Genomic DNA, 57,671 nt, shown 5'->3' with positions numbered 1-57,671 from the left:
GGCGGCGACCGCGAGGTCGGAAACCACCCGCGGGTTGGACCGTCCCCGCAGCGACTCGGCCAGCGCGACCACGTCGGCCGCGGCGGCGGCGATCGCCAGCGGCGGCAGGGCGGCGGCATGGGTCGCGGACCGCACCGCATCGCGACGGGCCGTGCGCTCCTCCTCGGTCGTACGGGGAAGGCGGTACGCCGTCATCAACGCGGTGAACGCGGCCTCGTCCTCCCTGCCCAACCGCAGTGCCTCGGCGCGCAGGGCGTCGGCCCGCTCACGGACCTGGACCGCGTGCTCCTCGTGCGCGGCGTGGACCGGCTTGCCGATCGTCAGGTTGGTCACCATCGACACCAGCGCGGCACCGATCGCCACCTGCATCGCCGCGGCCGCCCCTCCACCGGGTGCGGGGTCGGCGGACGCGAGGCTGTCCAGCCAGCCCCCGATCGTGTCGGTGTCGGTCTCGGCGTTCGTACCGCTCGTGTCGTTCGGGTCGCTCGTGCCGTCCATGCGGTCCTCCTGCTCCACGCGCGGGGGCCCCACGCGTCGAGCAGGATAGTGCCCGTTACTCAGACGACCGGGAGCCGCACGCGGAACGTCGTCTCACCGGGCCGGCTGCTCACCCGTACCGTCCCGTGGTGGGCGTCAATCACGGCTTGCACGATGGCGAGGCCGAGCCCGGTGCCTCCGCTGGCCCGGGTGCGCGAGGTGTCGGCGCGGTAGAAACGGTCGAAGACGTGGGCGATCGCGACCGGGGGCACACCGGGACCGTCGTCGTGCACCTCGACCAGCGCGTCACCGTCCTCGCTGCGGACCCGCAGGTCGACGACCGTGCCGATCGGTGTGTGGGCGTGGACGTTCGCGAGCAGGTTGGCCAGCACCTGGCGCAGGCGGCCCTCGTCACCGTTCACCACCAGCGGGTCGGCGGGCAGGTCCAGCCTGATCGGGCGGTCCTCGTCGCGGACCCGGAAGTCGCTGGCGGCGTCCACCGCCAGCCGGCACAGGTCGACCGGGCGGTGGTCGAGCGGACGCCCCTGGTCCAGCCTGGCGAGCAGCAGCAGGTCGTCGACCAGCAGGCTCATCCGGTTCGACTCCTCCGCGATCCGGCGCATCGCCGTGCCGAGCTCGGCGAGGTCGAGGTCGTGGGCGAGTGCGAGGGTGCCGTCGCGGTCCCGGGTCGAACGGTCGAAGAGTTCGGCGTACCCGCGTACGGTCGACAGCGGCGTCCGCAGCTCGTGGGAGGCGTCGGCGATGAACTGCCGCAGTTGGCGTTCGGCCTCGTTGCGGGCCTGGAACGACGCGTCGATCGCCTCCAGCATGTGGTTCATGCCCGAGCCGAGCTGGCCCACCTCCGTCTGCGGCGGCAGCACCGGCGCCCGCAACCGCACCGCGGCCTCCGGCCCGGTGAGGTCGGTCTCGGCGATCCGCCGGGTGGTGGTGGTCATCCGGCCCAGCGGAGCCAGCCCGACCCGGATCAGGGTGGACCCGAGGATCGCCGTGACCACCAGCCCGGCCAGTCCCACCGCGAGCTCGATCAGCAGCAGCCGGGTCACGGTGTCGTTCAGCGACCGCAACGGCAGACCGACCACCAGCCGGGCGCCGTTCCTGAAGCGCGTGGCCACCAGGCGGTACGGCCCGGGCAGCGCGCGGTCCTCGAACGTACGCGGCGAGTCGGGCACCTCCTTGGCGAGCCTGACCTGCTCGGCGTGCGACAGGTCCTTGACGTGCTCGGTCGCGCCGGGAGTCGCGGGCAGCATCGCCGACCGGCTGCCGTCGGCACTGACCACGAACCGGACCGCGTCCTCGGGCGGGATCTGCACGCGGTCGGCGTCGTCGTCCCCGTGCAGGAGCGCGTCGCGAGTCTGTCCCGCCACTTGACGAAGCTGGCCGTCGGTCCGGTTGAGCAGGTACCTCTGCAGCGCGTGGGTCGTCGCCACCCCACCGGCCGCGAGCACACCCGTGACCAGCAGCAGCACGAGGGCGAGGACCCGGCGCCGCAACGGCTGACGGGCGAGGAACCCCCGCGTCGCCGAGTAGAGCGGAAGAGGACGGCTCACGAAAGCGGCGGCCGGAGGACGTAGCCGACCCCGCGGACGGTGTGGATCAGCGGCTCCGCGTCGACGTCGATCTTGCGGCGGAGATAGGAAATGTAGAGCTCGACCACGTTGGCGTTGCCGCCGAAGTCGTAGTTCCACACCCGGTCCAGGATCTGCGCCTTCGACAACACCGTGCGGGCATTGCGCATCAGGAACCGCAGCAGCTCGAACTCCGTCGGGGTCAGCTCGATCAACCGGTCGCCGCGGCGCACCTCGCGGGAGTCCTCGTCCAGCATCAGGTCCGCGACCCGCAGGCCGGTGCCGCGGGGGACGGTGGCGGCCGCGCGCCGCATGACCGTACGCAGCCGGGCGATCAGTTCCTCCAGGCTGAACGGCTTGGTGACGTAGTCGTCGCCGCCGATGGTGAGCCCGCGTACCCGGTCCTCGGTGGCGTCGCGGGCGGTGAGGAAGATGACCGGCGCATCCACGCCTCTGGCGCGAAGGCTCGCGAACAACGCGAATCCGTCGGTGTCGGGCAGCATCACGTCCAGCACGATCGCGGACGGCTCGAAGTCGCGGACCTGGGTCAGTGCCTGGTCGGCGGTGCCCGCGACCATGGTCTGCCAGCCCTCGTAGCGCAGCGCGGAGGCGATCATCTCGGCGAGGTAGCGCTCGTCGTCGATCACCAGCACCCGCACCGGTGGGTCGGCCACGGGTGCCTGGCCGGCATGCTGGGCGGGTTCGGTTCGTGCCGTACTGGCCGAATCCACGTGGATCTCCTCGTCGGGCTGCCGCCGCCGGCCGGCGCCGGCGCGGATCCCCCGCGTCTTCTACTACACACCTTCGCCGCCCGGGCTGAGAGTCGGGTGTGGGTTTCCTGTGTGTTCACTGTGAACCAGGAACCGCCCAGCGGAGTTCACAGCGGGCGGACAGGATTGTCACCGGCTTCCCACAGGTCGACCCGCCACGGTGGTGTCCCATGCGAGCTCTGATCGTGCGGCACTCCCCGTGGCTGGTGTGGACGGGGGTCGTCGCGGGCGCCGCGGCCCTGACCCTGCTGTGGTGGACCAGCACCCTTCCGCCCACCTCCTTCGGCGCGCAGTTGACCGAGGCGGGCCGGCTGACCGGGCTGTACGCCGGCTACCTGGTGGTGATCCTGCTGGTGCTGATGGCCCGCCTGCCGGTGCTGGAACGCCAGGTCGGCACCGACCGGCTGGCCCGGATCCACAGCATGGTCGGACGTTACGTCGTGTGCGTGACGGTCGCACACCTGGTGCTGATCTGGCTGGGCTACGCGCTGACCGCGCGCGCCGGGCTCGGCAAGGAGGCGACCGACCTGCTGGCCGGCTACCCGTATGTCCTGTGGGCGGTGATCGGCGCGGGACTCTTCGTGCTGGTCGGGGTGGTCTCGGCCACCGCGATCCGCAGCCGGGTGAGGTACGAGACCTGGTATCTCCTGCACCTGTTGACCTACGCCGGTATCGCGCTCGCGTTCTGGCACCAGATCCTCACCGGCGCGCAGTTCGTGCCGAACGCCGTGGCGCGGTGGGGATGGATCGGGGCATACGCCGCGGCGACGGCACTGCTCGCGTGGTTCCGGCTCCTCGTCCCGGTCCGCAACGTCTGGCGGCACCGGCTGGAGGTCGCCGCGGTCCGCACCGAGGTGCCGGGTGTGGTGTCGGTCTACCTCACCGGCACCCGGCTGGACGACCTTGGCGCGGAGGCCGGGCAGTTCCTGCGGCTGCGTTTCCTCACCCGCAACGAGTGGTGGCAGTCCCATCCGTACTCGCTGTCGGCCGCGCCGAACCCGACCTGGCTGCGGGTGACCATCAAGGCGCTCGGTGACCACACCGAGCAGTTGCAGCGCATCCCGGTGGGCACCAGGGTGCTGGCCGAGGGCCCGTACGGTGCGCTCACCGCGCGGCGGCGCAGCCGGCACGGCGTGGTGCTGATCGCCGGCGGGGTCGGGGTGACCCCGCTGCGCGCGTTGTTCGAGTCGCTGCCCGCCGAGGAAGGCAGGCTCACCCTGATCTACCGCGCCAGCAAACACGAGGACGTGGTGTTCCGGCACGAGCTGGACGAGATCGCCGCCGACCGGCGGGCGGTCGTGCACTACCTGGTCGGCCCGCCGGGCCCCGGCCAGGAACCGGCACTCCACCCGAACTGGCTGCGCCGCCTGGTGCCCGACGTCGCCGAACGCGACGCCTACCTGTGCGGGCCCGGCGGGATGATGACCACCGCGATCGAGTCGCTGCGGGAGTGTGGGGTTCCCGCGCGGCGAATCCACCACGAGGACTTCAGCTTCTGATGAAACGCATCGTGCTCACCGCGCTGACCACCATCACCGGGATCGTGCTGCTGGTGGGGGTGAAGTCGCAGACCGGCGCGCCGGGCCTGGCCACGCTGGCGGCGCCGGGAACGGGTTCGGGTTCCACGGCCACCAAACGGACACCCACGCCGGACGTGACCCCCACCCCGAAGGCCTCCGGTACGCCCACCCCCACGGGCGAGCCGACCCCGCGCAAGAAGAAGTTGACGGCGAGGAAGTCGTCGGGAACGAGGGCGAAGTCGACGCCCAAGGCGACGGCGGCGCCGAAGATGAAGGCCGCACCGAAGAAGGCCGCACCGAGGCCCAAGCCCGTCGCGAAGGTGAAGGTGGTGGGCCAGACCGCGGACACGCCGTACGGACCGGTGCAGGTGAAGGTGACCATGCTCGGCCACCGGATCACCGACGTGACCGCGCTGCAGCTGCCGAGCGGCAACCAGCGCAGCTCCGAGATCGCGGGGTTCGCGGCACCAGCACTGCGCAGGGAGGCGCTGTCCACGCAGAGCGCCCACATCGACAGCGTGTCCGGCGCGACGTACACCAGTGAGGGCTACAGAACCTCGTTGCAGTCCGCGCTCGACAGGGCCGGCGCGTGAGCGCGGCGACGGCCGGCTCGGTCCGCGGGCCGATCCGTCACGTGGAGTACGTGATGGGTACGGCGGTGACCATCGACGTCCGCGACCCACGCGTGGGCGCCGGCGCGGTGGACGCGGTCGTCAGCTGGCTGCACACCGTCGACGCGACGTTCAGCACCTATCGTCCCGACAGCGCGATCAGCCGGCTCGACCGCGGCGAGGTCGGGCTGGCGGACTGCCCGGACACGGTCCGGTCGGTGCTGGAGCGGTGTGAGGAACTGCGGGTGGAGACGGTCGGTTACTTCGACCCGAGGTACGCCGGGCGGCTCGACCCGTCCGGGCTGGTGAAGGGCTGGTCGATCGAGCAGGCCGACCAGATCCTGCAGGCAGCCGGGTCGCGGGCACACTGCCTGAACGCCGGCGGCGACGTTCTCGCCCGCGGCCGGCCCGCCCCCGGCCGGTGGTGGCGCGTCGGCATCGCCGACCCGCACGACCGCAGCCGGCTGGCGACGGTCGTGGAGGGCGCGGACATCGCGGTCGCCACGTCGGGCACGGCCGAACGCGGCGCGCACGTCGTCGACCCGCGCACCGGCGAACCGGCCACCGGGTGGGCGAGCGTCACCGTCGTCGGCCCGGACCTGCCCACCGCCGACGCCTACGCCACCGCCGCGCTGGCGATGGGTGACCAGGCACGCGAATGGCTTGCCGGGCGGACCGGATTCGAGGCGTACGCCATCGCGCCGGACGGCACCACCTGGGCCACCCCCGGCTTCCCCCGATGACTCCAGGGTGTGCCCCCCGATCCGCTGGCGGCCGGCGAGCGTCGGGACTACCTTCTTCGTACGACGCCGAGCACGGCATGGCGAGCCCGCCGGGGGTGGAGCCCGACCGTGCGAAGGGGGACGCTCGTGTCGGACGAACGTACGCGGGCCGAGGTGCGGCTGGGTGGGCACTGGCGGCAGGTACGGGCAGCGATGCTCCTGACCGCCTTGCTGTTGCTGGTGCAGTGGCCGATGCGGCACGTGGTGCGGTCCGGCGACCCGACGTGCGCAACGCCGGCGCGGCTGTCCCTGCTGGTCGACACTGGGCTGATCTGCGCCTACCTCCTCGCCACGTGGCGTGCGCACGGCTTCGTCGCCCTCGTACGACCGGCGGGGAGCATGGTCCGCCGGCGCGCGTTCGCCGGTGCGGTGCTGGTGAGTGCGGCCGCCTGCCTGGACGCGGTCGAGAACGTCGTGCTGTGGCAGCGGTTCGGCGGCGTCCCGGCGGCGTACGGCACCTGTCCCTCGCTGTCGGTCGGCTGGCTCACCGTGGTGTGGTGGGTGTTGTGGATCGGCGGGCTGGTGCTGGCCGGCACGGCGTTGGTGACGACGCGGTACGGATCACATCGCCGAACGCCGCCGCTGTCGCCGCCGTCAACGCCGTCAACGCCGTCGACGACGGATGGGAAGCCGGCTGACCCACGAACCCCCGCGGACCTCACCCGGCACGACCGAGGCCGGCAGATCATCTGCTGCTCCGGCGGCGGCATCCGGTCGGCGGCCTTCTCGCTGGGAGCCCTGCAGGCGTTGACCGACCAGGGTGAGTACCAACGTTCCTCGACGGTGATCGGCGTCAGCGGCGGCGGCTACATCGCGGCTGCGTTCCACTTCCTGCGGCGTTCTCTGGCCGACGAGGGACGCACGTCGGCGTCGGAGCAGCCGCCGTACGCCATGGGCAGTCCCGAGCTCTCCCGGCTGCGCCGGCACACCCACTACCTCATGCCCTCGCTGGCCGTGGGCGTCCGCGCCATCATGTCGCTGCTGTACGGCGCGGTTGTCAACCTGGTGTTGATAGGGATCCTGATCCGGGCGGTCGCCTGGGTGCTCGGCTGGGCGATCGCGGAGACCTCGGTCGTCCGCGGCCTCGGCAGCCCGGACGCGTGGACCGACTTCGACGGCCTGCCGCGGTGGTACTGGCTGGGTGCCCTCGCCCCGCTGGCGATCGTGGTGGTGCTGTTCCTGGCGGAGGTGCTGGTCGACCGGTTCCGCGTCCCGCCGACCTGGCTGCGCAGAGAGGGGCGGGCGCTGGCCCGGCTGCTGCTGGTGCCCGGGATCGTCAGCCCGCTGCTGCTGTTGGGTGTTCCGCTGGTTCTGGTGTGGGCCAACAACCTCGGTCCCGGTCCGGCCGGCGGCCACTCCGGGATCCTCGGCGGGCTCACCGACGGAGTGGTCGGCACCGCCAACGGCGTCGCCGGACCCCAGGCGGCGAACGCCAACGCGGCGGTCGACTCGCAGTTCGGGTTCGTGACGCTGGCCGCTCTCGGCGCGGCGTTCATCGCGCTGGCACGGTCGGCCTGGAAGGGGATCCAGACCATCTCAGCAGGTGTCGGTCCCACGCTGCGCAGGCGGATCCTCGCCTGGCTCCGGACCAGACTGGTGCCCTGGCTCGGCTCGGCGCTGCTGGTGGTGGGCGTGCTCGTGGTGCTGCTGCGGTGGACCGCGGGGTACGCCGCCAGCGAGGAATGGCGTTCGCGCTGGTGGGTGGCCGGTGTGTGCGCGGCGATACTGGTCGCGACGCGCATCTTCACCGACGCCACCCGCACGTCCCTGCACCCGTACTATCGCGAGCGGCTGTCGGTGGCGTACCTCGTCGGCCGGGGGCACTCGGAGCGGGAGGCCGAACGCGCCTACCCGACACCGTTGCCGTACTCGAAGTACGCCGTGTCACCCGACGGCGGTCCGCAACTGGTGATCGTGGGCTCGGCGAACGCCGCCGACGCCGACTTCATCCCGCCGGACCGGGGGTGTGTGCCGTTCGTCTTCGACCCGGAGCTGACCGGTGTGGCCGGTGACGTCACGCTGCCCGCGGAGGGGCTGGAACCCACCGCGGAGTACGAGGTCCGTGCCGACTACCACCATCGCGACGTGACCCTGCCCGGAGCGGTCGCGATCAGCGGTGCGGCGTTCGCCCCGCTCACCGGACGCAACAATGCCGGCACCCGGCCGATGCGGCTGCTGTTCGCCGTGGTCAACGCCCGGCTCGGCGTGTGGCTGCCCAACCCCTACTGGGGTACGACCTCACCGGCGGCCGCGCTGGCCCGCCGCTGCGGCGAGCTGGCCGAACGCCGGCGAGGCGAGGGCCGCACCGGGCCGCTCACCCGCCTCGCGTCGGCCACCGCCTACGCCGCGTCGATCGCGGACAAGCCCGGTGCGCACCAGCTGTTCCGGGAGGCGTTCGGCCGGGCGTCGATGTACGACCGCAGGCTCTACGTCACCGACGGCGGCCACTACGACAACCTCGGCCTGGTGGAGGCACTGCGCCGCCGCCCGGCGCGGGTCATCGTGATCGACGCCTCGAACGACCTGGAGGACTCCTTCGCGGCGGTGGGTTCGGCCATCGCGTCGGCCCGGATGGATCTCGGCGTCGACGTCAGTCTCGACCTGCGCACCCTCCAGCGCCACGGCGGCGAGCGGATCGGCCGCGGCTGGGCACGCGGCCGGGCCACCTATCCCGAGGGCGGCTCGGCCGACATCCTGCTCGTCAAGGCCGTGTTGGCAGGGGACCTGTGCTGGGACCTGGAGACGTACGCGCTGGAACACCCGGACTTCCCGCGGCACACCACCGGCGACCAGCTGTACGGCGAGTTCGACTTCGAGGCCTACCGCGCGCTCGGGCAGACACTGACCCGCGATCTGCTGCACCAGGTGGAACGCGAACATGTCGTACGGACCGGCAACGGCCCGGCGGCGGGCAACGGCCCGGCGGGCGGCGTACCCACTCCGAACGGGCCCACCGACGACGTGTCGCCGCTCAGATCGGGGTGATCTGCGCCGGCACCGCCTCGAACACCCGGATGTCGGCGGGGCCCTCTGCGGAGTCGGCGAGCACCGAGTCCAGTGCGGCCATGTGCGGGCTGGCCAGGTGCTCGTGCAGGGCGTCCAGATCCGTCCACTCCTCCACGCAGGTGAACAGGCAGTCGTCCTCGAGGTCGGCGACGAACGCGTAGTGCAGGCAGCCGTCGTCGTTGGTGCGGACCGCGTGCTGCATGGCGATCAGCGCGGCCACGGTGTCCACCCGGCGGTCGGGTCGGGAGCGCAATGTCGCGTGTACCACGATCATGGGCCAACCCTACGGGTCCGGTCAGCGCGGCGACCGGGCTTCGGTGAACGCGTCGAACACCAGCCGCCGGGTCGTACCGTCCCAGCCGAGCATCCCCATGGTGGACAGGCCGTTGTAGTTCTGGTTGTAGCCGGCGCGCTCCTTGTAGTCCTTGAGCACCCAGAACGTGTAGCCGGCCATCCACGGCCGGCTGGTCGCGGTCACCTGGTCCCAGTGGGAGACGAAGTTGGCGGCCTGCCACTCCTCGGTCCCCGCCTCGGTCGGCGAACCGTGCTTGCCGAGGAAGGACCAGGTGCCGTTCTCGGTGATCAGGATCGGCTTGTCCGGGTGGTTGCGGTGCACGGCGTCCAGCGTGGTCCCGAGGTCTTCGTTCTTGCCGTAGAAGTAGCCGAAGTACTCGTTGAAGCCCACCACGTCGGCAAGGTCGAACGCCGGGTCCCAGGAGGTGTTCGACGCCCACGTGACCGGCCGCTTGGACAGGTCGACGGACTTCACCGCCGCCTTCATGTCGGCCAGCCAGGCGCGGTAGACCGGCGCGCCGTTGGCGTCGACCGTGGACTCGTTCTGCAGCCCCCACAGGATCACCGACGGGTGGTTGTGGTTGTTCCACGCGGTGGCCAAGGCGAGCGCCCGGGACAGGCCGTAGCTCTCGGTCTGCAGCCTCTGCTGGTCGGTGCCCACCCACATGGTGTCCCACTCGTCCATCAGCATCAGGCCGTGCCGGTCGGCCCAGTCGTAGACGTACGGGTGACGGTTGTAGACGCAGTTGCGCAGGAAGTTCGCGTCGGCCGCCTTGACCTGGCCGAGCTCGTGGTCGTACTCCGCACGCGTCATCGACCGGCCGGACCGGTCGGTCTCCTCGTGCCAGTTGACGCCCTTGAGGAACAGCGGCTTGCCGTCAAGCTTCAGTTGCGTGCCGTCGACCCTGATCTCGCGTACGCCGTAGGTGGCGGCGAGGGTGTCCACCGGCCGGCCGTTCGCGGTGGCGCTGACCGACGCGCGGGCGGTGAGGACGTTCGGGTGCTCGACGCTCCAGTGCGGTGCGCCGGTGACCGCGATCCGTGCCGTCGGCACCGCGACCCTGCCCGCCGGCACGTCGACGCGCACCCGGGTGGGCCGTCCGGTCGAGCCGCGCCCGGGGTCGATGCGGACGTACCCGTGGAAGTCGGTGTCGCCTGAGTTCTGCACCACCACCCGCGCGTCGAGGGTGCCCGCCTTCGCGTCCAGCAGCACCTTGGCGACGTTCACCGCGGGCACCGACTCCAGCCACACCGAGCGGGTGAGGCCGGCGTAGGGCCAGTAGTCGACGACGCCGGGCGGCAGCGCCTTGTCGTCCCTGACCTGCTCGCCGGTGCCGTCGTAGCTGGTGTAGCTCGCGCGGCGGTAGACGCGTACGGCGACAGTGGCCGGCTGCCCGGGTCGCAGCGCGTCGCCGACCGGGAGCGCGAACGCGGTGTGGCCGCCCTCGTGCTTGCCGACGAACGTGCCGTTCACCCAGACGTCGGCGCTGTAGGAGGCGGCGAGGAACGCCAGCCGGACGTGCGTTCCGCGCCACGACGCCGGCACCGCGACCTCCGTGCGGTACCACGCGTACCCGTCCTTCAGCGCCCCGCCCTTGCCGAAGTCGGCGCCGTCGTAGCCGGCCCAGCCGTCGTTGTCCTTGAGGTCCCACGACGCCGGCACCGCGATCGAGTCCCAGGCCGAGTCGTCGGCACCGGGCTTCTGCCATCCGGCCGACAGGCCCTGATCGTCGGGGTCGTAGCGGAACCGCCAGGTCCGGTCCAGGGAGAGGTAACGCCGGGTGGGTTCGTGGTGCGCGTAGCCGTCGAAGGACGGCATCACCTCGCCGTAGGAGAAGACCACGTTGGTGCCGTCGACCGTCCGGACCTCGGTCCGCGAGGGTTCGCGGTCCCCGTGCGGGTCGCGGACCACGCCGGCCGGCGCGGCGCCGGTGGTCGTGGTGGTGGTGGCGCTCGGCGCGGCCAGTGCCGAACCGCCGAACGCCGAGCCCGCGAACGCCGCCACCGCCAGCGCGAACCCGGCGGCGACCGCGGTGAGCCGTGTCCTTCGACCGACCTCCGGACCTCGCATCGGCCGTCCCCTTCCCTGGGACCCGCGGGTGCACCGCGCGGATGATCTTGGTTGATCGCGGTCACGCTAGGTGCGGGTCCGGTCGCTGGTCCAGCATCCGGCCGGACCCGGCCGACCAGCCGAGGCCGCGCAGGGCGACCGGCTGACCTAGGGTCTGGTCGCATGCGCCCTCCGCTGGTGCTCACCGGTCCGCCGGCCGTGGGCAAGACGACTGCCGGGCGGCGGCTCGCGGAGGCGCGGCCGCGAGGTGCGTACGTCGACGTGGACGACGTACGCCAGTTGGTCGTGGCCGGCGGCGCCGCTCCGTGGGACGGCGACGAGGGGGTCCGCCAGCAGGAGCTCGGCGTACGCAACGCCTGTCAGCTGGCCCGGCGGTTCACCGCCGAGGGGTTCGCCACCGTGCTGACGGACGTGGTGACGCCACGCACGCTCACGATCTACCGGGCCGAGCTTCCCCGCTGCCTGGTGGTCCGGCTGGGGGTGGACGTCGCGGAGGCGCGGCGACGGGCCGCGACCCGGCCGGTGTATCTCACCGCGCAGGAGTTCGCCGCGCTGCACGCCGAGGACGCCGCGGCCGAGCCGGCCGTGGACGCGGAGCTGGACGTGACCGGCCTGTCCCTGGACGACCTGGTGGCCGAGCTGTCACGACGGTGGGCGGCGGGGTAACAGAGAGGCCGGAGTCGGCCCGGGATGCCGTACGCCGAGAACGCGGCTCGTTCGCCGATCTCCCTGAGCTAAGGTGTCTGCGGCTAAAGTCTTGACATCGAGAGGAATCGCAGGTGTCACATCCCGCCGGCCGAGGCGAGCCCGGCACCAGCAGCACCAGCAGTTCCGGCAGCAACCTCCACCCCGACGCAGCAGACTCAGCGGACTCCTCCGGCGAACCGCTCGACTCCCGGCAGCCGTCACCGCCTGCCCAGGAGACGCTCGGGGCCGAGGACCTCCGAGACGACAGCGCCACCCACGACGGCCGGGTCACCGGCCCGGGCCGGCGCCGTTCCCGGTGGGACCTTCGGCGGATCGTCGTGGACACCCGGCCGCTGTCCATCCCGGCGTACCGCAGGCTGTGGACGTCGACCGCTGTCACCTCGGTCGGCAGTCAGCTCACCGCGGTCGCGGTGCCCAAGCAGATCTACGACATCACCGGCTCCTCGGCCTACGTCGGGCTGGCCGGTCTGGTGGCGCTGGTCCCGCTGGTCGTGTTCGCCCTGTGGGGCGGCGCGATCGCGGACGCCGTGGACCGGCGCAAGCTGCTGCTGGTCACCAACACCGGCATCGCCGTCACCTCGCTGCTGTTCTGGGCGCAGGCGTTCGCGGGTGCGCACTCGGTGTGGGTCCTGTTCGGGCTGCTCGGCCTGCAGCAGGCGTGTGCCGGAGTCAACCAGCCGGCCCGCAGTGCCTCCATCCCACGCCTGGTCCCCGCCCACCTGCTGCCCGCGGCGAACGCGCTCGGCTCCACCGTCTTCCAGATCGGCTCGATCATCGGGCCGCTGCTGGCGGGCGTACTGATCCCGGTCCTCGGCCTGTCCACGCTGTACCTCATCGACTCGGTCGCGCTCACGGTGACGATCTGGGCGGTGTGGCGGCTGCCGGCGCTGCCGCCGCTGGCCGGTGCTCCGCGGCGGGCCGGGCTGCGGCACGTGATCGAGGGTTTCGGCTACCTCGCCACCCGCAAGGTGCTGCTGGTCTCCTTCCTGGCCGACGTGATCGCGATGGTGTTCGGCATGCCCCGGGCGCTGTTCCCTCAGATGGCGCAGCAGACGTTCGGAGACCCGCCCGGCGGCGGCTTCGCCCTCGGCATCCTGTTCGCCGCGATCCCGGTCGGTGCGGTGCTCGGCGGCCTGTTCTCCGGCGCGTTCTCCCGGATCCGCCGGCACGGCGTCGCGGTGATCGGGGCGGTGTGCGCGTGGGGGCTGGCGATCGTCGGCTTCGGCCTGTCGCCGTGGCTGTGGCTGGCGGCGTTCTTCCTCGCCGTGGCCGGCATGGCCGACCTGGTGAGCATGGTGTTCCGGGGAACGATCATGCAGTCGGCGGCCACCGACGAGATGCGCGGACGGATGCAGGGCGTCTTCACCGTCGTGGTCGCAGGAGGGCCGCGGCTGGCCGACCTGCTGCACGGCACGGCCGGCGCGGCGGTCGGCACCACCGTGGCGGTGAGCGGCGGCGGCGTCCTGGTGGTGGTCGCGATGCTCGCCGCGGTGGTGGCGTTCCCGATCTTCTGGCGCTACCGCGCCCAGGACAGCTGAACCCCGAATGAGCCCGAACGCAGGGACCCGCGAGCGAATGGAGCCCCGATGACCAGGCGCTTGCTGCTCACCGGCGCGGCGGGCGGCGTGGCCGCGATGCTGGCACCCGGGTTCGGCACCCACCCCGACCTCGACGGCTGGGACCTGGTGCGTACCGACCGGGTGGAGGGCCGAGGGACCGATCCGGTGGACGTCGTGGGTGACCTGGCCGACCCGGCGTTCCTCGCCCGGGTGACCGACGGCGTGGACGCGGTGGTCCACCTGGCCGCGAACGCCGACCCCGCCGCGTCCTGGGACGACCTGCGGGTCCCCAACGTGGACGTGGTGGCGGCACTCCTCGCCACCGGCGTACCCCGGATCGTGCTGGCGAGCTCGGCCCACGCGATGGGGCAGTACGCCCGGCCGGGCGCCCCGCTGATCGACCCGTCCTGGCCGGCCGCGCCCTGCTGCGCGTACGGCGCGACGAAGGCGTTCGGCGAGGCGCTGGGCCGTGCACACGCCTACCGCACCGGTGCGTCCGTCGTCGCGCTGCGGCTCGGGGCGACCACCGAGCGCCCGCTCGCCTCCAGTGCCCTGGACGGGTGGCTGGGCCCGGACGACCTGCGCCAACTCGTCGCCCGCGCGCTGGCGGCGGACGTGTCGTACGCCGTCTGTCCCGGCATCTCGGCCAACACCCGGACCCGCTGGCTCACCCACAACGCGATCGGCTACCTCCCGGTGCAGGACTCCGAGACCTACGCCGGGGAGGTGCCCGCCGACGACAGCTGGGGCCTGTGCGCGGGGAGGTACGGCCCGGACGACACGACTCTGCCCGGTGCCCTGGCGACCGGCAGGGGATAGTCTTCATCCCCTGATTCGTCCCTGCGAACCGACAGATCCCCAGGTCAGCGCCCTGTATCGGCGTCCGGCCGGGCAACTTCCCCGGGATTCCCCGAGAACGGAGACCGTCGTGGCCGCCACCCACCAGGTGATCCTCGACACCGACATCGGCTCGGACGTCGACGACGCGCTCGCCCTGGCGATGATCTTCGGTGCGTCCGAGATCGAGCTGCTCGGCGTCACCACGGTCTACGGCGACGTCCGGCTCCGCGCCCTGGTCACCCGGCGGCTGGCCCGCCTCGCCGGCCACGACGGTCTGGCCGTGGTCGCCGGCGCCGAGCGTCCGCTCACCGGCGCCGACGCCTGGTGGGCGGGTTTCGAGGGCCGGCTCTACGACGACCTCGGCGCGGAGGCCTACCTCGAGGACGTCAGCGCGGTGGAGTTCCTGACCCGGACCGTGGCCGAGCGGCCCGGCGAGATCGACGTGGTGGCGATCGGCCCGCTGACCAACATCGCCGAGGCGATCCGGGCGGACCAGAGCTTCGCCCGCAACGTACGCCGGCTCCACGTCATGGGTGGGAGGTTCGACCGGCCCGAGCCCGAGCACAACTTCCGCAGCGACGCCGTGGCCGCCGCCGAGGTGTTCGCCTCCGGCATCCCGGTCACCGTGGTCGGGCTGGAGATCACCACCCAGGCCCGGATCGGCCCGGACCACCTCGGCGAGATCGCCACCGCCGGCGCGCTCGGCCGCCAGTTGGAGGCGGAGGTCCGGCAGTGGTGGAACTTCACCGGCGAGGAGTCCAACGTCCCGCACGACCCGCTTGCCGTGCTGGCCATGCTGCGGACCGACCTGCTCGGCTCCCGCCCGGTCACGATCTCGGTGGAGCCCGAGGGTGAGCGGGCCGGAGTGAGCACCGCGACCGACGACCCGCAGAGCCGCACCCGCGTGGTCACCTCGGTCGTACTCCCCGACGCCGTCGACCACCTGGTCAAGCTGATCGCCACGGCCGGGCACTGCGGCCCGTCCTGATCTTCCCCGCTCGAGCTCAGTGCGCGCGGGTGAAGGTCGCGGACGCGCCGGCCGGCAGGCTGTAGCGGTAGATCGTGTCCGCCCAGGTGACGTCGAACGTCGCCGCCTGGTCGCCGGCGTTGTAGTAGACCTCGAGCGCGGTACCGTCGGGTGTGGTCGCCGTACGCCGCAGCAGGTCCGCGTTCGCCGCCGGTGGCTGCTCGCCGCCTGATCCCGGCCCCGATCCGGAGCCGGTTGGGGCAAGCACGTCCACCTCGTGGATCGACCACCAGCTGCCGGAGCTTCCGGTGTTGACGATGCGGACGTACCTCCCGGTCACCGGCGGGAACAGCACCCGCAGTTGGGTGGCACCGCCGCCGCGTGCCACCGGCCGGCCCCAGGACTTCCCGTCCTCGGACACGTAGACCTCGTAGCCGCGGGCGAAGTCGCCGGGGCTGGCGGAGGTGTCCAGGCGGAGTTGGTCGAACGTCGTGGACGCGCCGAGGTCGACCTGGAACCAGTCGCCCGGCGTCATCCCGTGCCCGGTGCTCCACCTGGTGGCCGGGTCACCGTCGATCGCCTGCGACGGCGGGTCGTCCGGGCTGCTCGCGCTCGCGGTCGCCGTCCAGTTCGTCCGTGGCAGGGGAGTGGACGTTGCCGGCGCCCGCAGCGACGCGCCGGTGGGCAGGGAGTAACCGACCCAGGAGCCGTCCTCCCTCACCTGGTTGAGCCGGCTCAGCAGGTCGGCGTCCCACGAGACTGTCAACGCAGCCTTGCCCGGCCGCTCGAAGTGCACGTCGGTGGTGCCCAGCGCGGCGTCGCCGGCGGTGGCGTCCTGGGTTCCGCGCCAGGTGTAGGTGGCCGCAGAACCCGCGGGCAGCGTGGCGTCGAACCAGCGGTGTCCCCAGCGCACGTGGAACGTCGCCGCGGACGTGCCCGGGTTGAACGCGATCAGCGCCTTGGAGCCGTCCGGGTTGACGAACGCGACGTTCTGCACGGCGCCGTCGGTCCCCGCGGCCGGCCCGCTGGACGCGATTCGACGCGCGCCGGGCCGGACGAACTTGCCGGCGTGCCCGAGTGCGTAGTAGTCGACCGTCCTCGACCAGTTCCACCGCCCGTTCGTGTCCTTGGCGACCTTGAGAACCCCGCGGCAGGTGATGCACCCACCGTTGGTCGGGCCGTTGTCGGCGTCCAGCGCCATGTTCCACCGCACGACCGACTTCGCCCACTCGCGCGGGGCGTTGACCACCAGGTTCATCGCACCGGCGAAGCCCGCGGCGTCGTCGCCCTCCCACGTTCCGCCGGAGCACTCGGTGTGGAAGGCGGGCTTGCCCGGATAGTTGTTGTGGGACAGCGACTGTGCGCGGACGTCGCCCGCGTAGCAGTGCCAGGCCGTTCCCGCGACATAGCGGGAGGTGGCCGGGTCGGCGTACAGGCTCTCGGGGTAACTCACCACGTCCCAGTTGTGGTCGTAGCCGAGAATCCTCGTCGGCAAGCCGGCCTTGCGCAGGGTGGGACCAAGGTGTTCACGGATGAACGCGGACTCCTTGTCCGGGCCGAGGTCGAGACCGGGATACCCCTCGGGTACGTAGAGCGGTTCGTTGTTCGGCGTGACGTAGGTGATCGGCACCCCCGCGTCCGCGTACGCCCGAACGAACTTCGCGAAGTAGTCGGCGAACGGCTGGTAGGCCTCCGGCCGCAGTGTGCCGCCGACCATCGAGTCGCTGGTCTTCATCCAGCCGGGCGGGCTCCACGGCGAGGCCATCACCGTGAGCTCGGGGTTGAGCCGCAACGCGTCGCGCAGGACCGGGATGACGTACGCCCGGTCGTGGTCGATCGAGAAGTGGGCGAGCGTGGGATCGGTCTGCCCGGCTGGCATGTCGTCGTAGGAGTAGTTGCCGTTCACGGCGAAGTCGCTGGCCCCCATGGGCTGGCGGACGAAACTCAGCCCGATGCCGGCACGCGGGTCGAACAACGCGCGCATCGCCGCCGCGCGGCGGCCACGGTCGAGCCTGGTGCCCACCAGCCAGGCGGAGGAGTCGGTGAACGACGCACCGAAGCCCTCCATCGACTGGTACTTCCGGGACTCGTCCACGGTGACGGCCGTGCCCGCGGGAGGCGTGCCGCGCTTCCAGTGCAGGTCGGACTGTCGTGTCAAGTACACCTTGCGCCCAGGGTCGGTGAGCCAGCTGCCCACCGCGGACGGCGCCGCGACGCCCGGGCCGACGGCGGCGTCCGCCGCCGGAGCAGTGCCGCTGCCGCCGCTCACCGCGGCGCGGGCGGGGCTCAGCGACGCGGTCAGCAGCAACGCGCCGAGGACGACGGCACCCAGGCGCCGCGCAACCAGTGCAGACATCGGCTCACCTTCCTTTCCGGCGGAAGCTAGGTGGTCACACCGTGCGCGGTCAATGCCCCGTCGTACGCCTCGGCCAGATCGGCCAGCTGCGAAGGAGATTCGGTCGGTGCTCGGCACGCCTGGCTGAACGTTCAGGACGGCCCGCCCGGATCGGACTCGCGCGCGAGGATCGCCGCCTGCACGCGCGACCGCAGGTCCAGTTTGGCCAGTACGCGCGAGACGTGCGTCTTCACGGTGGTTTCGCCGATGTACAGCCGGCGGTTCAGCCGTCGGGTCACCCCGGGCGCGAGCACCCCGTCGCCCGCGGGGGTGGGCCTACCGCGCACCGTTCAGCCGGCAGTTCGACCGGCCGGGCGAGGCTCGACGGTGACGGTAGCCTCTGCCGTGGTGTCGCCGACGGTGAGGCGCAAGGTGACCTTGCCCGGCCGGTACGCGGTGAGTGTGCCGGTCCGCGGGTCGAGCACCGCGACGTGGCCGGGCTGCCGGTCGGCGGGGTCACCGATCCAGAGGTTGCCCGAGCCGGTCCAGCGCGAACTCATCGGGTACGCCACGGGCATCGCCTTCCCGTGCTGTGTCAAGTCAGCCTTGACGGCAGCCGACGAGCCCACGGTCAGCCGGTCCGGGGCGGTCACGGTGAGCGTGTCGACGTGCGGGCGTACCTGCGTGCTCACCCAGTCCGGAGCGTCGCGTACCGGGTCGCGACGTGCGGCGGCCGCCTCGCCCGGCGTCACCGGGTCCACGCCCCACAGCGACCAGCCGGTGAAGCCGCCGTCCTCGGGTCTGGTGGATGGGGTCTTGGCGGAGTTGCCGTTGAGGAAGTACGGCACACCGTCCACCCGGTCGGCGTGGAAGGTGCCCACGTGTCCGCCGATGAACGCCGTACCCTTGCCGGTGGTGCGCTGGAAGTCCGACAGCCAACCCTCGATGGTGGCGGCCTCCTTGCGGTCGGCGAGCTCGCTGGCCTTGCTCGGCGTCGGGTCGCGCGGCGGGACGTGCTGCACCAGCACCACCGATCCGACGCCCGGATCATCGGCGGCCGCGTCGAGCTGGCGGCGCAGCGTGCGCAGTTGCGTCCAGTCGCTGCCGCGGATCGACAGCCGGGAGGTGTCGAAGGTGAGGAAGCGGGTGCCGTGGTGGTCGAACACCCGGCTGGTCGCGCCGAACTCCGCCTCGAAGTTGGCGATGTCGCCGCCCATCACCTCGTGGTTGCCGGGCACGTAGTAGAAGGGCACCGTGCTGCCGAGCTCCTCGTCCAGAACCTTCGTGGCGAACGCCAGATCCTCCGGCGATCCCTCATCCACCAGATCGCCGTCGATGATCAGGAAGTCCGGCCGGGCGGCCCGGATCTCCCGCAGCGTGCGCCGGGCGTTCTTCACCAGGTCGCTGCCGGGATCGCGGGCGACGAACTGCGCGTCCGACATCACCGCGAACCGCCAGGGCTGCCCGCTGACGTCGGCGTTCTGCGCGATCAACGGGTCCTTGCGGACCGGTTGCGCGGGTACGTCGATCGACGGCGGCACCAGCGCGGTGAGCTGGTCGATCACGATGCTGCCCTGGTACTGCGCGTCCGGCCGGGTTTCGGCGGAGTAGTAACGGCGAAGCCGCAGCGGATACTGCGTACCCGCCGGCACCGGGAACTCCAGCTGCTGCCAGCCGGACCCGGTGAGGTAGCCGGCGCGCATCGCGGGCAGCAGCGTCCCGGCGCCGTCGTACACCTGCAGGCTCGCCCACTCGCCCTTGCCGGTCGAGTTGACCCACAGCCGCAACGCCCGCGGCTGTCCGGGAATTTCCACCGTGCCGGTGGGCACCGCGCCGCCGGTGCGGGTCGCGGTCGAGGTAGCGAAGTCGTAGTCCAGCCGAAGTCCCCTGCCCACCTTGCCCTCGGCGGAGGACACCGACCCGGTGGCGCGTTCTCCGAAGAAGGTCCACGCCGACGCGTCCTCGAAGTCGGCGACGACCTTCTCCTCCAGGCCGACGGTGACCGGGAGAAGCGTGGTGACCTTCTTACCGGCGACGGTCGCCGCCACCGTGACCAGTGCCGAACCCGTTGCCTGCCTGGCGGTCACGACGTACTGGCCGGTGTCGTCGGCGGTGATGTCGAGCAGGTCGTGGTCGTAGTCGAGGGTGAGGTCGGCGGGTTCGACCGGCGCGGAGTAACCCTCCCGGTCGTAGCCGAGGACGCCGAGCCTGGCGTGGTCGCCGGCGCCGGGCAAGGCCAGCTGGTCGACGGTGGGTCCGAGCCGGGTGAGCGGCCGGAGCACCTGCAGGGTGGTGGACCCGGTGACGTCCCTGTCGTACGCGCTGACCGTCGCGGTGCCGGTGTCGCGGGCGTGGAAGACGCCTTCGCGGTCGACGGTGCCGGCGGCGGAGCCTTCGCTGGTACGCCAGCGCGGGGTGCTCGCCGCCGGGCCGTAGGTCTCGTCGTACCCCGTGGCGGTGAGCCGCCGGGTCAGTCCCGGAAACACCCGGTCCGGGCGCGCGGGTGCGACCGCGGACGAGCCGGGCGCCCGCTCCGGTTCCAGGGCAGGCTCGACCCACAGTCCGCGCAGGTGGCCCGACCCCTTGGGAGCGAACAGGCCGAGGCCGTTGGGGTCGTGGCGTTCGCTGCCGTCGGAGGGGTGGTTCTCCACCCGCACAGTCTGCTCTCCGGGTTTGCGGGCCACCATCGTGGTCGACCCGCCGCCGTCGAGGTTGACCGCGTTGTAGGCACCGAGCTCGACCATCATGTCGGCGAGCTCGTCCAGGCCGAGCCCGTCGGAGAACGCCGGCTGGCGGCCGTCCGCGGTGAGCAGGAACATCTTCGTGCCGTCGCGGGTGAAGCCGACCGCGGTCCGCGGCGCGGGCGGAACGTTGTTCCCCGCGCCGGCCTTCTGCGCGACGCCGTTGACAACCAGGAGTTGACGGCCGTTCAGCGCGGTCCGGATCGCCTTGTCGTCGGCGGTTCTGGCGCGGTAGTCGATGCTCACCGGGGCGCCGACGGTGAGGGCCGCCAGTGTGTCCGCTCCGGCGTCGCGGCCGACCAGCACGAAGCCGTCGGCGGGGACCTCGCCCGAGCCCGCACTGGCGCGGACCGCGGTGACCTTGCCGGCCACCACCTCCACCTCGGCCACCTTCGTCGCACCCGTGGTGGCCCGGCAGCGGCAGTAGCTGCCCCACAGCGGGGTGAACGCCTCGATACCGTCGGCGGGCAGCGTCGGCTTGTTCACCCCCGACAGTGGTGCCGTCTTCTCACCCGGCAGCGTGATGGTGCCGGTGAAGAACACCGAACCGATGCTGCCCAGCCCGTCCGGCGTGACGATGGCCGCGGACTTCTGCCACGTGGGGCTGGTGTCCGGCGACTGCAGCAGGGTGCCGTCCTTGATGCCGACGCCCAGCGGCGCGTTGGAGTTGTTGATGTCGAAGAAGTCGCCGTTCACCGCGGCGACCGCCCTGGCGTCGCGGGCCTGTTCCGAGATCGGTGCGCCCGCGGCGACCCGGCCGGGAAAGAGGTAGCCGACCGAGGTTCCCTTGGTGAGGTCGACGGTGAGTGAGTCCGACTGCAGCCAGTTCGGTGTGCCGGTGTAGGAGTCTGGCCCGTACCGGTCGAACGACCGCAACGTCACGCCCGGCGCGACCGGCCGGGAGGTGCTGGCCGTCTCCAACCGGGGAGCGACCTCGGCCGCCCGCGGTGCCTGTGCGGCCCGCCGGTCGGCGGCGCTGCCCGGATGGGCGGCGGCATCGGAGGTGGCCGCGTGCAGGTCGTACCGCGGATCCGGTCGTACGCCCTGCGCCGGTCCGTTGGATGCCAAGGCGGGCGGGGATCCGGTGGCGGTCCCTCCGGCCGCCAGCCCGACCAGGACCGTGCAGCCGGCCAGGAGCGAGGCGAAGGTACGCAGGCGCGCACGGGTCTTGGCCGACGTCGAAGAAGCCACACGATCGGGTGCCACGGGTTCCTCCCCAGGGATGCCGGACGGCACCTCGCAGTGAACTCGGCCTGGAGGCGACTTTCCATACTTCGGCCTGAAGCGGAAGAAAACTCCGGGTGTCGAGCGGGGGAGGGAAGGCCAGAACGCCGGTCGGCAGGGGTCGGCGTCAGCAGCAGCGGCGTCAGGAGGCCGGCGTCAGAACCTGAACGGGATGGCCGTCGAGGTACGCCGCGATCGCGCCCACCGCCGCGGCGTACCACTCCTCGTACGTCCGCCGGGTCACGAACCCGATGTGCGGAGTCAGGATCGTGCGCGGCGCCGTCAGCAGCGGGTGGCCGGCCGGCAGCGGCTCCTGGTCGTAGACGTCGAGGCCGGCGCCGGCGATCCGGCCCTCCTCCAGCGCCGCGACCAGCGCCTGCTCGTCGACGATGGGACCGCGGGAGGTGTTGACCAGCCAGGCGGTCGGCTTCATCGACGCGAGCTCGGCCGCCCCCACCAGGCCGCGGGTGCGGTCGCTGAGCTTCAGGTGCACGCTGACTACGTCGGACCGGGCGAACAACTCGTCCTTGTCCACGCGTTCGGCACCGGCGTCGCTCGCGGCTTCGGCGGTGAGGTTGGCACTCCACGCCAGCACCTGCATGCCGAACGCATGCGCCACCGGCACCATCGCCTTACCCAGCCTGCCGAGGCCGAGCAGGCCGAGCGTCGAGCCGGCCAGGTCGGTGCCGACGGTGCGCTGCCAGCCGCCCGCGCGCACGGATGCGTCCTCCTCCGGCACGTGACGTACCAGACCGAGGATCAGTGCCCAGGCGAGCTCGGTGGTGGCGCCGCCGCTGCCGGGCGTGCCGCACACCAGGACGCCGTTCTCGTGCGCCGCCTCCAGGTCGATCGCCGCGTTGCGCATGCCGGTGGTGACCAGAAGACGCAGGCGGGGCAGGCGTTCCAGCACCGAACGCGTGAACGCCGTGCGCTCGCGCATGGCCACGATGACCTCGTAGTGGGCCAGGCGCTCGACGACCGTGTCCTCGTCGGGCAGGTGGTCGTGGAAGAACGCCACGCTGGTGCGGTCGGGCAGGTTGCGCCAGTCCGCCATCCGCTCCGCGACCGCCTGGTAGTCGTCCAGAACCGCCACCAGTGTCATCGGCGTACGCTCCTTCGTCGGCTGTGGCGGGTCGTCGGTGTGACCACCGCGTCGCTGGGCGTACGTACCTTAGACGGCCCAACCCGGCCCGACCCAACCGGCGTGGGTGGTCCTATCCGGCGTAGGGGAGTGCGGGCAGTCCGCGTACCCCGGGGCGTACGGAGAACACCGCGCCGGCGTCGGGCTGCTCGCCGTCGGTCAGGCCCTGCCGGGAGGTGGTGACGAACAGCTCGTCGAGGTCGGCACCGCCGAACGTGCACGCGGTGACCTGCTCGGCCCCGGGCACCTCGACCACGCCGTCCAGCGTCCCGTCCGGCGCGAACCGGCGCACCGCCGAGCCGCCCCACATGGCGACCCAGAGGTAGCCCTCCGCGTCCACCGTCATCCCGTCCGGACCGCCCCACTCCCCGGGGATCTCCACCACCGGCCGGCGGCTGTCCACGACCAGCCCGGTCTCCGGGTAATGGTCGAACGCGTCCACCCGGCCGGTCGGGGTGTCGATGTAGTAGGCCAGCGTGTGGTCGGGGGACCAGGCCAGGCCGTTGGAGATGGTGACGTCGGCGAGGACGACGGAGACCGTCCGGTCTTGGTCGAGGCGGTAGACCGTGCCCGCGCCCTTGGTGGAGGAGTAGGCCATCGAGCCGCAGTAGAACCGCCCCTGCGGGTCGCAGCCGCCCTCGTTCATGCGTACGCCGTGGTCGGTCCACAGCTCCGGCAGCCGGTCGACCGAACCGTCGGCGCCCACCAGCGCGAAGCCGCGTTCGATCGCCACCACCATTCCGCCGGACGTGCGCGGCCGGAACGCCGCCGCCACCTCACCCACGTGCAGTCGCTCGACGCCGCCGGTGGACAGGTCCGCGGTGAGGATGTCGCCGGCGAGCATGTCCACGAACCGCAACCCGCCCCAACCGGCGTCCCAGACCGGACCTTCTCCGTGGTGGGCGTGTGGCCCGGTGACCTGGTCGGCCCGCATGTGTCCTCCCTGGGGTGACGGCTCCTCCCGACCATAGGGCATGTGTCCCGGCCCGGCGATGTCAGGAACAGACAGGTGAACGTGCGTCCCGGGCATGGCGTCGATGCGCCCGCCGAGGCGATGCTGGGGTTGGCCTGGTGCGATCCAGGTCGTCGAAGATGCCTGTCGCGGCGGAGGGAACCACCATGTCCACGGTCACTGAGCAGGTGCCGGCACGTCCCGGTCCGGTGCTGCACGAGTCGGTCTCGGACGCGCTGATCGCGCAGATCCGCGAGGACGGGTTCGGGGTGCTGAAGAACGCGCTGTCGCCCGCGGAGGTCGCCGAGATCAACGCCGAGGCGGCCCGGCTGTGCCGGGGCGAGCTCGGTGACATCGAGCGGGTCACCCGCGCCACCGCGGAGGAGTCCGACGAGGAGGTGATGCGGCGCTACCTGTGCATCCACTTCCCGAACAAGCTGTCGGAGGTGATCGCCCGCACCTACCACCACCCGAAGATCGTGGACGTCCTCACCCGGGTGATCGGCCCGAACGTCAAGGCCATGCAGTCGATGCTGTTCATGAAGTCGGAGGGCAAGCCCGGGCAGGCCTGGCACCAGGACGAGTTCTTCATCCCCACCCGGGACCGCTCCCTCACCGCGGCCTGGATCGCGCTCGACGACGCCACCATCGAGAACGGCTGCCTGTGGGTGCTGCCCGGTTCGCACAAGCGGGGGGTCATCTACCCCGATCGCGAGCAGGACGACGAGCGCTTCGACTGCACCGTCGAGCTGTACGACTTCCCGTACACGGACGAGGACGCGGTTCCGGTGGAGATTCCCGCGGGCGCGGCGATCATCTTCAACGGCTACCTCCTGCACCGGTCGCTGCCCAACACCGGCAAACACGGCTTCCGCCGGGCGCTGACCAACCACTTCATGAGCGCGGAGTCGCTGCTCCCGTGGGGCCGCATCCCCGACGACACCCACGTGGCGAAGTACGACTACCGCGACGTCGAGCTCGTCGCCGGTGAGGACCCCTACGCCTACAAGGGAACCGCCGAACTCGCCCGGCCGAGCGTACGCCCGGACAAGGAGGGCGGCTGCGGCCGCTGACCACCGAGGGCCTGCCCACCTGCCTGCGCGGGAGGGGGTCCACCCACCCGACTTCCGAAGGTGGAGGATGGGAGGGCGGCGCACCTCACACCCGGCCCGCGCCGGCCAGGAGGAGACCCAGGTGGCGGCAGCCGAAGGCGGCCGGAACCTCACGCTCGCAGATGTGACGGTCACCGACGAGCGGGTGGCGCGGCGGGCGGTGATGGCCGCGGCGATCGGCAACCTGACCGAGTGGTACGACTTCGGTGTCTACTCGTACCTCACCGCAATCATCTCGAAGGTCTTCTTCGCCAACCTGTCGCCCGGCCTGGCCACTGTCGCCACGTTGGCCACATTCGCCGCGTCTTTCCTCATCCGTCCCTTCGGCGGCCTGTTCTTCGGCCCGCTGGGCGACCGGATCGGCCGGACGAAGGTACTGGCGACCACCGTGATCCTCATGGCGTGTGGCACCACGCTGCTCGGGGTGATTCCGAGCTACGCGGCGATCGGTGCGGCCGCCCCGGTGCTGGTGCTGTTCGGCCGGCTGGTGCAGGGGTTCTCCACCGGCGGGGAGTACGCCGGTGCGATGACGTTCATCGCCGAGTACGCCCCGGACAATCGGCGTGGCTTCCTCGGCAGCTGGCTGGAGTTCGGCACGCTGACCGGCTACACGTTCGGCGCCTCGCTGGTCACGCTGCTCACCGCCGTTCTGGGTGACCAGCGGATGCTGTCGTGGGGTTGGCGGATCCCGTTCCTGATCGCCCTGCCGATCGGGCTGACCGGCCTGTATCTGCGGCTGCGGCTGGAGGAGACACCTGCGTTCGAGCAGCTGGTTGCCAAGTCGCCGCAGCACGGAGGAACCGCGATCAGGGACGAGTTCCGGCTGATCTTCACCAGGCACTGGCGGGCTCTGTTGCTGGTCGGCGGGCTGGTGATCGCGTGGAACGTCACCAACTACATGCTGACCAGCTACATGCCGACCTACCTCACCACGACGCTGCCGAGGCACGGCGAACGTGGGACCAGCAGCACCGTGGCGAACGTGCTGCAGATCGTGGTGTTGCTCGTCCTCATGGTCCTCGTGACCTTCCTCGGCAGGCTGAGTGACCGCGTCGGGCGCCGTCCGGTGCTGATGACCGGATCCCTCGCTCTCGTCGTGCTCGGCGTTCCCATGGTGCTGCTGCTCCAGGTCGGCGGAATCGGCCCGACGTTCCTCGGGCTGATGATGATGGGCCTTTCGCTGGTGTGCTTCTCCTCGACCGCGCCCTCGACGCTGCCGGCGATGTTCCCTACGGAGATCCGGTACGGCGGCCTGTCCATCGCGTTCAACATCTTCGTGTCCGCGTTCGGTGGTACCACCGCCGCGGTGATGAGTGCGCTGATCCTTGCCACCGGCGACCTGTTGTGGCCCGGCTACTACCTGGTCGCCGCGGGTGTCGTCGGTGCGGTCTGCGTGTACTTCGTACCCGAGTCCGCACGCCGTCCGCTGGCCGGCGCGAACCCCGCGGTGGCCAGCGAGGAGGAGGCGCGGGAACTCGTCGCGCAGGCGCAGGCCGACCGCTGAGGTTCACGGCGCTGTGGCTTTCGCGTTGCCTGTGCCGGTTGCGCCCGGGATGTCAAGACAGCCTTGCCTGCGACCGTGAACGCTCCCAGTCGGTCATAGCATGGCGGTAGACCCGTCCCCCTGCTCGATGGAGGAGACGGCCGTGAAGCTCAAGATGATCGCCGTCTACAGTGCGCCAAGCTACAGTCGGCCGCAGCTCGTGCAGTGTTGTGACGAGATGCTGCGGGCGCTGCGGACGGCTGAGACCAAGGATCCGTCCGTGGGTCACGCCACCGTCCTCCCCGACCTGCAGTCCGGCAGCCTCGAGGTGGTCGTCCAAGCAGAAGGTGACACCTACGACGCGGCCGCCGCCCGGGCGGCTCGACGGCTTGACCAAGCCGTCACGGCGGTGACGAAGGACTCCCCGTCCGCTCTCGAGGAACTGCACTCGGAGTTGTGGTGCCGAAGGACCACGGACAAGTGCAGAACCCGGGCCGACCAGGAAGCGTCGCTAGCCAGGCTGCCCACAGGAGTGGAGGCACGGAGAGGCACCCACCCGTATGCCCAGGAAAACCTGGCTCTCCGGCTGGTCGGGATGTGCGGTTTCGCAGCGTCCGCCATCCTTGCCGTCTCCGCCGTCCAGCACGGTGGGCTCGACATGCTCCTGATCATCGGGGCGGCCCTCTCCGCGATGCTCGCGGCCGCGGCATGGACGTACTTGGTGGTAGCGGACGTCAAAGCCTGCGTCAGAGAGCCAAGACGGCCCGAAGACGCCGATCGGTGAGCAGCAGCGGCAACCGACCGAGAACCCCGCACGGCGGGTCAGGGAGGGTGGCAGGCTGACGAGGAACGAGCCGGCGAGAATTATGCCGTACTCCGTGTTGTAGAAGCCGACCAGGTTGGCGAGCCCGACAGGATACGTCTGGCGCTCGGGACTGCGCAGCGCGATGGACGGCCACAGGAAGTCGTTCCACGAACCGAGGAACGTCAGCACCGCAAGAATCGACAGCGCGCCGCGGGCAAGGGGCACGCCCATGGTGAGGAAGATCCGGAACTCCGAAGCGCCGTCGATGCGGGCGGCCTGAACCATCTCGTCGGGCACGGCCAGCATCGCCTGGCGGACGAAGAAGGCGCCGAACGCGCTTGCTCCGCTGGGGAGAATCACGCCCTGGAAGGTGTCCAGCCAGTTCAGCGAGACCATCATCGGCCGCGAACTCGTCGCAGGTGGACAGGGTCGCCGGGTCTACCCCTGTCTTCGCCCAGGCGTCACGCAGGTAGAAGAGTGTGACGGGCGTCGGCGCGTGCTCGACTCCGTACACACCACCCTTCCAGCTGTAGAGTGCCTGCCGGCCCGCGACGAGTTGCTTGTCGTATCCCTTCGCGCGCAGCCGGGGGCCCAGGTCGACGAAGGGAACCGACCGGCCGATCAGGAAGCGCCCGAACGATCCCTGCTCGATGTCGCAGAGATCCGGCGTCCGCAGGCCGCCGGCCTTGAGATTGATCAGCAACTGCTGAAAGATCGAGTCGCCAGGAATGAGACTCACCGAAACCCGGACGCCCGTTCGCTGTTCGAACTCGGTGGCCATCTGTTTGAACCACGCCGCATGGGTGTCGGCGAACGTCCACAGGTCGAGGTCTCCTGCGGACGTGGCGCCGGCGGGCGGAGTGCAGGACGTCACCGTGCACGCAGTGGCCGCCACGGCCGCTCCACCGAGCAAGGTGAGCGCTCTGCGCCGGCTGAGGTTGGGGCGGGCGACAGAACGGACTCCCGCTGATGACATGAAGGCTTGGTCAGGGCCAGAACTACCTCGAGGACAGCTGAGTGCCGGGCCCGGCGTAACGGCGGATCCGTGTGGCACCCGCAAGGCCGCTCAGGATGGCCGCCGTGCGGCATGAGTCCGGATGAGTCCCTCGACGCCGCGGAGGAAGGTTTCGCAGGTCTGTCCCCGGTCGGAGAGGCAGCCTGCCGCCATGGCGCCATCGCGAAGCATGACGAAGTGCTGCGCGGCGGGCCCGGCCTCGGTTTCCTGAATGCTCGCCATCAAGGTGTTGACCGTGTCGAGGAACCACTGCCGATGGGCGAGGACGGCTTGGTGCACGGGGTGGTCGGGATCGGGGTACTCGGCCACGGCGTTGAGGAACGCACAGCCGCGGAAGCCGTCGGACTGGATGCCCTGGGCGATCGACTCGGCAACGGCCCGGAGTGCGTCGGGCGCCGGTCGGCCGGCGGCGAGGGCGACTTCCACCTGCTTGCGGATGGCGTGGTCGGTCGCCTTGAGGTAGCCGAGGACGAGATCCTCCTTGCCGGGGAAGTGCCGGTAGAACGTTGCTCGGGTCACTTTCGCCTCGGCGATGATCCGATCGACGCCGACGGAGTGGATCCCCTCCGCGTAGAAGATTCTGCTCGCCGTGGCAAGGAGCCGGTCTCGTGCCTCGGACGTTCGGATCTTGCTCGTGCCGTGTGCCATGAGCCCACGCTAGACAGAACGGTCGGTCTTGACAAGTCCGGAGAGAGCCGCCAGAGTTACAGAGGACAGAACGTTCGTTCTACCGTTGAGTGTCTCCGGCTCGGCGCACGTCGGCGCGTTCTCCTCCGCGCCACTGAAAGGACCACCATGACCAACATGACCTCCGTTGCCGCCCCCGGCATCCCGACGATGGCGTCCGCCCTGCGGCGGCTGTACTTCGTCCGCTTCGGGTTCGCGATCGTCTGGGCACTCGTGATGTTCACGACCGCCAAGCACCTTGGCCCGCTCGCCATGACGCTGCTCGTGCTCTACCCGCTGTTCGACGTGGCCGCCGCCGTCATCGACGCCCGCGCGTCGCGCGCCACCGGATCGTCCACCCTGCTGTACGTGAACGTCGCGGTGAGCCTGCTCGCCGCGGTCGGCCTTTGCTTCGCCGACGCATCCGGCATCCCGGCGGTCCTGCGCATCTGGGGGGCATGGGCGATCGCGGCCGGGCTGGTTCAGCTGGCCGTGGGGGTCACCCGCCGCGACATGGGCGGCCAGTGGCCGATGATCATCAGCGGTGGCATCTCCGTACTCGCCGGCGGGTCGTTCGTCGCCACCGCCTCCGCCGACGATCCGGCGCTGACCAACGCGATCGGCTACGCCATCCCCGGCGCAATCTTCTTCCTCATCTCGGCCATCCGCCTCGGGCGCGCGGCGAAGGGAGACTGACATGGAGAACACGACGTACGCCGTCGTCGTCGAGCGGGAACTCGTCGGGGGTGAGTCGTGAGGCGATGACCGGCGACCTGGGACGCGGCAGCCGTACTCCGAACGTGCAATGCCTTCGCTTCGGGCAGGAGGCGCGGCGAGGGGGCGGATCCCGTTCGGGACCCGCCCCCTCCTCGTCAGGTGTGACCGAGCCCTCAGTGGGACTCGCGCGGGACCTCGTGGCCGCGGGAGCCGGCCAGGAAGTCGAAGTCCACACCCTCGTGCGCCTGGGTGACGTGGGTCGTGTAGAGCCAGGCGTACCCGCTCTTGTACTTCTGCTCCGGCGCCCGCCACGCGGCTCGCCGGCGTTCCAGTTCCTCGTCGGAAACGTCGAGGGTGATGCTGCGCGCGGGCACGTCGAGGATGATCCGGTCACCGGTCTGGACGAGGGCCAGCGGCCCGCCGACCGCGGCCTCCGGCGAGACGTGCAGGACGACCGTGCCGTACGCCGTACCGCTCATCCGTCCGTCGCAGACCCGCACCATGTCGGTGACGCCGGCCTTGAGCAGCTTGGTGGGCAGCGGCACGTTGGACACCTCGGGCATGCCGGGGTAGCCCTTCGGTCCGGCGTACCGGATCACCAGCACGTCGCTCTCGGTCACGTCCATGTCGGGGTCCTCCGACACGGCGTGGTAGTCCTCGGGGGAGTCGAAGACCAGCGCGCGCCCCTCGTGCTTGAGCAGGTGCGGCGAGACCGCCGACTGCTTGATCACCGCGCCGTTCGGAGCGAGGTTGCCCGACAGGACGGCGGTGCCGGTGCCGGCCGCCTGGAACGGCTCCTCGATGGTGGTGATGACCTCGCGGTTGAAGCACTCGGCCTGGGCGTTGTTGTCGGCGATGCCCTTGCCGGTGACGGTGATCTGCTCCGAGTGCAGAAGTCCGGCTTCGGCCAGCTGGCGCAGCACGACCGGCAGCCCGCCGGCGTAGCAGAAGTCCTCCATGAGGTACTTCCCGGAGGGCATCAGGTTGACCAGGGTCGGCACCGGCCGGGCGAGCCCGTCGAAGTCGGCCAGGTCGAGCTGGACGCCGAGCCTGCGGGCCAGGGCGAGCAGGTGCACGATCGCGTTGGTCGAGCCGCCGATCGCGGCGTTGGCGCGGATGGCGTTCTCGAACGCCTCGCGGGTGAGGATCTGGCTGGGGCGCAGGTCCTCCTCGACCATGCCGACGATCCGCCGTCCGGCCTCCTGGGCGACCTCGTAGCGCCGCGCGTCCACGGCCGGCCAGGTGGCCGAGCCGGGCAGCTGCATGCCGAGTGCCTCGGCGACGCAAGCCATGGTTGACGCGGTGCCCATCGTCATGCAGTGGCCGTTGGAGCGGGCCATGCACCCCTCGGCGAAGTAGCACTCCTCCTGGGTCATCTTGCCGGTCTTGAGGTCTTCCTCGAACTTCCACACGTGGGTGCCCGAGCCGACGTCCTGGCCGCGGTACTTGCCGTTCAGCATCGGGCCGCCGGTGACCATGACCGAGGGCAGGTCGACCGAGGCGGCCGCCATCAGCAGGCCCGGGGTGGTCTTGTCGCAGCCGGACAGCAAGACGGTGCCGTCGAGCGGGTTGGCCCGCATCATCTCCTCGGCCTCCATGGCGAGGAGGTTGCGGTAGAACATCGCCGTCGGACGCAGCAGCGACTCACCGAGCGCGAGCGCCGGGAACTCCAGCGGGAAGCCACCTGCCTGCCACACGCCCCGCTTGACCGCCTCGGCCACCCGGTGCAGGTGGGCGTTGCAGGGGGCGAGCTCGGACCAGGTGGTGGCGATGCCGATGACCGGCCGCCCGTCGAAGACCTCCTGGCCGAAGCCCTGGTTGCGCATCCAGGACCGGTGGGCCATGCCCGTGCGGCCGGTCGCACCGAACCAGGCCCGGCTGCGTAGGCCGTTCGTCTCCCCTGTCATCACACTGCTCCTTCGGTCGGTTCACCGCGTACGACAACGCCGGCGACAGTCTAGGGATCCGTCCCGTGAGCAAAGCCTAGACATCAGACGTATCGCGGTCGCTGGTTTGCCGTTGACGGTCGCCGGCCGGCCACCCGGCATGGGCGGGCATGGGCGGTGCGTGCCTGCGGCGATGCGGAGCGTGGCACGTCGTCTCGGATACCGGTCGCACGGCCAGTCGTGGGCGCGAAGACGTCGCGCCCCGGCCACGGGCATGCAACATTGGCACGCACGCCAAACTGGCACGCATCCGTACGCCGGGTAGCCAGGTGCACAGGTGCCGGGTCGGGACGAGAGGACGAGGGAGAGACGGTGCGAACGCCGCGGGCTGCAGTCGGCCGGCCACGCTTCCTCGGCTACCTCCTCGCCCGCGGCCTCAGCTTCGTCGGCGACAACGTCTGGTGGATCGCCGTCGGCTGGTCCGCGGCCCAGCTCGGCGACCCGCGTCTCACCGGCATCGTGCTGGCCGCCGCCGGGGTTCCCCGGGTGCTGCTCATGCTGCTCGGCGGGGTGCTGGCCGACCTGCGCGGTGCCCGTCGCATCATGCTCGCCGCCGACCTCGCCGCCGGCGGAGTAGCCCTCACCGGTGCGTTCCTCACCACCGGCGGCGCCCGGCCGACGGCCGCGCTGCTGATCGCCCTCGGCGTGGTGTTCGGCACCATCGACGCGTTCTATCTCCCGGCGGCCAACAGCTACCTCGCGGTCCTGCTGCCGCACCACCAGCTCCCCAGGGGCGCGGCGATCCGCCAGCTCGTCCGCAGCATCGCCGAGGCCGGCGGCCGGGGCCTCGGCGGGGTGCTGGTCGCCCTCGGCGGGTTCGCCCTCGCGGCGTACGTCAACTCCGCGACGTTCCTGCTCTGCTTCGCGATCCTGGTGTTCGTACGCCCGAAGTACCCCATCCAGCGGGCGGAGGAGCGACCCCGGATGCGCCGGGCACTCGGCGACGGGCTGCATTACGTCGCCGGTCATCCGCTGCTGCGCGGGCTGGCGGTGGTGACCCTGGTCCTCAACGCCGTCTCGGTGCCGATGGAGACGGTCGGCCTGGCGCTGAAGGCGGAGAACCTCCAGTGGGGTGCCGCGGGGTACGGCGTGGCGGCGGGTTTCCTCGGCGGCGGCCTGATCGCCGGCGGCCTGGTGGGCACGCTGCTGCGGCCGCCGTCCAGGTCGGGACTGGCGCTGGCGCTGTGGCTGGTCGCGGCGCTGCCCGGGTTCGCCGGGCTGGTGTTCGCCACCGACCTGTGGCTGGTGTGCGCGTCGGTGGCCTGGTGGTCGCTGTGTCTCGGCCCGTCCAACGCCATCCTCAGCGGGCTGCTGCTCACCGCCACCCGGCCGGACGTTCTCGGGCGCGTTCAGAGCGTGGTGACCGTGCTGTCCACCGCGATGACGCCGCTCGGGACGGCCGCCTTCGGTCTGCTGGTGGGGTTCACCAACCTCGTCGCCGTCGGCGCCGGGTGCCTGGTGTGCCTCGCGGTGACCGCGGTGTGGATGCTGTTCACCCCGGCGATCAGCCGGGCCGAACTCCTGCCGGACCGCGACCACGCCCCGGCCGGGGGCAAGCCCGCCCTGTCGCCCTGACGGTCACCGCCTGACGGCGCCCGGGCGGTCAGCCCTTCAGGCCGGTGCCGGCGATGCCCTCGACGATCCGCCGCTGGAAGAGCAGGAAGACCACCAGCAGGGGGAGTGCGCCAAGGATGGCCGAGGCCATGATCGAGGCGTACTGGATGCCGTACGCGCTGGAAACCGTCGCCAGCCCCACCGGCAGTGTCATCAGCGGCGTGCTCGTCAGCACCAGCAGCGGCCACAGGAAGTTGTTCCACGACCACACGAACGTGAAGATCGACACCGCCGAGATCGCCGGCCGCGACAGCGGCAGGAAGATCCGCGCGAAGATGTGGAACCTGCTCGCCCCGTCGACCAGCGCGGCCTCCTCCAGCTCCCGGGGGATGCCGTCGAAGAACTGCTTGAAGACGAAGACGGCGACCGGCGCGGCGATCTGCGGCAGGATCACCGCCCAGTAGGTGTCGATCATGCCGACCGCGGCGAACTCCCGGAACAGCGGCACGATCAGCGCCTGCCCGGGAATCATGATGCCGGCCAGGATGACCCAGAACACCGCGTTGCTGCCGCGGAAACGGATCCGGGACAGGGCGAACGCCGCCATGCTCGCGGTCACCACCGACAAGGCGGCGACCAGGATCGAGATGATGAAGCTGTTGGCGTACCACTGCAGGACGTTCCCGGCCTTGAGCACCTTGGCGTAGGCCGCCAGCGTGGGGCTGTCGATCAGCCAGGTGACCGGCACCTTGGTGGTCTCGCCCTCCGGCTTCAGCGAGGTGTCCAGCGCCCACAGCAGCGGCACCAGCCACAGCAGCGAGAACGCGATGAGGACGCCGACGCAGACCCGGTTGAAGACGCGCTCCCGGCCGCTGGTGGTGCGGAGTTCGTCGCCCGGCCGGGCGCCGCGGTCCTGGTTTCGTTCGGCGACGGTGGTGGTGGTGGTCATCTCAGGCGTCCCTCTCCTGACGGCGGACGAGTGCGAACCACACCAGCGAGACCACCAGGATCAGCACGAACAGCAGCATGGACACCGCCGATCCGTAGCCGACCCGGTAGTCGGTGAAGCCGACGTCGTAGATGTACTGGATGGTGGGCCGGGTCGCGAAGTCCGGTCCGCCGCTGGTCATCAGGTAGATCTGGTCGAAGATCTTCAGCGAGGCGATCACCTGCAGCACCGCCACCAGCGTGGTCGTCCGGCCGAGCAACGGAACGGTGATCCGGGTGATCTGCTGCCACGGCGTGGCACCGTCGATGGAGGCCGCTTCGTACAGCTCGCGCGGGATGTCCTGCAGGCCGGCGAGGTAGAGAACGAAGTTGAAGCCGAGCGTCCACCACACGGTGGTGAGGGCCACCGAGATCATCGCCCAGTTCGGGTCGCCGAGCCAGACGGGCGGAGTCATACCGAGCCGGGTCACCACGTCGGAGAGCAGTCCGAGGTCGGGGGTGTAGACCCAGTTCCAGATCAGCGCCACGACCGCCGACGGCAACACGTACGGTGCGAAGAACGCCAGCCGGAAGAACCAGCGTCCCTTCCTCGCCCGGTCGGCCAGCAGCGCGAACACCAGGGCGAGAACCACCAGCGGTGGCGTGGTGAGGATGGTGAACCACACCGTGTGCCACAGCGACGCCCAGAACTGCGGGTCGCCGAAGGCCGCGGCGTAGTTGGACAGCCCGGCGAAACTGCCCAGCCCGCCCTTCACCAGACTGGTGTTGAAGAAGCTCATCACCAGTCCGTACGCGCTCGGCCCGATCAGGAAGAGGGCGTAGAGGACGAGGAACGGCGCGAGGAACGCCAGGCCGGCAAGGACCGGTCGCCCCTGGCGCCGCTGGCCGGCACCGGAGTCTGCCGCGGTCTCGGGCGCGACTGTCGAGGTGCCCACAAGACCTCCCGAGATGCTCGAAGGAACTGGCGTACGTACGACCTTGGTCGGCCGCGGGTCGGGGTCTGGAACGTGAGGCGCTAGACGGGTGCCGGGGTGCGGGCCATCTTGGAGATGCCCACCTGGATCTGGTGGATCGCGGCCTCGGGTTGCGTACGGCCGCTCAGCACCCCGCCGAGTGCGGAGCCGGCGACCATCTCGAAGTTGGAGCCGGAGCCGGAGTACCACGCCGGCGGGTCGTAGACCGCGCTCTCGGCCGCACCCACGTAGTTCGACTGCGGTTTGAGCTCGCGGTACTTCTCACTCTGCTGAACCGGAAGCCAGCTGGGAACGTGACCACCCTCGGCCCAGGTCATGCCCTGGTCGAGCATCGAACGTACGAAGTCCAGCACGAGGTCCAGCCGCGGGCGTTCGTACGCCTCCTTGCTGGGCAGCACGAACGTGTGCGAGTCGGCCTGCACGGCGTAGGTGCCACCCATCAGGTTGGGGAACCTCGTCATGCTGAAGGGCATCTTCGCGTCCTTGAAGGTGGAGATCTCCCACTCGCCCTGGAAGAAGAATCCCGAACGGCCGTTGGCGAACTGCGCGATCGCGCCACCGTAGTCGATGTTGGGGGGCATCACCTTCTCGTCGACGGTGAGCCGGCGCATCAGCTTGGCGGCGCGAACGGCCTTGTCGGGTTCGAGAATCTCATCGGGCGAGGTGCCCATCAGGAGCTTGCCGCCGAGCTGTCCGTACAGGCTGAAGAAGAACCGCCACGGGGTGGCCACGTCGGCCACCGACGCTACCGCGCCGCCCCAGCTCTTGGTGACTTCCTTCGCCTTGTGGAGCGCCTCGACCAGCGCGTCCTCACTGTCGATCGGCTTCAGCGACCCGTCGTCGGCGAGCAGGCCGGCCTGCTTGCAGATCTTGGTGTTGTAGAACATCACGAACGGGTGGGTGTCGAGCGGGATGGCGTAGATCTTGCCGTCGATGGTGGCCCGCTCGATGGCTCGCTGGACGAACTTGTCCTTCGACATCCCGTGCCGGGCCAGGTCCTCGGGCTCGAACGGCTGGAGCAGTCCGGCGGCGACCAGCGTCGGCACCCGGGTCAGGTGCGAGATGGCCACATCCGGCGGCTGCGCGCCGAGGGTGGCCAGGGAAAGCTTCGTGTAGTAGGGGTTGCCCCACGTGAGAGTCACCGCGCGCAGGTCCACGTCGGGCCGCTGCTTGCGGTAGACCCCTTCCATCTCCTGCATGCGAACGCCGTCGCCGCCGCCCAGGAGATTCCAGTACGTGAGTACGTCGGCGCTCGGCGCCGTCCCGGTGAAGCCCGACTGGAGCTGCTCGGCGCAGCCGGACAGGCTGCCGCCAACGGCGCCCGCGGCGGCCAGCAGGCCGGCGCCTCGCAGGACGTCCCGTCGACTCGGTAGTGCCGCCATTGCCCGGGCACCTCCGTCCGGATGTGGTCGGTGCGGATTCGGTGTCGAGGGCGGGGCCCTGGCTGTCACCTGGGCCTCGACCGGTTTGCTTGTCACGAAAACGGCTTGCGGTGTTGCCGAGAGCTGCTGAAAGCGGATTTCCAAGGCCGATTCGAGCATGCTCCGTGTTCGAAATATCGAACAATGTGCGTGATATCGAAGCAAAGGCTACGATCACGCTTCGACGACGTCAACGGATTGGTCTATCCGGTTTCTCGGCAGTTTCGCCGCCCGCCGCCGAATCCGTTCGTCGTGAGCCAGGTAGCCCTCGGGACCTCAGCGGAAGGAAGCCGACGCCCGTGAACAAGGCCAGCCTCACTCTTGACCCCGCGTTCCGGATCGGAGCCGTAGACCCGCGTGTGCGCGGCTCGTTCGTCGAGCATCTGGGCCGATGCGTCTACGGCGGCATCTACGAACCCGACCACCCCGGCGCCGACGAAGACGGTTTCCGCACCGACGTGCTCGACCTGACCCGCGAGCTCGGCGTCAGCACCGTCCGCTACCCCGGTGGCAACTTCGTGTCCGGCTACCAGTGGGAGGACGGCATCGGCCCGCGCGCCGAACGCCCGCACCGGCTGGACCTGGCGTGGAAGACGCTGGAGACCAACGAGGTCGGCGTCGACGAGTTCGCCGCCTGGTGCCGCAAGGCCGGCGTCGAGCCGATGATGGCGGTCAACCTCGGCACGCGCGGCGTGCAGGAGGCGGCAGCGCTGGTTGAGTACTGCAACCACCCCGCCGGGACGTACTGGTCGGATCTGCGGGCGAAGTACGGCGCGAAGGACCCGCACGACATCAAGATCTGGTGCCTCGGCAACGAGATGGACGGCCCCTGGCAGATCGCCCACAAGACCGCCCGCGACTACGGCATCCTCGCCAACCAGACCGCGAAGGCGATGCGGCTGGTCGACCCCGACCTCGAGCTCGTCGCCTGCGGCAGTTCCGGCCGGAAGATGCCGACGTTCGGCTCGTGGGAGGCCGAGGTTCTCGAGCACACCTACGAGGTCGTCGACTACGTCTCGCTGCACTCCTACTACCGCCCGAGCAACGGCGACTTCGCCAGCTTCCTGGCCTCCGGCGTCGACATGGACGCGATGATCGAGTCCGTGATCGCCACGTGCGACTACGTGAAGGCGAAGACCCGCAGCAAGAAGTCGATCAACCTGTCCTACGACGAGTGGAACGTCTGGTACCACGTGCCCGGCGACGAGCGGGAGTGGGTGACCGGCCCGTCGCTCTTCGAGGACCAGTACTCCCTGGCCGACGCGGTGGTGGTGGGCTCGCTGCTCAACAGCCTGCTGCGGCGCGCCGACCGGGTGACGATGGCCTGCTTCGCCCAGCTGGTCAACGTGATCGCGCCGATCACGACGGTCGCGGGCGGACCGGCGTACCGCCAGTCGACGTTCCACCCGATGCGGCTCGCGTTCCAGTACGGCACGGGTTCGACCCTGCGGGTGGAGCCGACCGGACCCCAGGTCGACACCCCCGACTTCGGGCCGGTGCCCCAGCTGGACTGCACCGCCACCCTGGACGAGGAGAACGGCGCCGCCGCGGTGTTCGCCGTCAACCGGTCCCTGACAGAGCCGCTGCTGGTCGAGGTCGACGTCCGTGCGCTGAAGGACGCCCGCGCCGTCGAGCACATCGCGCTGTCCGGTGAGGACCGGGACGCGGCCAACACCGCCGAGCAACCGGACCGGGTCGCGCCGCGGGTCCAGGACGCCCCGGTCGTCGAGGACGGGAAGCTGCGCTTCGAGCTGGCGCCGATGTCGTACAACGTCGTCCGCCTGGCAACCGCTCGTTGACAGCGAGGACGGCCATGACAGCAACACCATCCACGACATCCGGACAGTCGATTCCGGAGACCAATCCGTCGGTGGTCGTACGCGGGCCCGACGACTTCGGTGTCGAGGAGCGGCCGCTGGCGCCGCCCGGGCCGGGCGAGGTGTTGGTCCGGGTCGGCGCGGCCGGCATCTGCGGCAGCGACGTCGAGCTGTTCGCCGGCACCCGCCCGGCGGCGTACGTCAGCTATCCCGTGGTGCCCGGGCACGAGTGGGCCGGCACCGTCGCCGCCCTGGGCGACGGCGTGGACTGGCTGGCGGTCGACGATCCGGTGGTGGCGCAGGGCTTCCGCAACTGCGGACGCTGCCCGCGCTGCCGGGAAGGCGCCACCAACCTGTGCGAGGCGGGGTACGCCGAGACCGGCTTCACCCACGCGGGCGCGTTCAGCTCCTACGTCCTCGTGCCCGCGCGACTGGTGCACCAGCTGAAGGCCGGTGCCGACCTCGAGGCCGCGGCGCTGCTGGAGCCGTCGGCGTGCGTACTGGAGGGGATCCTCGCGGCCGCCCCCGCCGTCGGGGCACGGGTCGCGGTCGTCGGCACCGGAACGCTCAGTCTGGTCGCCTGCCAGGTGCTCGCCGCGTACAGCCCGAGCGAACTGGTGCTGATCGGCGACAGTCCCAGTGGTCGTGAGCTCGGCGCCGCCTGGGGCGCGACCCGGTGCGTCAGCAACGCCGAGGCGGTCGAGCCGGGCTGGACCTGCGACGCCGACGTGGTGATCGAGGCGGGCAGTAGGCAGACGTCGGCCAAGGCCGCGCTGAACGCGGCCCGTCGCGGTGCGACCGTCGTCCTGGAAGGGATTCCGGGCGGACCGGCCGAGGGCGACCTGACCGACATCGTGCTCAAACACCTGCGGGTGCAGGGCGTCTTCGGTGCGTCCGCCGCGGCCTGGGAGCACGTGGTCAGGATATTCAACGCCGGGCTGCTCGACCTGCGCCCGCTGATCAGTCACCGGTACGCGGTGGCCGACGTGGGCTCGGCGCTGTCGACCCTGCGGGAACGCCCCGCCGACCTGCGCAAGGTGCTGTTGCATCCCTGATCCGGGGGCCCGGTCCGGATCCGGCCTGCCATGCTTGGCGACCGTGACCAACGCACGGCTTGCTTATCGGATCGCTGACAGGTGCCGGTTGACAGGGCGGTTCGTCCTGCGATCCGGACGGGAGACCACGGAGTACTTCGACAAGTACCAGTTCGAGGCCGACCCGGTGTTGCTGGACGAGGTGGGCGCCGCGCTGGCCCCACTCGTTCCCGCGGGGACCGAGGTGCTGGCCGGATTGGAGATGGGCGGGATCGCCGTCGTCACGGCACTCGGGCGGCACACCGGCCTGCCGTGCGCCTTCGTACGCAAGAAGGCTAAGGAGTACGGCACGGCCCGGCTGGCCGAGGGCGCGGACGTCGAGGGACGCAGGGTGCTCGTGGTCGAGGACGTGGTGACCAGCGGCGGGCAGGTCGTGCTCTCGACGCAGGACCTGCGCGCGCTCGGCGCGCACGTCGAGCACGCCCTGTGCGTGATCGACCGGGAGGAGGGCGGCGCGCAGGCACTTGCCGACGTCGACCTCACCCTGCATGCGTTGTTCCGCCGCCGGGACCTGGAAGCCGGCCGAGGCTAGGCCCTAGCCGTCGCGGCGGGGACCGGTGGACTCGCGGACGACGAGCCGGCAGGGAATCGTCTGCACCCCGCCGGTCACCGGTCGCCCGCCGATGGCGGCCAGCAGGTGCTCGGCGGCGATCCGGCCGACCTCGCCGAGGCTCATGTCCACCGTGGTCAACGGGGGCCGTGATCCCAGGGCCATCGCCTCCCAGTTGTCGAACCCGATCAACGCGATGTCGTCGGGCACCCGCCTGCCCCGCTCGCGAAGGGTCTCGGCGACGCCGCGGGCGATCTGGTCGTTGCCGCAGAAGATCGCGTCGACCTCGGGTTCGGCCCGCAGCAGGATGTCCGCGCCCTGGCGGCCCCACTCCTCGGTCCACTCGCCGTGCAGCGGCTCGCCGCCGACCAGCGCCAGGCCTGCCTCGGCCAGCGCGCGGTGCACGCCGGCGGCACGCTGGCGGGCGGCGAGGAACCGGCCCGGCCCGGCGATGTGCGCGATCCGGGTGCGGCCGGTGGCGAGCAGGTGGCCGACCGCGAGCGCGCCGCCGCCCTCGTCGTCCGGGATCACCGACAGGTCGGCCGGGTCGGTCGACTGGGTCATCGCGTACACCACCGGCACCGGCAGGTCGGCACCGATGGACGGACGGGGCTCGGTCCGCCGCCCGGTGACCAGCAGCCCGTCCACCCGCCGGGCCAGCAGGGTCTGCACGTGGTGGCGTTCACGGATCGGGTCGTCGCGGGTGTCGCACATGAACACCGAGATCTGACCGGCGCCGAGCGCGTCCTCCGCACCCAGCATCACCGGGATGCTGAACCTGCCGAAGCTGTCGGAGGTGACCAGGCCCACGGTGAACGTACGTCCGCTGAGCAGACCGCGGGCCAGCGCGTTGGGCCGGAAGCCCAGTTGGCGGGCCGCCTCGACCACCCGGTCTCGCGTCTCCTGCCGCAGCTTTCCGCGGCCGTTCAGAGCCTTCGACGCGGTGCCGACCGAGACGGCGGCCAGGCTCGCCACGTCGCGGATGGTGATGGCGCGAACCTCCGGGGAGGGGGGTGTCGGCAACGTGGTTTCCTTCGGTCCGGCCGGTGTCGGGACGTGCGCAGTGTACGGGCTGCCTGGGAAACAGTACGTGCGAAACAAGACTGAACCCGGCACAGGGTATTGACCGTGCTCGTTGATCAGCCCTACCTTGTGGGCGCGATTAGGAAAACCTATTCCTTGAGCCTTCTCCCGGTTGTGTCCGGGAGGTTCACCACCTCGTTCGCACCTCGTACCGCGCTCCACGTTCGTGCCCTGCTGCCGCTCCGGCCCCGAGCCGCGACGCCGGCCGGGCGTACCCACGAAGGAGGCCCATGACCACCACGGCGAACCAACCAGCCGCCGCTCCGGCAGGCGCCGGTCCGGTCGAGCCGACACCGGCCGCCCGGGCACCGCACCGCCCACTGCGGCTGCGGGACGTCCGCATCGACGGCGGCCCGCTCGGCCGGTGGCAGGAGACCAACCGCGCGGCCAGCATTCCGCTGGGCATCAAGCAGCTGGAGGAGGCCGGAAACCTGCACAACCTCCGGCTGGCCGCCGGCGAGGTGACCGGTGACTTCCGCGGCCCGAGGTTCATGGACTCCGACCTCTACAAGCAGCTGGAGGCGGTCGCCTGGGAGGCGGGCCGCGAGGACGCCGGTGAGCTGCACGACTTCCTGCGCCGGGCCGCGGAGCTGCTCGCCAGAGCGCAGCGCGGCGACGGCTACCTCAACTCCTACTACCAGGTGGTCAAGCCCGAGCGGCAGTACGCCGAACTCGAGCACAGCCACGAGATGTACTGCGCCGGCCACCTGGTGCAGGCCGCGGTGGCCGCTGCCCGCGTCGGTGGTGAGCCCGAGCTGCTCGCCGTGGCGCGCCGATTCGCCGACCATCTGGTCGAGGTGTTCCTGCGCGGCGGCAACCCCGGTATCGACGGCCACCCGGAGATCGAGACCGCGCTGGTCGAGCTGTACCGGCTCACCGGCGAGCGTTCCTACCTCGACCTCTCGCTGCACCTCGTCGACGAGCGCGGCAAGGGCCACATCGCCGGCAGCGGCATGGGCCAGCGCTACTTCCAGGACCACCTGCCGGTACGCGAGGCCGACACCGAGGTGGGCCACGCCGTCCGCGCGCTCTACCTCGAGGCCGGCATCGTCGACCTGTATCTCGAGACCGGCGACGAGTCGCTGCTCGCCTCCTCCGTACGCCGGTGGGAGGACATGGTGGCGACCAAGACCCAGCTCACCGGCGGGGTCGGCTCGCGGCACTCCCACGAGGCCTTCGGTGACCGCTACGAGCTGCCGCCGGACCGGTCGTACAACGAGACCTGTGCGGCGATCGCGAGCGTGCACTGGAACTGGCGACTTCTGCTGGCGACGGGCGAGGGCCGGTACGCCGACCTGCTCGAACGCACGCTGTACAACGCGTTCGCGGCGTCGACGTCGACCGACGGCACGCGGTTCTTCTACGTCAACCCGTTGCAGCGCAGGCACGACCACGCCGAGGGCGACGACCCGGGCCGCCGGCACGAGTGGTTCAGCTGCGCGTGCTGCCCGCCGAACATCATGCGGCTGGTGTCCTCGCTCAGCCACTACGTCGCCACCACGAACGACGACGGGCTGAGCGTCCACCAGTACGTCCCGGGCACGATCCGGGCGGACCTGCCCGCGGGCGAGGTGGCTCTGTCGGTGCGGACCGAGTACCCCTGGGAGGGAGAGGTCGCGTTCACCGTCGACGCCGCGCCGGAGGGCGAGTGGTCGCTGGCGCTGCGGGTGCCGGCGTGGAGCCCGTCCGTGGGGATCAGTGTGAACTGCGAGCCTGCCGACGCGACCCCGGACGAGCGCGGCTACGTCGTCGTCCGCCGGGCCTGGGTGCCGGGTGACACCGTCACGATCACGCTGGACCTCACGCCCCGGCTGGTCTTCCCGCACCAGCGGATCGACGCGGTACGCGGGTGTGTCGCGGTCGAACGCGGCCCGCTCGTCTACTGCTTCGAGCAGACCGACCAGGCCGACGGTGTCGACGTGGAGGACCTCACGCTCGCACCTGACGCGGGTATCCGGGTCGTACCGCAAGCCGACCTTGCCGGAGTCGGCCGCACGGTCCTGCTCACCATGGACGCCGCCGCGGTGTCCCAGCCACGCAACGGTTTTCCGTACTCGTCCCAGCCCACCGCCCAGTCGGTGACCAGCCAGGCGGTGACCGCGACCGCGGTGCCCTACTTCCAGTGGGACAACCGGGACGGCCGCGCGATGCGGGTCTGGCTGCCCGTCACCCAGTCAGTCACCCCGTCAGCCACCTCAGGAGAAGCCTCATGAACACCCGACCCATCGTGCCCGGCCGCCCGCGCTGGAGCCGGCGGGACCTGCTGCGGGCGGGCGGCCTGGCGGCCGGTGCCGCGGCGCTCCCGGCGCTGGCCGGCTGCGGAGGCGACAGCGGCGGAGGCGGCGGCAGCAAGGCGCAACTGCAGTTCATGTACTGGGGTTCGTCGTTCGAGCAGAAGGCGATCAACGCCATGCTCAAGCAGTTCGAGGACAAGTACGACGGGGTGTCGGTCAAGCCCGTCTACACCCCGAACGAGTACGACACCAAGGTCAACACGCTGGTGGCCAGCAAGCGCGCGCCGGACGTGGCGTACATGGGCGGATCGATGGGCTACCGCCTGGCTGGGCAGGGCAAGCTGGTCAACCTCGCGAAGTACTTCAAGAAGTACCCCGCGCTCGCCGACCGGCTGCCCGGCACCTACTTCTGGTACGGCAAGGACAAGACGTTCGGCACTCAGACTGCCAACGAGGTCATGCTGCTCTGGTACAACCGGGCAGTCATGAAGGACGCGGGTGTCGAGCCGCCGCCCGCCGAGGCCGGCAAGGCCTGGACGTGGGACGAGTTCGTGCAGGCCGCGTACAAGCTCACCCGCGACCAGAACGGCAAGCGCCCCGACGAGTCCGGCTTCGACCCCAAGCGGATCAGGCAGTTCGGCGCCTCGGTGAGCGTGCAGTCCAGCACCACGTGGGAGTCCTTCCTCCGCAGCAACGGCGCGGCGTTCGTGGACGAGTCCGGCCGCAAGTGCCTGCTGGACCAGCCGAAGGCGGTGGAGGTGTTCCAGAACCTCCAGGACCTGATGTACAAGCACCACGTCGCGCCGACTCCGGTGCAGCTCGGCAACAACGCACCGGCCACCAACGTGCAGTTGCAGACCAAACGGATCGCGATGGCGGTGGACGGCCAGTGGGTGCTGCTGGACATGGCCCAGAGCAAGGTCGACTACGGCATCGGTGTGCTGCCGAGGTACGGCGAGCCGGCCACCACCCAGCTCGGCGGCGCGTCGGTGGTGTTCTCGGGCTCGAAGTATCCCGAGGAGGCCGTGGAGCTGTTCATGTTCCACAACGACCCGAGGTACGTCGACCTGTTCAAGAACGGCCTGTGGATGCCGTTGGAGAAGAAGTACTACACCGACCCGCGGGCGATCGACTCCTGGATCAAGAACGACTCGCACCCACCGGAGTACCGCACCGCGGTGGTCGACTACACGCTGAACCACGCGCAGACGGCGTTCGGCCAGCGGCTGAAGAACATGGACAACATCAGCGAGGTCCTGACGCCTGCGCTGCAGCGGATCGAGACCGGGAAGCAGCCCGCCAAGGAAGTGTTGACGGCGCTCGTACCCAAGATCGACAAGTTGCTGCAGGGCTGGTACCCGAGCCAGACGCCGTGACCGGCGGCAGGAGGGCGTTCGCATGACCGTAGCTCCCACCGAGCCGGCGACCCGGCCCGGCCAGGTGCGCTCACGTGGGCCGGCCCGCCTTTCGGGGCAGGGCCGGCTGGAGCGCCGTTGGGGTGTCCTGATGGCGCTGCCGGCGATCCTCGGCTTCGTGATCTTCACGATCGGGCCGATGATCGCGTCGTTCGTCTTCAGTCTGACCGACTGGACGATCGGCGGCAGCCCGTCGTTCGTCGGGCTCGGCAACTACCGCACCCTCGGCGGCGACGAGTTGTTCTGGAAGTCCCTGAGCGTCACCACGTACTACACCCTGGGAACGGTCCCACTCGTCCTCGTGATCGGGTTCGTGGTGGCCCTGCTGCTCAACCAGAAGGTGCGCGGGCTCGCCCTGTGGCGCACGATCTACTACCTTCCCACGCTGGTGCCGGCAGTGGCCAGCGCCGTGCTGTGGATCTGGATCTTCAACCCCGACTTCGGTCTGCTCAACTCCCTGCTACGCGAGGGCGGCCTGCCCACGTCGCAGTGGATCTACAGCGAACGGGGTGCGGTGCCGTCGCTGGTCATCATGAGCACCTGGGGATTCGGCAACGCGATGGTCATCTTCCTCGCCGGCCTGCAGGGTGTGCCGCGGCATCTGTACGAGGCGGTGTCGATCGACGGCGGCGGTGTGTGGCAGCGGTTCCGGCACGTGACCCTGCCGATGATGACGCCGACCATCTTCTACAACCTGGTCACCGGTGTGATCGGCACGTTCCAGGTGTTCAACCAGGCGTACGTCATGACGCAGGGCGGGCCGAACAACGCGACCCTGTTCTACATCTACTACCTGTGGCGGACCGCGTTCACCGAGAGCGAGATGGGGTACGCGAGCGCGCTCGCCTGGATCCTCTTCATGGTGATCATGGTCATCACGTTCTTCCTGTTCCGGAACGCCCGCCGGTGGGTCTACTACGAGATGGCAGGTGCCCGATGAGTTCGGTGGCCGGTGTGAGCGGCGCACGGGCGAGGCGGTTGCGGCCGGGCCGGTTGGCGCTCTACGTCGTCCTGGTGCTCGGTGCGGCCCCGACGATGCTGCCGTTCGTGTGGCTGATCCGCAGCGCGCTGATGGGTGACGACCAGATCTTCATCGCACCACCTGAGTGGATCCCGAGCCCGTTCGAGTGGGCCAACTTCACCGGGGCGCTGACCGCGCAGCCTTTCCTGAGGTACTTCCTCAACACGATGCTGATCGAGCTGTTCGCCGTGACGGGCACGGTGCTCACCTGCTCCGTCGCGGCGTTCAGCTTCGCCCGGCTGCGCTGGCGTGGTCGCAACGTCGTGTTCGCGTTGCTGCTCAGCAGCGTGATGTTGCCGTACGCGGTGACTCTCATCCCGACGTTCGTGATGTGGCGTTCGCTGGGTGCGCTGGACACGTTCCTCCCGCTGACGGTGCCCGCGTGGTTCGCCGGTGCCGGCGGCGGGGTGTTCAACGTCTTCCTGCTGCGGCAGTTCTTCCTGACCATCCCGTTCGAACTGGACGAGGCGGCCTACATCGACGGCGCGTCACCGTGGAAGGTGTTCGCGATGATCATCATGCCGCTGTCCAAGCCCGCGCTGGTGGTGGTGACGATCTTCACCTTCATCGGCGTGTGGAACGACTTCCTGGGGCCGCTGCTCTATCTCAGCGACGAGAGCAAGTACACCTTGGCACTCGGGCTGGCGTCCTTCCAGAGCGTCTACACCGCGCAGTGGGGCTACCTGATGGCCGCGTCGGCAGCGGTGATCGCACCGATCATCGCGTTGTTCTTCGTACTCCAGCGCTACTTCATCGAGGGTGTGACGCTGACCGGCATCAAGAGCTGACCGGTGGCTCACTCGGCTGCCAGTGGGACCTCGCCGCCGGTCTTGCGACCTTCTCCGGCTCGAGCTGTGTGCTGTGATCCTCGGCCAGCGCCCGCCCGCGCACAAGATCACCGCCGAGTACCGCGAACGCGTCCACGAGCTTTGCAGGGGGAACTCGTCAGGCTCGGCCACCGGCATCCGTCGGCGGCCGCCGACCAGCTCATGCTGCTCATCGACGGCACACTCGCGGCCGGGGTGACGAAACCCCATACCGACCCGGCACGGCTGGCGCATCAGCTTGCCGAACAGGTCATCGGTACGAGCTGAGGTCGCCCATGAAGCCCGTTGCGTGCCGGCTTTTCATCCACAGGTAGCGGATCGGCGTGTTTTCGAGCGTCCTTGTGGACAACGGGTTGGCAGTCGATCGCAGCCTGTAGTGTTTCGAACATGCATTCGACAATGCAGGATTCTTCAGGCTGGCACGGCATTGACGCCGAACAGCGCCTGGAGGCTGCGTTGGTCCAGATCGGCACCATCCTCGACGACACGCTGGCCGGGTCGATGCTGTCCCTGCGGCCCGAGAAGCTGGGCCGACTGTTCGACCTGCACCGGGCCGACGAGGCCAAGTTCGCCGCCCTGAAGCTGGCGATGGTCGCCAAGGGCGAGTCCTGCGACATCGCCAAGACCACCGGAGCGGCGACCACGAACGCGTGGCTGCGCACCGCGCAGCGGATGTCGAAGACCGAAGCGGCCGCGACGGTCGGCTTGGCGCGTGATCTGGACCGTACGGTGACGGTGACGGCCGCTGCTCTTGCGCGTGGGGAGTTGTCGTTCAAGCATGCGCAGGTGATCGCGTCCGCGATCAAGGACCTGCCCGCCTACATCGGCGCCGAGCAGCGGGTGAAGGCCGAGGAGTATCTGATCACCTGGTCCAGGCGGCGCAACCCCGACGACATCCGCCAGCTGGGCCGGGCGTTGCTGCAGTACCTCGCGCCGGAGGAGTGGGAACGCCGGCTGGGCAAGGAACTCGGCGACGCCGAACGCGCCGCCGAACGCAAACGGTCCCTGCGCTACATCGCCAACGGCATCCCCGGGTCGGAAACGGTGGTGGTCAAGCTGCCGGCGGTGGAGATGGAAGCCCTCCGCAAGCTCATCGAGGCGCTGGTCGCCTCCGACACCCGCCCCGACCCCGACGAACGGCCCTTGGACCAAAAACGCGGAGACGCGTTCGCCGAACTCGTGGGCCTTGCGACCGAAGCCCACGCATCTCCCAACCGCGGCCGCGGGCGAGACTGCGTCACCGTCACCATCGGAATTGACCAGCTGCTGACCGGGCTCGGGTTCGGCACCATCGACGACCTCAACCCCGTCCGCCCCATGCCCTGCAACTGTCAGACTCCCGACTCCACGCGCCAAGCCCAGCGTCAAGCCCAGCGCAGGAACGCCAGGTCCAACAAGAGCGCCGGGGCCGAACCACGAGAACCCGGCCAACCTCCACAACCGAACACCGCCACCGGACCCGAGCCCGAAGCTGACACGCTCGGATCCGATCCGGAAACAGATATCGGGCCCGAGGACTGGGGCCTCGGGGCAGAAGGCGACGCCGACACCGAACTGCCCGAGGGTGCGGCGAGGCCGGAGGCTGCCCACGATCCCAGCGATGCCTTCGACTCCGATGACACCGATGACCGCAGCGATCCCACTGGCCGCATCGACCCGCACGACGGCTGTAGCAAGTGTGGCGGTGGCGGGTCAGCGAGGATCCTCGGCCTGCGCGGCGAGCCGATCTCGGTCGCCACGATCCGGCGGATGGTGTGTGACGCGAACATCATCCCGGTGGTGCTCGCCGGCAACGGCGAAGTCCTCGACGTCGGCATGGCCGACCGCTTCTTCACCGAAGCACAACGCCGCGCACTCGCCGTCCGGGACGGGTCCCACTGCCACTTTCCCGGCTGCCAAGTCCCCGAACGCCGCTGCATCGCGCATCACATGACCGCCTGGGACGACTTCGGGCCGACGGACCTGTCGAACGGAGTACTGCTCTGCAAGGCCCATCACACCTTCGTCCACCACAAGGGCTGGCAGGTCCGGATGGGCAGCCACGGCCACCCCGAGTACATCCCGCCGGAGTGGGTGGACCCGCAGCAGACAGTGCAACGACCATGAGGACCGACCATGCGCCGACCTGATGACGCGGGCGGACCGAGGTCCAGGAGGTCAGAGAGGGAAGAAGGCTGCTCAGGCGGTGGTGGCCTTGACCGGGACCGCGAGCCCCTCGGCGTTGCGTTCCGACGTCGCCTCGGCCGCACCGTGGCGGGCCAGCAGGTCCATCCCGAGCCGGGCCCGCCGCACGCGTTCGCGGGTGAGCGCGACGGTGGTGGCTTCCAGGTGGGTGCCGGCGGGGTAGACGTCCGGCGCGTTGCGCAAGCCGAACTTGACATACACCGGTGCGGCCACCTCGATCAGCCGGGGAAGCTCGTGGTGCCGGACGTAGCCGCCGAGGTTGTCCGGTGCCTCCACGTACACATCAAGCGGTACGTCCACCACGGCGCGGATGGCGGCGATCTGCGCCAGGCTCAGGTCCGTTGCCAGGTTGAGCGTGTCGGCACCGAGGTCCTCCAGCACCCGTGCGGTCGCGGCGTTGGTGACGGGCAGCATCACCGAGACCTTGGCCTGCATGTCGGCGGGCAGGTGACCCGCGGCCCGCAGCTTCCCGAACGCCGCCAGCACGCCGAGGTCGGCGATCAGCACGCTGCGGATGCCGTGTTCGGCGGCCCGGACGACGTCCTCGAGTACGGCGGACACCTGGTCCTGCCCGTGGGCGGCGGCCGCGAACCCACCGCCGGCCTGCGAACGCGCGGTGGCCGAAGTGCCCCAGCCGGCGCACGGGCGGGCGAACAGGCTCACCTCGACGCCGGCGGACCGGGCCTGCTCGGCCATCTCGTCCAGCTCGGCGTCGGTGAGCAGGAACACCCCGCTGCCCTGGGAGATCCGGCGTACCGGCACCTCCAGGCGTTCGGACTCCTCCAGCGCAGCCTCCAGGCAGCGCGGGCCCTCGGTGCTCGGGATCTCCACCCGGTAGCGGACGCCGTCGGGGAACCGCTTGGCCGAGGCGGGCAGGTCGTTCAGGTCGCCCCGGGGAAGCTCGAGGATGTCCAACAGGTGCGACGCTGGTGTCCCGGCCACGAGGTCCCCCTAGCAGAATGGATTGTCCGGTATCTCGAACGACATCCGTATACTCGGACATCGTTGCGATTCGATCACACTGTCGTCAAGCTGCGTTCGGGTGGGCGAACAACGGCGCGCGCTGGCAGGAAACCCGTGTGGAGGTGCGGAAGCGATGGGTCGAGCGGTCCCCGCGGTGCTCCGCGCGCTGGACATTCTCGAACTGTTCGGGACGACCGAGGAGCTGTCGATCCCGGAGATCCACGCCAAGCTCGCTCTTCCCCGTACGACCGTGCACGAGCTCGTCGGCACTCTGGTGGAACGTTCCTACCTCGCACCAGTGCCCGGCCAGCCGCACCGGTTCCGGCTCGGCGTAGGGGTGTTCCACCTCGGTTCAGCGTACGCCGAACGTCTCGACCTGGCCCGCGAGGGCCAGGCAGCCGCGGAGGAGGTCGCGGCCGCCTGCGACGAGACCGTGCACGTGGCGGTCCTGGAGGGCCGGGAGGTCGTGTACGTCGCGAAGGTGGACAGCACCCACCCGGTCCGGATGGTGTCCGCGGTCGGCCGCCGGCTGCCCGCGCACTGCACGGCGGTCGGGCTGATGTTGCTGGCCCGGCTGGAGCAACGCACCCTGGACACGTTGTTCCCGCCCGGGCGGCGGCTGCCGGGGCTGACCGGCCGCAGCCTCACCACCTCGCGGCAACTGCGCGAACGCCTCGGCGCGGTCCGCACCGACGGGCTGGCGCAGGAGTACTGCGAGTCCAACGAGGCGGTCGCCTGCGTGGCCGCGCCGGTCGCCGACCACACCGGAACCACCGTCGCGGCGATGAGCATCTCCGTCCCGACCGTCCGCTGGTCGCCCGAACGCGCCACGGAGCTGGCCGGTCTGGTCCGGGAGGGTGCGAGCGCGTTGTCCAGCCGCCTGGGACATGTCCCGACCCCGCGCCCGGACAGCCGTGGTGGACCGGGGTGAGACGTTCCGGCGATTCTTTGCAAGACTTGCGCAGACCGCGATACATCAGATGACTGTCAGTTGACTGGCTGAGGAGGTCCCGTGGAGATCGTCCGATACGCCGATCGCAGCGACCGTGCTGTCCGGGTAGGAGTCCGACGTGCCGGCCGGGTGAGTCCGCTGGCCGGAGTCGGAAGCGTCAGCGAACTCCTCCGGCTGCCCCTCGCGGAGTTGCGCGGGCTGCTGGAAGGCGCCGGAGCCGGCGGGGAGACCCTCGACGTGTCGCAGGTGCTGCTGCTTCCGCCGGTCGACGGGCTGACCGAGGTGTGGGCCTCCGGCGTGACGTACGAGCGCTCGATGGCCGCCCGGGTGGAGGAGAGCAGCCAGAAGGACGCCTACCAGAAGGTGTACGAGGCGGAGCGCCCCGAACTCTTCTTCAAGGCTCCCGCCTGGCGCGTCGTCACCGACGGGGAGCCGGTCGCGATCCGCGCCGACTCGGGTCTGGACGTCCCCGAGCCCGAGCTGGGCGTGGTCGCCAACGCGCGCGGCGAGATCGTGGGGTACGTCGCCTGCAACGACATGAGCTCGCGCTCCATCGAGGGCGAGAACCCGCTCTATCTCCCGCAGGCCAAGGTCTACGCCGGCAGCTGCGCCGTCTCGACCGGCATCCGGCCCGCGTGGGAGATCCCCGACGCCACCGCGCTCGACATCACCCTCGCCGTCGTCCGCGACGGCCAGACCGCCTGGAAGGGCGAGACGTCGACCGCGCGGATGCACCGCGACCTGGAGACGCTGGTCGACTATCTGTTCCGCGGTGACGCCCACCCGGCCGGTGCGTTCCTCGCCACCGGCACCGGGATCATCCCCGAGATGTCGTTCACCCTCGCCGGCGGTGACCGCGTCGAGATCGAGGTCGCCGAGGTCGGCGTACTGTCCAATCCGGTGGTCGTCGGCAAGGAGCCGCTGTCGTGGCTCGTCGACGCCCTGTCCGATCCGTTCGCCCGGGAGGTAGCCCGATGACCGCACCCACGACCGCTCCGAGCCCCACCACGCCTGCGGAACTGGAGTCGATCCTCGCCGCCGCCACCGCCGCCGCGGGTCCGCTAGGCGCGCTGCGACCGGCCGAACGCGCCCGGCTGCTGCGGGCCGTGGCCGACGCGCTCGACGCCGCCGCGGACGAGCTCGTCCCCCTGGCGATCGAGGAGTCCCACCTGGCCGAGGCCCGCCTGAGGGGCGAGCTGACCCGGACGACGTTCCAGCTGCGGCTGTTCGGTGAGGTGCTGGAGGAGGGCTCCTACCTCGAGGCGATCGTCGACCAGTCCGACCCCGACTGGGGCATGGGCCCGCGTCCGGACCTGCGCCGCATGCTGGTGCCGCTCGGACCGGTGCTGGTCTACGCCGCCAGCAACTTCCCGTTCGCGTTCAGCGTGGCCGGCGGCGACACCGCCTCCGGACTCGCGGCCGGCAACCCGATCATCGTCAAGGCCCACTCCGGCCACCCGCGGCTGTCCCAGCGCACCGGCGAGATCGTCCGCGGCGCACTGGCCGAGGCGGGCGCGCCGGACGGCACGTTCGACGTGATCTTCAGCTTCGAACGCGGCGTCGAGGCGCTGAAGGACCCGCGGATCAAGGCGGGCTCGTTCACCGGCTCCATTCCCGGCGGCCGGGCGCTGTTCGACATCGCCTCCCAGCGTCCGGACCCGATCCCGTTCTACGGCGAGCTGGGCAGCCTCAACCCCGTCTTCGTGACCCCGGCCGCGGTCAAGGCACGCGGGGACGAGATCGCCTCCGGCTTCGTCGGCTCGGCGACGCTCGGCGCCGGTCAGTTCTGCACCAAGCCGGGCCTGCTGTTCGTTCCCGCCGGGCACGGGCTGGACGACGCGATCGTCGCGGCGGCCGGTGACGTCCCTCCGGCCTCGCTGCTCAACAAGCGCATCGCCGAGGGCTACGGCGAGGGTCTGCCGAAGATTGTCGGCACGCCCGGGGTGACCCCGCTCGTCGAGGCGTCCGGAGTCGACGGCCTGGTGGCCGGGCCGACGCTGGTGAAGACCACCGTCCCGGTGCTGCTGGACAACGCCGACACGCTGCTGGAGGAGTGCTTCGGGCCCTTCTCGCTGGTGGTGGAGTACGACGGCCAGGACGAGCTGCGGCGGGCCGCGGAGGCCTTCGGCGGCAACCTCACCGCGACCATCCACGGCGAGGAGACCGACGCCGCTGACCTCGGCTGGCTGATGGACCTGCTGCGCGACCGGGCGGGCCGGATCCTGTGGGGCGGCTGGCCGACCGGTGTCTCGGTGACGTACGCCATGCAGCACGGCGGACCCTGGCCCGCCACCACGGCCTCGTTGCACACCTCGGTGGGCACCACCGCGATCCGCAGGTTCCTGCGGCCGGTGAGCTACCAGACGATGCCGGAGGAGCTCCTGCCGGAGGCGCTGCGCGACCGCAACGTGCTGGGCATCCCGCGCCGCGTCAACGGCACCTTGACGAAGGACGACGTGTCGGCGTGACCGTCGACGGGATGACCAACGGCATCGTGGACGGGGCGTCTCGTGAGTGGTGACCGGGTGAACGACGGTGGCCTGTTCGGCAGGCGGGTGCTGGTGGCCGGCGCGAGCAGCGGCATGGGCCGGGCCACCGCGCTCGCCGCTGCCGGCGCGGGCGCTCGCCTGGTGCTGTTCGCCCGACGGGCCGACGCTCTCACCAAGCTGGCCGAGGAGATCGGCGCCGCCGGGGGCCAGGCACTGGTCGTCGCCGGTGACGCCACCGACGCCGACGCTGTCGGCCGTGCCGTCGACGTGGCGGTACGCGAGTACGGCGGTCTCGACGCACTCGTCAACAGCGTGGGCACCAACGTCCGCGAGCGATCCCTGACCGACCTCAGCCCCGCCGGGTGGCGGGAGCTGCTGTCGACCAACCTGGACGCGGCGTACGTCCTCACCCAGGCGGTGCTGCCGACGTTCCGCGCACAGGGCGACGGCCTGCTCGTGCACATCTCCTCCTCCGCGGCGAAGCGCCCGGACGCGTCCGGTGTCGGCTACCAGGCCAGCAAGGCCGGCGTGGCAGCGCTCGCGCACGCCACGATGGAGGAGGAGCGGGCGAACGGCATCCGGGTCAGCGTGTTGTTCCCGGGTTTCACCGACACCCCGTTGGTCGAACGCCGGCCGGTGGCGCCGACCCCCGAACAGCTGGCCGCCGCACTGCGACCGGACGACGTCGCCCGGATGTGTCTCGCGGTGATGGCGTTGCCCAGCAGGGCCTACGTACCGGAGTTGTTGCTCTACCCCAGCCAGCCCTGAGTAGCGCCTGGGACGCCCGGGCGCGCGGTGAGGGAGGTAGTGCGAATGTCGACCGACGCACGTGCGGTGGTGGCGGTCCTGCTGACCGAGCAGACCCGCGCGATGGTGCTGACGCCCGCGGCCGAACGCCGGCTCACCGGCGCGGCGCGGGTGCGGTGGGCCGAAGGACCGCCGGGGGAGTGGGACCTGGCCGGGCTGCTGGACGGCGCGGTCGCCTGCCTCACCGGGTGGGGTACGCCACCGCTCACCGAGCAGGTGCTGGCGAAGTCGCCCGACCTTCGGCTGGTGGCGCACACCGCGGGCAGCATCCGGTCGCTGGTCCCGCAGGACGCGGTGGGCGCCCGGCTGACGGTGTGCCAGTCGGCCGGGCTGATCGCCGACTCGGTGGCCGAGCTGGTCATCCTGCAGATCCTGTCGGCGTTGCGTGACCTGCCGGCGCTCGACGCGGGCCTGCGTACCGGTCAGGAGTGGGGCGCGCTGCGCGAGCGGTACCCCGGCCGGCTGCTCGGTGCACGGACCGTCGGTGTGGTGGGTGCCAGCCGGACCGGCCGGGCGGTGATCGCCCTGCTGCGGGCGTTCGGCGCACGGGTGCTCGTCGCCGACCCGTTGCTCACCGCGGCGGAGGCGGAAGAACTCGGCGTGACACCGGTGGAGCTGCCCGACCTGTTGCGCGACAGCGACGTGGTGACCCTGCACGCGCCGCTGCTGCCGCAGACGCAGGGGCTGCTCGGCGCCCGGGAGCTGTCGCTGCTCGCCGACGGCGCGCTGCTCGTCAACGCCGCGCGGGGTGGCCTGGTCGACGAGGCCGCCCTGGCCGCGGAGCTCCGGTCCGGCCGGATCCGGGCCGCGCTCGACGTGTTCCCCACCGAACCACTGGCGCCCGACAGCCCCTGGCGGCAGATTCCGAACGCCATCCTGTCCCCGCACACCGCGGGCCACACCGTCGACTCCCACGCCCGGCAGGGGCAGGCGATGGTGGAGGACGTCGTGGCGTTCCTGCGCGGTGAACCGCTGCGGTACGCCGTCGCGGCCGACTCCGTGGGCGTGCTCGCCTAGGAGACGTCCCAGCCGGGCAGTCGTTTCTGCCAACCCAGCCGAACCCCGAAGAGGAGAACTCACATGAAGCTCGACCTGTCCGGCCGATCGGCACTCGTCACAGGTGGCGCCACTGGCATCGGGCGCGGCGTCGCTCTCGCCCTGGCCGAGGCCGGCGCCGACGTCGCGGTGACCTACCGCAGCCACGACGGCGCGGCCGTGGCGAAGGAGATCGCCGCACTGGGCCGCCGGTCCGCGGCGTACGAACTCGACGCGTCCGACAGCGGGCAGGTCGACGCGGTGGTGGACGCCACGGCGGGGGAGTTCGGCGGGAAGCTGGACATCCTGGTGAACAACGCCGGCGGGATGATCGGCCGGCAACCGGTCGCGGACATGTCCGACGAGCACTGGCACACGGTGATCGACGTCAACCTGTTCAGCGCGTTCGCCTGCAGCCGGGCGGCGTTGCGGCACCTGCCCGACGGCGGCCGGATCGTCAACATCTCCTCCCTCGCCGGCCGCAACGGCGGCGGCCCGGGTGCCGCCGCCTACGGTGCCGCCAAGGCCGGCATGCACGGCCTCACCCGCGGGCTTGCCAAGGAGGTCGGGCCGCGCGGCATCACCGTCAACGCGGTGGCGCCGGGCCTGATCCTGGACACGCCGTTCCACGAGGCGTTCACCCCGCGGGAGCAGCAGCAGGCGACGATCGACTCCACGCCGCTACGCCGTGCGGGCTTCCCCGACGACGTGGCCGGCGCGGTGCTCTACCTCGTCTCCGACCTCGGCGCGTTCTGCACCGGAGCCGTCATCGACCTCAACGGCGGAACGTACTTCAGCTAGGACAGACCCTGATCCGCCGGGACGTCCGCGGCAGGCAGTGCAGCCCTCGGCTCGTCCGGCGTCACTCCGGACGAGTCGACGGTGCTGATGGTGCTGGTGGTGTCAATGGTGCTCGGATGAACGCCGCCTGCCGCCGCGCGACCTCCTCCAGCAACCCTTCCAGCGAGGCGGCCGGGCCGAGCATCCGCTGCAGTTCCCGCTGGGCCACCTGGTCGACACCGCGGTCGAGGTCGGTGCCGGACAACTCCTGCGCCGCCTCCAGGTGCACCCGCATCGCCTCGGCGGCCGCGGCCGCGTCGTGGTCGCGGATCGCCGACCAGATCGGCTCGTGGTCGGGCGTCCCGGCCTGGCGTACCTGCCGGTCGGACAGGCTACGCAGCATCAGCTCGAACGTCAGCGTGGTGATCGACGCGTACATCGACTCCAGCACGGTGTTGTGGCTCGCATGCATCACCAGCGCGTGGAAGGCGAGGTCGAGCCGAGCCTGTTCCAGGACGTACGTCGTGATCTTCAGGTCGTCCAGGCACCGGCGCATCGCCGCCACCTCGACCTCGGTCGCGTGGGCCGCGGCAAGCGCGGCGGCCCGGGTCTCCAGCATCGAGCGGGCCTCGGTGAGCTCGCGCACGGTGGTGTTGCGCCGGCGGAAGGACGTGTCCAGCGACCGTGCGCCGTCGCTGGCCTGCGCCTCACGGACGTAGGTGCCCCGGGACGGCAGGATGTCCACGAACCCGCGTTCGGCGAGTCCGCGCAGCACCTCCCGCACGATCGGGCGGGACAGGCCGAATCTCCGGGCGAGTTCGCGTTCGGGTGGCAACTTGGTGCCGGATGCGATCCGCCCGGCGAGTATCTCGTCGAGCAGATGTGCGGACAGGCTGTCGCGAGTATGCGGGCTCACCGGGTCCCCCTTTGACCAACGAGCCGGACCGTCTGACGGGTCTGTCGTTCCTTCAGCTGTCGCGTGGCTTGGTGCATGCGCACCGGACGACGCGGGATTCGGGCGTCGTTCGGGCTCCGGTCGTACGTCAGTAGCGCGTGAGTGGTGCGTCAGTGCATCAGTCGAACAACTTCTGCGCCTGCTGGACGATCGTGATCAGGCCGAGCGTGCCGTAGAACGCGACAGCCAGAGCAATGATGATCGTACGAAACCTTCGGATCGAGATGGCAACCGGTAGTGATCTTTTGTTCATCACGATGAGCAGTACGCCGTAGATGGCCATCATCACGCCGCTCACGCAGGAGGAGATGACCAGCAGAACCAGCGGTTGGTTCAGGCCTGCCAGCAAGACGACGCAGCCGAACGCGACCAGACCCCACACCAGCCAGAAGTAGACCCGGCTCTCCGAGACGCCTCGGCGGCGGAGGTAGACCGTGGCCAGCAGGTCGGCGGCCAGTCGGCTGGTGTAGTCGATGATGCCCATCGCCGCCGCGAACAACGAGTAGGCGCCGATGACCCAGAAGAAGTAACCGAACCACGGGCCGATCCGGTCCTGCAGCGCGGCGCCCTCGACCTGCAGGAAACCGATGTCCTGGCTGAGTCCCGAACGGCCGAACACCGTCGAGAACGCCAGCATCGACATGAAGCCGATGGTGAAGCAGGTGATGAGGACGAACGTCGCCGCCTGCTCGATGTTGGCGAACCGCCACCAGCCGCGCCAGCGGGTGAGGTTGGACTCGTTCGGCTCGAACGTGTACGCGGACGGGGCGCCTGCGTCCTTGCCGGTGACCGTGCTCACCAACTGGGGCGCGTAGGCACCCATGCCGAACCGCTTGTCGCGGATCCAGTTGCTCTGGCAGAGGTTCTGCCCGCCGCCGGCTCCGGCGTAGGCGATCGCGCCGAGCATCAGCGCGAAGTCCAGGTCGGGGAACCGCCCGAAGTGGGTCACCGCCGAGCCGAGCCCGCGCCAGGTGTCCGCGGTGAACGCGAAGATGATGGCGCCCACGATCAGGATCGTGATCGCCGCCAGCTTCACCACGATGACGCGTTCGAGCGCGGTGTAGACCACCGGTGCGAGGGTGAGCACCAGGCCGCACACCACGAGGATGCCGATGGCGATCGCGGTGACGTTGCCACCCACGATGTACGTCACCATGGTGGCCGAACTCGTCGCCCAACCCGGCCAGAGGTTGGCGAAGTAGGTCATCACCGCGAAGACCAGGCCCCAGTGTTTCCACAT

Annotated in this window: 46 protein-coding genes and 1 pseudogene (2 of these 47 cut by a window edge); 26 read left to right on the top strand and 21 right to left on the bottom strand. The window is 70.6% G+C overall.

The genetic code is table 11. The features are described 5' to 3' along the window. The 3 genes in view from ABZV93_RS11780 to ABZV93_RS11770 are tightly spaced (at most 59 nt apart) and all read right to left on the bottom strand, a layout consistent with a single transcriptional unit that may run on beyond the window. Nucleotides 1-498 carry the 5' portion of a cyclodeaminase/cyclohydrolase family protein gene (locus tag ABZV93_RS11780; RefSeq protein WP_354933713.1) on the bottom strand. It extends 174 nt beyond the left edge of the window, so the window shows 498 of its 672 coding nt (coding positions 1-498); its start codon is at nt 496-498; its stop codon lies beyond the left edge, outside the window. Between the two features lie 59 nt (nt 499-557). Continuing rightward, nucleotides 558-2,045: an ATP-binding protein gene (locus ABZV93_RS11775; protein WP_354933711.1), complete on the bottom strand. Its 1,488-nt coding sequence runs from the start codon at nt 2,043-2,045 to the stop codon at nt 558-560. Further along, nucleotides 2,042-2,737: a response regulator transcription factor gene (locus ABZV93_RS11770; RefSeq protein WP_354933985.1), complete on the bottom strand. Its 696-nt coding sequence runs from the start codon at nt 2,735-2,737 to the stop codon at nt 2,042-2,044. The genes ABZV93_RS11775 and ABZV93_RS11770 overlap by 4 nt, the downstream gene beginning before the upstream one ends. A 266-nt stretch (nt 2,738-3,003) precedes the next feature. On the opposite strand from ABZV93_RS11770, the gene ABZV93_RS11765 reads away from it, so the two are divergent. The 4 genes from ABZV93_RS11765 (at nt 3,004) to ABZV93_RS11750 (ending at nt 8,731) form a co-directional block, all read left to right on the top strand. After that, nucleotides 3,004-4,332, top strand: coding sequence for a ferric reductase-like transmembrane domain-containing protein (locus tag ABZV93_RS11765; RefSeq protein ID WP_354933709.1), 1,329 nt, complete (start codon nt 3,004-3,006; stop codon nt 4,330-4,332). Then, nucleotides 4,332-4,946 carry an FMN-binding protein gene (locus ABZV93_RS11760; protein ID WP_354933707.1) on the top strand — a complete coding sequence of 205 codons (615 nt, stop codon included), beginning with the start codon at nt 4,332-4,334 and terminating at the stop codon, nt 4,944-4,946. The genes ABZV93_RS11765 and ABZV93_RS11760 overlap by 1 nt, the downstream gene beginning before the upstream one ends. Next, entirely contained in the window at nt 4,943-5,707 is a 765-nt protein-coding gene (locus ABZV93_RS11755) for an FAD:protein FMN transferase (protein WP_354933705.1), read from the top strand. Before ABZV93_RS11760 ends, ABZV93_RS11755 begins: the two co-directional genes overlap by 4 nt. Nucleotides 5,708-5,833: 126 nt before the next feature. Then, a complete protein-coding gene (locus tag ABZV93_RS11750) occupies nt 5,834-8,731 on the top strand; it encodes a patatin-like phospholipase family protein (protein WP_354933703.1) in 2,898 nt (965 codons plus the stop codon). Here ABZV93_RS11750 and ABZV93_RS11745 read toward each other — a convergent pair. Both ABZV93_RS11745 and ABZV93_RS11740 read right to left on the bottom strand, forming a co-directional pair. Next, nucleotides 8,718-9,026 carry a putative quinol monooxygenase gene (locus tag ABZV93_RS11745; RefSeq protein WP_354933701.1) on the bottom strand — a complete coding sequence of 103 codons (309 nt, stop codon included), beginning with the start codon at nt 9,024-9,026 and terminating at the stop codon, nt 8,718-8,720. The two genes, ABZV93_RS11750 and ABZV93_RS11745, sit on opposite strands and share 14 nt — an antisense overlap. Before the next feature lie 21 nt (nt 9,027-9,047). Further along, the gene (locus ABZV93_RS11740; protein ID WP_354933699.1) at nt 9,048-11,117 is read right to left on the bottom strand and encodes a glycoside hydrolase family 2 TIM barrel-domain containing protein; all 2,070 of its coding nucleotides are present in this window, start codon (nt 11,115-11,117) and stop codon (nt 9,048-9,050) included. A gap of 162 nt (nt 11,118-11,279) precedes the next feature. On the opposite strand from ABZV93_RS11740, the gene ABZV93_RS11735 reads away from it, so the two are divergent. The 4 genes from ABZV93_RS11735 (at nt 11,280) to ABZV93_RS11720 (ending at nt 15,212) form a co-directional block, all read left to right on the top strand. Then, on the top strand, nt 11,280-11,783 hold the full coding sequence (locus ABZV93_RS11735) for a hypothetical protein (RefSeq protein ID WP_354933697.1): 504 nt from the start codon (nt 11,280-11,282) through the stop codon (nt 11,781-11,783). Between the two features lie 113 nt (nt 11,784-11,896). Continuing rightward, on the top strand, nt 11,897-13,363 hold the full coding sequence (locus ABZV93_RS11730; RefSeq protein ID WP_354933695.1) for an MFS transporter: 1,467 nt from the start codon (nt 11,897-11,899) through the stop codon (nt 13,361-13,363). 48 nt (nt 13,364-13,411) lie between these two features. Continuing rightward, entirely contained in the window at nt 13,412-14,203 is a 792-nt protein-coding gene (locus ABZV93_RS11725) for an NAD-dependent epimerase/dehydratase family protein (protein WP_354933693.1), read from the top strand. Nucleotides 14,204-14,312: 109 nt separating this feature from the next. After that, nucleotides 14,313-15,212, top strand: coding sequence for a nucleoside hydrolase (locus tag ABZV93_RS11720; protein WP_354933691.1), 900 nt, complete (start codon nt 14,313-14,315; stop codon nt 15,210-15,212). A 16-nt stretch (nt 15,213-15,228) separates the two neighbouring features. Here ABZV93_RS11720 and ABZV93_RS11715 read toward each other — a convergent pair whose 3' ends face one another. From ABZV93_RS11715 to ABZV93_RS11695, 5 genes are all read right to left on the bottom strand, one after another. Next, the gene (locus ABZV93_RS11715) at nt 15,229-17,547 is read right to left on the bottom strand and encodes a discoidin domain-containing protein (protein WP_354933689.1); all 2,319 of its coding nucleotides are present in this window, start codon (nt 17,545-17,547) and stop codon (nt 15,229-15,231) included. A gap of 131 nt (nt 17,548-17,678) precedes the next feature. Further along, the gene (locus ABZV93_RS11710) at nt 17,679-17,825 is read right to left on the bottom strand and encodes a LuxR C-terminal-related transcriptional regulator (protein WP_354933688.1); all 147 of its coding nucleotides are present in this window, start codon (nt 17,823-17,825) and stop codon (nt 17,679-17,681) included. A 51-nt stretch (nt 17,826-17,876) separates the two neighbouring features. After that, complete coding sequence (locus ABZV93_RS11705; protein WP_354933686.1) at nt 17,877-21,473, bottom strand: phosphodiester glycosidase family protein; 3,597 nt, start codon at nt 21,471-21,473, stop codon at nt 17,877-17,879. A gap of 160 nt (nt 21,474-21,633) precedes the next feature. Then, complete coding sequence (locus tag ABZV93_RS11700; protein ID WP_354933684.1) at nt 21,634-22,593, bottom strand: D-2-hydroxyacid dehydrogenase family protein; 960 nt, start codon at nt 22,591-22,593, stop codon at nt 21,634-21,636. A 112-nt stretch (nt 22,594-22,705) separates the two neighbouring features. Then, a complete protein-coding gene (locus ABZV93_RS11695; RefSeq protein WP_354933682.1) occupies nt 22,706-23,566 on the bottom strand; it encodes an SMP-30/gluconolactonase/LRE family protein in 861 nt (286 codons plus the stop codon). 185 nt (nt 23,567-23,751) lie between these two features. Between ABZV93_RS11695 and ABZV93_RS11690 the strand changes: the two genes are divergently transcribed. Together ABZV93_RS11690 and ABZV93_RS11685 are read left to right on the top strand one after the other, a co-directional pair. After that, the gene (locus tag ABZV93_RS11690; RefSeq protein WP_354933680.1) at nt 23,752-24,657 is read left to right on the top strand and encodes a phytanoyl-CoA dioxygenase family protein; all 906 of its coding nucleotides are present in this window, start codon (nt 23,752-23,754) and stop codon (nt 24,655-24,657) included. Between the two features lie 121 nt (nt 24,658-24,778). Further along, complete coding sequence (locus ABZV93_RS11685; RefSeq protein ID WP_354933678.1) at nt 24,779-26,200, top strand: MFS transporter; 1,422 nt, start codon at nt 24,779-24,781, stop codon at nt 26,198-26,200. Between the two features lie 490 nt (nt 26,201-26,690). Here ABZV93_RS11685 and ABZV93_RS11680 read toward each other — a convergent pair whose 3' ends face one another. The 3 genes and pseudogenes from ABZV93_RS11680 to ABZV93_RS11670 all read right to left on the bottom strand — a co-directional run bounded on the left by ABZV93_RS11680 (nt 26,691) and on the right by ABZV93_RS11670 (nt 28,647). After that, on the bottom strand, nt 26,691-27,383 hold the full coding sequence (locus ABZV93_RS11680; protein ID WP_354933677.1) for a carbohydrate ABC transporter permease: 693 nt from the start codon (nt 27,381-27,383) through the stop codon (nt 26,691-26,693). Nucleotides 27,384-27,441: 58 nt separating this feature from the next. Continuing rightward, a pseudogene (locus tag ABZV93_RS11675) lies at nt 27,442-27,765 on the bottom strand (hypothetical protein); the annotation flags it as partial. Nucleotides 27,766-28,050: 285 nt separating this feature from the next. Further along, nucleotides 28,051-28,647 (bottom strand): TetR/AcrR family transcriptional regulator, encoded by a 597-nt coding sequence (locus ABZV93_RS11670; protein WP_354933675.1) that lies wholly within the window; start codon nt 28,645-28,647, stop codon nt 28,051-28,053. Nucleotides 28,648-28,794: 147 nt separating this feature from the next. Between ABZV93_RS11670 and ABZV93_RS11665 the strand changes: the two genes are divergently transcribed. Further along, nucleotides 28,795-29,361: a hypothetical protein gene (locus ABZV93_RS11665; RefSeq protein ID WP_354933673.1), complete on the top strand. Its 567-nt coding sequence runs from the start codon at nt 28,795-28,797 to the stop codon at nt 29,359-29,361. A gap of 194 nt (nt 29,362-29,555) precedes the next feature. Here the strand turns inward: ABZV93_RS11665 and ABZV93_RS11660 are convergent, their stop codons facing one another. Continuing rightward, on the bottom strand, nt 29,556-31,289 hold the full coding sequence (locus tag ABZV93_RS11660; protein ID WP_354933671.1) for an IlvD/Edd family dehydratase: 1,734 nt from the start codon (nt 31,287-31,289) through the stop codon (nt 29,556-29,558). A gap of 351 nt (nt 31,290-31,640) precedes the next feature. On the opposite strand from ABZV93_RS11660, the gene ABZV93_RS11655 reads away from it, so the two are divergent. Beyond that, entirely contained in the window at nt 31,641-32,903 is a 1,263-nt protein-coding gene (locus ABZV93_RS11655; RefSeq protein WP_354933669.1) for an MFS transporter, read from the top strand. A gap of 28 nt (nt 32,904-32,931) precedes the next feature. On the opposite strand, the gene ABZV93_RS11650 is transcribed toward ABZV93_RS11655, so the two are convergent. The 3 genes from ABZV93_RS11650 to ABZV93_RS11640 all read right to left on the bottom strand — a co-directional run bounded on the left by ABZV93_RS11650 (nt 32,932) and on the right by ABZV93_RS11640 (nt 36,186). Continuing rightward, nucleotides 32,932-33,831, bottom strand: a complete 900-nt coding sequence (locus tag ABZV93_RS11650; RefSeq protein ID WP_354933667.1) for a carbohydrate ABC transporter permease — start codon at nt 33,829-33,831, stop codon at nt 32,932-32,934. Nucleotide 33,832: 1 nt separating this feature from the next. Further along, nucleotides 33,833-34,765: a sugar ABC transporter permease gene (locus tag ABZV93_RS11645; protein WP_354933665.1), complete on the bottom strand. Its 933-nt coding sequence runs from the start codon at nt 34,763-34,765 to the stop codon at nt 33,833-33,835. An 80-nt stretch (nt 34,766-34,845) separates the two neighbouring features. Next, on the bottom strand, nt 34,846-36,186 hold the full coding sequence (locus tag ABZV93_RS11640; RefSeq protein ID WP_354933663.1) for an extracellular solute-binding protein: 1,341 nt from the start codon (nt 36,184-36,186) through the stop codon (nt 34,846-34,848). Between the two features lie 338 nt (nt 36,187-36,524). On the opposite strand from ABZV93_RS11640, the gene ABZV93_RS11635 reads away from it, so the two are divergent. From ABZV93_RS11635 to ABZV93_RS11625, 3 genes are all read left to right on the top strand, one after another. Further along, nucleotides 36,525-38,024 carry an alpha-N-arabinofuranosidase gene (locus ABZV93_RS11635; protein ID WP_354933661.1) on the top strand — a complete coding sequence of 500 codons (1,500 nt, stop codon included), beginning with the start codon at nt 36,525-36,527 and terminating at the stop codon, nt 38,022-38,024. Between the two features lie 14 nt (nt 38,025-38,038). Beyond that, nucleotides 38,039-39,097: an alcohol dehydrogenase catalytic domain-containing protein gene (locus ABZV93_RS11630; RefSeq protein ID WP_354933659.1), complete on the top strand. Its 1,059-nt coding sequence runs from the start codon at nt 38,039-38,041 to the stop codon at nt 39,095-39,097. Between the two features lie 88 nt (nt 39,098-39,185). After that, nucleotides 39,186-39,668 (top strand): phosphoribosyltransferase family protein, encoded by a 483-nt coding sequence (locus ABZV93_RS11625; RefSeq protein ID WP_354933657.1) that lies wholly within the window; start codon nt 39,186-39,188, stop codon nt 39,666-39,668. Between the two features lie 3 nt (nt 39,669-39,671). Here ABZV93_RS11625 and ABZV93_RS11620 read toward each other — a convergent pair whose 3' ends face one another. Next, nucleotides 39,672-40,709: a LacI family DNA-binding transcriptional regulator gene (locus ABZV93_RS11620; protein WP_354933655.1), complete on the bottom strand. Its 1,038-nt coding sequence runs from the start codon at nt 40,707-40,709 to the stop codon at nt 39,672-39,674. Nucleotides 40,710-40,999: 290 nt separating this feature from the next. Between ABZV93_RS11620 and ABZV93_RS11615 the strand changes: the two genes are divergently transcribed. From ABZV93_RS11615 to ABZV93_RS11595, 5 genes are all read left to right on the top strand, one after another. Continuing rightward, nucleotides 41,000-42,982: a beta-L-arabinofuranosidase domain-containing protein gene (locus ABZV93_RS11615; RefSeq protein WP_354933654.1), complete on the top strand. Its 1,983-nt coding sequence runs from the start codon at nt 41,000-41,002 to the stop codon at nt 42,980-42,982. Beyond that, nucleotides 42,979-44,379 carry a sugar ABC transporter substrate-binding protein gene (locus tag ABZV93_RS11610; RefSeq protein WP_354933652.1) on the top strand — a complete coding sequence of 467 codons (1,401 nt, stop codon included), beginning with the start codon at nt 42,979-42,981 and terminating at the stop codon, nt 44,377-44,379. Before ABZV93_RS11615 ends, ABZV93_RS11610 begins: the two co-directional genes overlap by 4 nt. Before the next feature lie 22 nt (nt 44,380-44,401). Then, a complete protein-coding gene (locus ABZV93_RS11605; protein WP_354933650.1) occupies nt 44,402-45,358 on the top strand; it encodes a sugar ABC transporter permease in 957 nt (318 codons plus the stop codon). Then, the gene (locus tag ABZV93_RS11600) at nt 45,355-46,227 is read left to right on the top strand and encodes a carbohydrate ABC transporter permease (RefSeq protein WP_354933648.1); all 873 of its coding nucleotides are present in this window, start codon (nt 45,355-45,357) and stop codon (nt 46,225-46,227) included. The genes ABZV93_RS11605 and ABZV93_RS11600 overlap by 4 nt, the downstream gene beginning before the upstream one ends. Nucleotides 46,228-46,653: 426 nt before the next feature. Further along, complete coding sequence (locus ABZV93_RS11595; protein ID WP_354933646.1) at nt 46,654-48,372, top strand: DUF222 domain-containing protein; 1,719 nt, start codon at nt 46,654-46,656, stop codon at nt 48,370-48,372. 72 nt (nt 48,373-48,444) lie between these two features. Here ABZV93_RS11595 and ABZV93_RS11590 read toward each other — a convergent pair whose 3' ends face one another. Next, nucleotides 48,445-49,392 carry a U32 family peptidase gene (locus ABZV93_RS11590; RefSeq protein ID WP_354933644.1) on the bottom strand — a complete coding sequence of 316 codons (948 nt, stop codon included), beginning with the start codon at nt 49,390-49,392 and terminating at the stop codon, nt 48,445-48,447. Between the two features lie 154 nt (nt 49,393-49,546). Here ABZV93_RS11590 and ABZV93_RS11585 point away from each other — a divergent pair, with 154 nt between their 5' ends. The 6 genes from ABZV93_RS11585 to fabG all read left to right on the top strand — a co-directional run bounded on the left by ABZV93_RS11585 (nt 49,547) and on the right by fabG (nt 55,497). After that, nucleotides 49,547-50,344 (top strand): IclR family transcriptional regulator, encoded by a 798-nt coding sequence (locus ABZV93_RS11585; RefSeq protein ID WP_354933642.1) that lies wholly within the window; start codon nt 49,547-49,549, stop codon nt 50,342-50,344. Between the two features lie 81 nt (nt 50,345-50,425). Beyond that, complete coding sequence (locus tag ABZV93_RS11580) at nt 50,426-51,343, top strand: fumarylacetoacetate hydrolase family protein (RefSeq protein ID WP_354933640.1); 918 nt, start codon at nt 50,426-50,428, stop codon at nt 51,341-51,343. Beyond that, the gene (locus ABZV93_RS11575; RefSeq protein WP_354933638.1) at nt 51,340-52,833 is read left to right on the top strand and encodes an aldehyde dehydrogenase (NADP(+)); all 1,494 of its coding nucleotides are present in this window, start codon (nt 51,340-51,342) and stop codon (nt 52,831-52,833) included. The genes ABZV93_RS11580 and ABZV93_RS11575 overlap by 4 nt, the downstream gene beginning before the upstream one ends. A gap of 57 nt (nt 52,834-52,890) precedes the next feature. Then, nucleotides 52,891-53,622, top strand: coding sequence for an SDR family NAD(P)-dependent oxidoreductase (locus tag ABZV93_RS11570; protein ID WP_354933636.1), 732 nt, complete (start codon nt 52,891-52,893; stop codon nt 53,620-53,622). Nucleotides 53,623-53,667: 45 nt separating this feature from the next. Next, nucleotides 53,668-54,678 carry a hydroxyacid dehydrogenase gene (locus ABZV93_RS11565; RefSeq protein ID WP_354933634.1) on the top strand — a complete coding sequence of 337 codons (1,011 nt, stop codon included), beginning with the start codon at nt 53,668-53,670 and terminating at the stop codon, nt 54,676-54,678. 63 nt (nt 54,679-54,741) lie between these two features. Then, the gene (gene fabG, locus ABZV93_RS11560; RefSeq protein ID WP_354933632.1) at nt 54,742-55,497 is read left to right on the top strand and encodes a 3-oxoacyl-ACP reductase FabG; all 756 of its coding nucleotides are present in this window, start codon (nt 54,742-54,744) and stop codon (nt 55,495-55,497) included. Nucleotides 55,498-55,558: 61 nt separating this feature from the next. Here the strand turns inward: fabG and ABZV93_RS11555 are convergent, their stop codons facing one another. Together ABZV93_RS11555 and ABZV93_RS11550 are read right to left on the bottom strand one after the other, a co-directional pair. Further along, nucleotides 55,559-56,392: an FCD domain-containing protein gene (locus tag ABZV93_RS11555; RefSeq protein ID WP_354933630.1), complete on the bottom strand. Its 834-nt coding sequence runs from the start codon at nt 56,390-56,392 to the stop codon at nt 55,559-55,561. A gap of 157 nt (nt 56,393-56,549) precedes the next feature. Continuing rightward, a protein-coding gene (locus ABZV93_RS11550; protein ID WP_354933628.1) for an Nramp family divalent metal transporter crosses the window boundary here: on the bottom strand, nt 56,550-57,671 show its 3' portion. Its footprint extends 318 nt past the window's final position; the window shows 1,122 of its 1,440 coding nt (coding positions 319-1,440); the start codon falls outside the window, past its right edge; it ends in the stop codon at nt 56,550-56,552.

Source organism: Actinopolymorpha sp. NPDC004070 (genome assembly GCF_040610475.1).
Taxonomy (GTDB): Bacteria; Actinomycetota; Actinomycetes; order Propionibacteriales; family Actinopolymorphaceae; genus Actinopolymorpha.
Note: the sequence above shows the minus strand (reverse complement) of the source record. Positions and strands in the feature narration are given on the sequence as shown.

Excerpts from the sequence above, each read along its gene's own strand:
- ABZV93_RS11745 (WP_354933701.1), bottom strand. The coding sequence starts at position 9,026 with ATGATCGTGGTACACGCGACATTGCGCTCCCGACCCGACCGCCGGGTG.
- ABZV93_RS11615 (WP_354933654.1), top strand. The coding sequence starts at position 41,000 with ATGACCACCACGGCGAACCAACCAGCCGCCGCTCCGGCAGGCGCCGGT.
- ABZV93_RS11695 (WP_354933682.1), bottom strand. The coding sequence starts at position 23,566 with ATGCGGGCCGACCAGGTCACCGGGCCACACGCCCACCACGGAGAAGGT.
- ABZV93_RS11600 (WP_354933648.1), top strand. The coding sequence starts at position 45,355 with ATGAGTTCGGTGGCCGGTGTGAGCGGCGCACGGGCGAGGCGGTTGCGG.
- ABZV93_RS11760 (WP_354933707.1), top strand. The coding sequence starts at position 4,332 with ATGAAACGCATCGTGCTCACCGCGCTGACCACCATCACCGGGATCGTG.
- ABZV93_RS11715 (WP_354933689.1), bottom strand. The coding sequence starts at position 17,547 with ATGTCTGCACTGGTTGCGCGGCGCCTGGGTGCCGTCGTCCTCGGCGCG.
- ABZV93_RS11650 (WP_354933667.1), bottom strand. The coding sequence starts at position 33,831 with ATGACCACCACCACCACCGTCGCCGAACGAAACCAGGACCGCGGCGCC.
- ABZV93_RS11660 (WP_354933671.1), bottom strand. The coding sequence starts at position 31,289 with ATGACAGGGGAGACGAACGGCCTACGCAGCCGGGCCTGGTTCGGTGCG.
- ABZV93_RS11585 (WP_354933642.1), top strand. The coding sequence starts at position 49,547 with ATGGGTCGAGCGGTCCCCGCGGTGCTCCGCGCGCTGGACATTCTCGAA.
- ABZV93_RS11765 (WP_354933709.1), top strand. The coding sequence starts at position 3,004 with ATGCGAGCTCTGATCGTGCGGCACTCCCCGTGGCTGGTGTGGACGGGG.
- ABZV93_RS11665 (WP_354933673.1), top strand. The coding sequence starts at position 28,795 with ATGACCAACATGACCTCCGTTGCCGCCCCCGGCATCCCGACGATGGCG.
- ABZV93_RS11630 (WP_354933659.1), top strand. The coding sequence starts at position 38,039 with ATGACAGCAACACCATCCACGACATCCGGACAGTCGATTCCGGAGACC.
- ABZV93_RS11680 (WP_354933677.1), bottom strand. The coding sequence starts at position 27,383 with ATGATGGTCTCGCTGAACTGGCTGGACACCTTCCAGGGCGTGATTCTC.
- ABZV93_RS11700 (WP_354933684.1), bottom strand. The coding sequence starts at position 22,593 with ATGACACTGGTGGCGGTTCTGGACGACTACCAGGCGGTCGCGGAGCGG.
- fabG (WP_354933632.1), top strand. The coding sequence starts at position 54,742 with ATGAAGCTCGACCTGTCCGGCCGATCGGCACTCGTCACAGGTGGCGCC.
- ABZV93_RS11605 (WP_354933650.1), top strand. The coding sequence starts at position 44,402 with ATGACCGTAGCTCCCACCGAGCCGGCGACCCGGCCCGGCCAGGTGCGC.
- ABZV93_RS11740 (WP_354933699.1), bottom strand. The coding sequence starts at position 11,117 with ATGCGAGGTCCGGAGGTCGGTCGAAGGACACGGCTCACCGCGGTCGCC.
- ABZV93_RS11610 (WP_354933652.1), top strand. The coding sequence starts at position 42,979 with ATGAACACCCGACCCATCGTGCCCGGCCGCCCGCGCTGGAGCCGGCGG.
- ABZV93_RS11725 (WP_354933693.1), top strand. The coding sequence starts at position 13,412 with ATGACCAGGCGCTTGCTGCTCACCGGCGCGGCGGGCGGCGTGGCCGCG.
- ABZV93_RS11595 (WP_354933646.1), top strand. The coding sequence starts at position 46,654 with ATGCATTCGACAATGCAGGATTCTTCAGGCTGGCACGGCATTGACGCC.
- ABZV93_RS11735 (WP_354933697.1), top strand. The coding sequence starts at position 11,280 with ATGCGCCCTCCGCTGGTGCTCACCGGTCCGCCGGCCGTGGGCAAGACG.
- ABZV93_RS11575 (WP_354933638.1), top strand. The coding sequence starts at position 51,340 with ATGACCGCACCCACGACCGCTCCGAGCCCCACCACGCCTGCGGAACTG.
- ABZV93_RS11670 (WP_354933675.1), bottom strand. The coding sequence starts at position 28,647 with ATGGCACACGGCACGAGCAAGATCCGAACGTCCGAGGCACGAGACCGG.
- ABZV93_RS11690 (WP_354933680.1), top strand. The coding sequence starts at position 23,752 with ATGTCCACGGTCACTGAGCAGGTGCCGGCACGTCCCGGTCCGGTGCTG.
- ABZV93_RS11565 (WP_354933634.1), top strand. The coding sequence starts at position 53,668 with ATGTCGACCGACGCACGTGCGGTGGTGGCGGTCCTGCTGACCGAGCAG.
- ABZV93_RS11640 (WP_354933663.1), bottom strand. The coding sequence starts at position 36,186 with ATGGCGGCACTACCGAGTCGACGGGACGTCCTGCGAGGCGCCGGCCTG.